The 55,580-nt window shown below is 69.3% G+C and carries 51 protein-coding genes, 1 tRNA gene and 1 pseudogene (1 of these 53 running past the window's edge); 22 read left to right on the forward strand and 31 right to left on the reverse strand.

Annotated features, from left to right (window positions below; all coding sequences use genetic code 11):
* Positions 1–440: 440 nt before the first annotated feature.
* From guaA to ACE3OG_RS11130, 3 genes are all read right to left on the reverse strand, one after another.
* Positions 441–2,045 (reverse strand): glutamine-hydrolyzing GMP synthase, encoded by a 1,605-nt coding sequence (guaA, locus tag ACE3OG_RS11120; protein WP_374308583.1) that lies wholly within the window; start codon positions 2,043–2,045, stop codon positions 441–443.
* 190 nt (positions 2,046–2,235) lie between these two features.
* A complete protein-coding gene (locus ACE3OG_RS11125) occupies positions 2,236–3,000 on the reverse strand; it encodes an SDR family NAD(P)-dependent oxidoreductase (protein WP_374308585.1) in 765 nt (254 codons plus the stop codon).
* 7 nt (positions 3,001–3,007) lie between these two features.
* Positions 3,008–3,910, reverse strand: a complete 903-nt coding sequence (locus ACE3OG_RS11130) for a ChbG/HpnK family deacetylase (protein WP_374308587.1) — start codon at positions 3,908–3,910, stop codon at positions 3,008–3,010.
* Positions 3,911–4,067: 157 nt separating this feature from the next.
* Here ACE3OG_RS11130 and ACE3OG_RS11135 point away from each other — a divergent pair, with 157 nt between their 5' ends.
* Both ACE3OG_RS11135 and murJ read left to right on the forward strand, forming a co-directional pair.
* On the forward strand, positions 4,068–5,087 hold the full coding sequence (locus ACE3OG_RS11135; RefSeq protein WP_374308589.1) for a glycosyltransferase family 2 protein: 1,020 nt from the start codon (positions 4,068–4,070) through the stop codon (positions 5,085–5,087).
* Positions 5,088–5,094: 7 nt separating this feature from the next.
* Positions 5,095–6,657 (forward strand): murein biosynthesis integral membrane protein MurJ, encoded by a 1,563-nt coding sequence (gene murJ, locus ACE3OG_RS11140; RefSeq protein ID WP_374308591.1) that lies wholly within the window; start codon positions 5,095–5,097, stop codon positions 6,655–6,657.
* Here murJ and ACE3OG_RS11145 read toward each other — a convergent pair.
* Complete coding sequence (locus tag ACE3OG_RS11145) at positions 6,654–8,036, reverse strand: M20/M25/M40 family metallo-hydrolase (RefSeq protein ID WP_374308593.1); 1,383 nt, start codon at positions 8,034–8,036, stop codon at positions 6,654–6,656. The two genes, murJ and ACE3OG_RS11145, sit on opposite strands and share 4 nt — an antisense overlap.
* A gap of 125 nt (positions 8,037–8,161) precedes the next feature.
* Here ACE3OG_RS11145 and ACE3OG_RS11150 point away from each other — a divergent pair, with 125 nt between their 5' ends.
* The 3 genes from ACE3OG_RS11150 to ACE3OG_RS11160 all read left to right on the forward strand — a co-directional run bounded on the left by ACE3OG_RS11150 (position 8,162) and on the right by ACE3OG_RS11160 (position 9,535).
* A complete protein-coding gene (locus ACE3OG_RS11150; protein ID WP_374308595.1) occupies positions 8,162–8,500 on the forward strand; it encodes a DUF1491 family protein in 339 nt (112 codons plus the stop codon).
* A 116-nt stretch (positions 8,501–8,616) separates the two neighbouring features.
* Positions 8,617–9,084 (forward strand): acyl-CoA thioesterase, encoded by a 468-nt coding sequence (locus ACE3OG_RS11155; RefSeq protein WP_374308597.1) that lies wholly within the window; start codon positions 8,617–8,619, stop codon positions 9,082–9,084.
* Between the two features lie 67 nt (positions 9,085–9,151).
* The gene (locus tag ACE3OG_RS11160; RefSeq protein WP_374308599.1) at positions 9,152–9,535 is read left to right on the forward strand and encodes a hypothetical protein; all 384 of its coding nucleotides are present in this window, start codon (positions 9,152–9,154) and stop codon (positions 9,533–9,535) included.
* Positions 9,536–9,727: 192 nt separating this feature from the next.
* Here ACE3OG_RS11160 and ACE3OG_RS11165 read toward each other — a convergent pair whose 3' ends face one another.
* A complete protein-coding gene (locus ACE3OG_RS11165; RefSeq protein WP_374308601.1) occupies positions 9,728–10,162 on the reverse strand; it encodes a hypothetical protein in 435 nt (144 codons plus the stop codon).
* On the opposite strand from ACE3OG_RS11165, the gene ACE3OG_RS11170 reads away from it, so the two are divergent.
* Positions 10,161–12,377 (forward strand): polysaccharide biosynthesis tyrosine autokinase, encoded by a 2,217-nt coding sequence (locus tag ACE3OG_RS11170; RefSeq protein ID WP_374308603.1) that lies wholly within the window; start codon positions 10,161–10,163, stop codon positions 12,375–12,377. The two genes, ACE3OG_RS11165 and ACE3OG_RS11170, sit on opposite strands and share 2 nt — an antisense overlap.
* Before the next feature lie 140 nt (positions 12,378–12,517).
* Here the strand turns inward: ACE3OG_RS11170 and ACE3OG_RS11175 are convergent.
* Positions 12,518–12,602, reverse strand: a tRNA-Tyr gene (locus ACE3OG_RS11175).
* A 327-nt stretch (positions 12,603–12,929) separates the two neighbouring features.
* On the opposite strand from ACE3OG_RS11175, the gene rlmB reads away from it, so the two are divergent.
* Positions 12,930–13,640, forward strand: a complete 711-nt coding sequence (gene rlmB / locus ACE3OG_RS11180; protein WP_374308605.1) for a 23S rRNA (guanosine(2251)-2'-O)-methyltransferase RlmB — start codon at positions 12,930–12,932, stop codon at positions 13,638–13,640.
* On the opposite strand, the pseudogene yidD reads toward rlmB, so the two are convergent.
* Positions 13,641–13,937 (reverse strand): annotated as a pseudogene (gene yidD / locus ACE3OG_RS11185) (membrane protein insertion efficiency factor YidD); the annotation flags it as partial.
* 97 nt (positions 13,938–14,034) lie between these two features.
* Here yidD and ACE3OG_RS11190 point away from each other — a divergent pair.
* On the forward strand, positions 14,035–14,892 hold the full coding sequence (locus tag ACE3OG_RS11190) for a MipA/OmpV family protein (RefSeq protein WP_374308607.1): 858 nt from the start codon (positions 14,035–14,037) through the stop codon (positions 14,890–14,892).
* Between the two features lie 13 nt (positions 14,893–14,905).
* Here ACE3OG_RS11190 and ACE3OG_RS11195 read toward each other — a convergent pair whose 3' ends face one another.
* Positions 14,906–15,364, reverse strand: a complete 459-nt coding sequence (locus tag ACE3OG_RS11195; RefSeq protein ID WP_374308609.1) for an iron-sulfur cluster assembly scaffold protein — start codon at positions 15,362–15,364, stop codon at positions 14,906–14,908.
* Positions 15,365–15,582: 218 nt separating this feature from the next.
* Between ACE3OG_RS11195 and folE the strand changes: the two genes are divergently transcribed.
* The 3 genes from folE (at position 15,583) to ACE3OG_RS11210 (ending at position 17,953) form a co-directional block, all read left to right on the forward strand.
* On the forward strand, positions 15,583–16,218 hold the full coding sequence (folE, locus tag ACE3OG_RS11200; RefSeq protein ID WP_374308611.1) for a GTP cyclohydrolase I FolE: 636 nt from the start codon (positions 15,583–15,585) through the stop codon (positions 16,216–16,218).
* A 22-nt stretch (positions 16,219–16,240) separates the two neighbouring features.
* Positions 16,241–16,654, forward strand: coding sequence for a phosphoribosyl-AMP cyclohydrolase (hisI, locus tag ACE3OG_RS11205; RefSeq protein ID WP_374308613.1), 414 nt, complete (start codon positions 16,241–16,243; stop codon positions 16,652–16,654).
* A 273-nt stretch (positions 16,655–16,927) separates the two neighbouring features.
* The gene (locus tag ACE3OG_RS11210; RefSeq protein ID WP_374308615.1) at positions 16,928–17,953 is read left to right on the forward strand and encodes a patatin-like phospholipase family protein; all 1,026 of its coding nucleotides are present in this window, start codon (positions 16,928–16,930) and stop codon (positions 17,951–17,953) included.
* A gap of 53 nt (positions 17,954–18,006) precedes the next feature.
* Here the strand turns inward: ACE3OG_RS11210 and ACE3OG_RS11215 are convergent, their stop codons facing one another.
* Both ACE3OG_RS11215 and ACE3OG_RS11220 read right to left on the reverse strand, forming a co-directional pair.
* On the reverse strand, positions 18,007–18,441 hold the full coding sequence (locus ACE3OG_RS11215; protein ID WP_374308617.1) for a CBS domain-containing protein: 435 nt from the start codon (positions 18,439–18,441) through the stop codon (positions 18,007–18,009).
* Between the two features lie 144 nt (positions 18,442–18,585).
* Positions 18,586–19,308: a carbonic anhydrase gene (locus tag ACE3OG_RS11220; RefSeq protein WP_374308619.1), complete on the reverse strand. Its 723-nt coding sequence runs from the start codon at positions 19,306–19,308 to the stop codon at positions 18,586–18,588.
* Between the two features lie 137 nt (positions 19,309–19,445).
* Here ACE3OG_RS11220 and ACE3OG_RS11225 point away from each other — a divergent pair, with 137 nt between their 5' ends.
* The gene (locus ACE3OG_RS11225; protein WP_374308621.1) at positions 19,446–20,363 is read left to right on the forward strand and encodes a cation diffusion facilitator family transporter; all 918 of its coding nucleotides are present in this window, start codon (positions 19,446–19,448) and stop codon (positions 20,361–20,363) included.
* Positions 20,364–20,373: 10 nt separating this feature from the next.
* Here ACE3OG_RS11225 and ACE3OG_RS11230 read toward each other — a convergent pair whose 3' ends face one another.
* From ACE3OG_RS11230 to leuS, 9 genes are all read right to left on the reverse strand, one after another.
* Entirely contained in the window at positions 20,374–22,191 is a 1,818-nt protein-coding gene (locus ACE3OG_RS11230) for an ABC-F family ATP-binding cassette domain-containing protein (protein ID WP_374308623.1), read from the reverse strand.
* A 153-nt stretch (positions 22,192–22,344) separates the two neighbouring features.
* Complete coding sequence (locus ACE3OG_RS11235; RefSeq protein WP_374308625.1) at positions 22,345–22,746, reverse strand: F0F1 ATP synthase subunit epsilon; 402 nt, start codon at positions 22,744–22,746, stop codon at positions 22,345–22,347.
* Positions 22,747–22,859: 113 nt separating this feature from the next.
* Positions 22,860–24,311: a F0F1 ATP synthase subunit beta gene (gene atpD, locus ACE3OG_RS11240; RefSeq protein WP_374308626.1), complete on the reverse strand. Its 1,452-nt coding sequence runs from the start codon at positions 24,309–24,311 to the stop codon at positions 22,860–22,862.
* A 25-nt stretch (positions 24,312–24,336) separates the two neighbouring features.
* Positions 24,337–25,215: a F0F1 ATP synthase subunit gamma gene (locus tag ACE3OG_RS11245; RefSeq protein WP_374308628.1), complete on the reverse strand. Its 879-nt coding sequence runs from the start codon at positions 25,213–25,215 to the stop codon at positions 24,337–24,339.
* A gap of 52 nt (positions 25,216–25,267) precedes the next feature.
* A complete protein-coding gene (gene atpA / locus ACE3OG_RS11250) occupies positions 25,268–26,797 on the reverse strand; it encodes a F0F1 ATP synthase subunit alpha (protein ID WP_374308630.1) in 1,530 nt (509 codons plus the stop codon).
* Positions 26,797–27,363, reverse strand: a complete 567-nt coding sequence (locus tag ACE3OG_RS11255) for a F0F1 ATP synthase subunit delta (protein WP_374308632.1) — start codon at positions 27,361–27,363, stop codon at positions 26,797–26,799. The genes atpA and ACE3OG_RS11255 overlap by 1 nt, the downstream gene beginning before the upstream one ends.
* A 351-nt stretch (positions 27,364–27,714) precedes the next feature.
* On the reverse strand, positions 27,715–28,710 hold the full coding sequence (gene holA, locus ACE3OG_RS11260; RefSeq protein ID WP_374308634.1) for a DNA polymerase III subunit delta: 996 nt from the start codon (positions 28,708–28,710) through the stop codon (positions 27,715–27,717).
* 22 nt (positions 28,711–28,732) lie between these two features.
* The gene (locus ACE3OG_RS11265; protein WP_374308636.1) at positions 28,733–29,251 is read right to left on the reverse strand and encodes a hypothetical protein; all 519 of its coding nucleotides are present in this window, start codon (positions 29,249–29,251) and stop codon (positions 28,733–28,735) included.
* Positions 29,238–31,865 carry a leucine--tRNA ligase gene (leuS, locus tag ACE3OG_RS11270; RefSeq protein WP_374308638.1) on the reverse strand — a complete coding sequence of 876 codons (2,628 nt, stop codon included), beginning with the start codon at positions 31,863–31,865 and terminating at the stop codon, positions 29,238–29,240. The genes ACE3OG_RS11265 and leuS overlap by 14 nt, the downstream gene beginning before the upstream one ends.
* A gap of 156 nt (positions 31,866–32,021) precedes the next feature.
* On the opposite strand from leuS, the gene ACE3OG_RS11275 reads away from it, so the two are divergent.
* A complete protein-coding gene (locus ACE3OG_RS11275; RefSeq protein WP_374308640.1) occupies positions 32,022–32,705 on the forward strand; it encodes a YggS family pyridoxal phosphate-dependent enzyme in 684 nt (227 codons plus the stop codon).
* Positions 32,706–32,949: 244 nt separating this feature from the next.
* Entirely contained in the window at positions 32,950–33,396 is a 447-nt protein-coding gene (locus ACE3OG_RS11280; protein ID WP_374308641.1) for a pseudoazurin, read from the forward strand.
* Between the two features lie 59 nt (positions 33,397–33,455).
* On the opposite strand, the gene ACE3OG_RS11285 is transcribed toward ACE3OG_RS11280, so the two are convergent.
* Positions 33,456–34,058 carry a L,D-transpeptidase gene (locus ACE3OG_RS11285; protein ID WP_374308643.1) on the reverse strand — a complete coding sequence of 201 codons (603 nt, stop codon included), beginning with the start codon at positions 34,056–34,058 and terminating at the stop codon, positions 33,456–33,458.
* Between the two features lie 420 nt (positions 34,059–34,478).
* On the opposite strand from ACE3OG_RS11285, the gene ACE3OG_RS11290 reads away from it, so the two are divergent.
* The gene (locus ACE3OG_RS11290; protein ID WP_374308645.1) at positions 34,479–35,165 is read left to right on the forward strand and encodes a response regulator transcription factor; all 687 of its coding nucleotides are present in this window, start codon (positions 34,479–34,481) and stop codon (positions 35,163–35,165) included.
* A 32-nt stretch (positions 35,166–35,197) separates the two neighbouring features.
* On the forward strand, positions 35,198–35,656 hold the full coding sequence (locus ACE3OG_RS11295) for a cyclic nucleotide-binding domain-containing protein (protein ID WP_374308647.1): 459 nt from the start codon (positions 35,198–35,200) through the stop codon (positions 35,654–35,656).
* Position 35,657: 1 nt separating this feature from the next.
* On the opposite strand, the gene xth is transcribed toward ACE3OG_RS11295, so the two are convergent.
* A complete protein-coding gene (xth, locus tag ACE3OG_RS11300) occupies positions 35,658–36,485 on the reverse strand; it encodes an exodeoxyribonuclease III (protein ID WP_374308649.1) in 828 nt (275 codons plus the stop codon).
* Positions 36,486–36,745: 260 nt separating this feature from the next.
* Positions 36,746–37,429 (reverse strand): outer membrane lipoprotein carrier protein LolA, encoded by a 684-nt coding sequence (locus ACE3OG_RS11305; protein ID WP_374308650.1) that lies wholly within the window; start codon positions 37,427–37,429, stop codon positions 36,746–36,748.
* A 157-nt stretch (positions 37,430–37,586) separates the two neighbouring features.
* Here ACE3OG_RS11305 and metB point away from each other — a divergent pair, with 157 nt between their 5' ends.
* From metB to ispG, 3 genes are all read left to right on the forward strand, one after another.
* Positions 37,587–38,744 (forward strand): cystathionine gamma-synthase, encoded by a 1,158-nt coding sequence (metB, locus tag ACE3OG_RS11310; RefSeq protein WP_374308652.1) that lies wholly within the window; start codon positions 37,587–37,589, stop codon positions 38,742–38,744.
* 107 nt (positions 38,745–38,851) lie between these two features.
* Complete coding sequence (locus tag ACE3OG_RS11315) at positions 38,852–39,313, forward strand: Fur family transcriptional regulator (protein WP_374308654.1); 462 nt, start codon at positions 38,852–38,854, stop codon at positions 39,311–39,313.
* 94 nt (positions 39,314–39,407) lie between these two features.
* The gene (ispG, locus tag ACE3OG_RS11320) at positions 39,408–40,724 is read left to right on the forward strand and encodes a flavodoxin-dependent (E)-4-hydroxy-3-methylbut-2-enyl-diphosphate synthase (protein WP_374308656.1); all 1,317 of its coding nucleotides are present in this window, start codon (positions 39,408–39,410) and stop codon (positions 40,722–40,724) included.
* 9 nt (positions 40,725–40,733) lie between these two features.
* On the opposite strand, the gene ACE3OG_RS11325 is transcribed toward ispG, so the two are convergent.
* The 3 genes from ACE3OG_RS11325 to ACE3OG_RS11335 form a co-directional block, all read right to left on the reverse strand.
* The gene (locus tag ACE3OG_RS11325; protein ID WP_374308658.1) at positions 40,734–43,376 is read right to left on the reverse strand and encodes a hypothetical protein; all 2,643 of its coding nucleotides are present in this window, start codon (positions 43,374–43,376) and stop codon (positions 40,734–40,736) included.
* Positions 43,377–43,561: 185 nt separating this feature from the next.
* Entirely contained in the window at positions 43,562–44,299 is a 738-nt protein-coding gene (locus tag ACE3OG_RS11330; RefSeq protein ID WP_374308661.1) for a DUF1345 domain-containing protein, read from the reverse strand.
* A gap of 2 nt (positions 44,300–44,301) precedes the next feature.
* On the reverse strand, positions 44,302–45,252 hold the full coding sequence (locus ACE3OG_RS11335) for a polyprenyl synthetase family protein (RefSeq protein WP_374308663.1): 951 nt from the start codon (positions 45,250–45,252) through the stop codon (positions 44,302–44,304).
* A 122-nt stretch (positions 45,253–45,374) separates the two neighbouring features.
* Between ACE3OG_RS11335 and mtgA the strand changes: the two genes are divergently transcribed.
* Both mtgA and rpmF read left to right on the forward strand, forming a co-directional pair.
* Positions 45,375–46,034 (forward strand): monofunctional biosynthetic peptidoglycan transglycosylase, encoded by a 660-nt coding sequence (gene mtgA / locus ACE3OG_RS11340; RefSeq protein ID WP_374308665.1) that lies wholly within the window; start codon positions 45,375–45,377, stop codon positions 46,032–46,034.
* A 128-nt stretch (positions 46,035–46,162) separates the two neighbouring features.
* Positions 46,163–46,357: a 50S ribosomal protein L32 gene (rpmF, locus tag ACE3OG_RS11345; RefSeq protein ID WP_374308667.1), complete on the forward strand. Its 195-nt coding sequence runs from the start codon at positions 46,163–46,165 to the stop codon at positions 46,355–46,357.
* A 138-nt stretch (positions 46,358–46,495) separates the two neighbouring features.
* On the opposite strand, the gene tal is transcribed toward rpmF, so the two are convergent.
* From tal to exbB, 5 genes are all read right to left on the reverse strand, one after another.
* Positions 46,496–47,485 carry a transaldolase gene (gene tal / locus ACE3OG_RS11350; protein WP_374308669.1) on the reverse strand — a complete coding sequence of 330 codons (990 nt, stop codon included), beginning with the start codon at positions 47,483–47,485 and terminating at the stop codon, positions 46,496–46,498.
* Between the two features lie 133 nt (positions 47,486–47,618).
* Complete coding sequence (locus tag ACE3OG_RS11355) at positions 47,619–48,032, reverse strand: calcium-binding protein (protein ID WP_374308671.1); 414 nt, start codon at positions 48,030–48,032, stop codon at positions 47,619–47,621.
* A gap of 140 nt (positions 48,033–48,172) precedes the next feature.
* Positions 48,173–49,069: an energy transducer TonB gene (locus ACE3OG_RS11360; protein ID WP_374308673.1), complete on the reverse strand. Its 897-nt coding sequence runs from the start codon at positions 49,067–49,069 to the stop codon at positions 48,173–48,175.
* 9 nt (positions 49,070–49,078) lie between these two features.
* Complete coding sequence (exbD, locus tag ACE3OG_RS11365; RefSeq protein WP_374308675.1) at positions 49,079–49,558, reverse strand: TonB system transport protein ExbD; 480 nt, start codon at positions 49,556–49,558, stop codon at positions 49,079–49,081.
* Positions 49,559–49,561: 3 nt separating this feature from the next.
* Positions 49,562–50,557: a tonB-system energizer ExbB gene (gene exbB, locus ACE3OG_RS11370; RefSeq protein ID WP_374308677.1), complete on the reverse strand. Its 996-nt coding sequence runs from the start codon at positions 50,555–50,557 to the stop codon at positions 49,562–49,564.
* Between the two features lie 339 nt (positions 50,558–50,896).
* Between exbB and ACE3OG_RS11375 the strand changes: the two genes are divergently transcribed.
* Entirely contained in the window at positions 50,897–55,360 is a 4,464-nt protein-coding gene (locus tag ACE3OG_RS11375) for a DUF4011 domain-containing protein (protein WP_374308679.1), read from the forward strand.
* On the opposite strand, the gene ACE3OG_RS11380 is transcribed toward ACE3OG_RS11375, so the two are convergent.
* A protein-coding gene (locus ACE3OG_RS11380; protein ID WP_374308681.1) for a hypothetical protein crosses the window boundary here: on the reverse strand, positions 55,357–55,580 show its 3' end. The gene runs 433 nt beyond the window's last position; the window shows 224 of its 657 coding nt (coding positions 434–657); the start codon falls outside the window, past its right edge; its stop codon occupies positions 55,357–55,359. The genes ACE3OG_RS11375 and ACE3OG_RS11380 overlap by 4 nt on opposite strands.

Genomic DNA, 55,580 nt, shown 5'->3' on the forward strand with positions numbered 1-55,580 from the left:
GATCAATCAGTTCCGTCGCCTCGTCGTCCGCTATGAGCGACACGCCGACCTCTACCGCGCCTTTATCGTCCTCGCCGCCGCTATCATTTGCTTCAGGGCCTTGAGACGGTTTTGTTAGGCGCTCTTAATCGCAGCGTCCGTCAACATTCTTGCGCCACCTCCAAAAAGTACCGTCAAGCGGTTTTGGGAGGCTTTCCGCGACAAAATACCCATTTATTCAATGGCTTATGCCATAAAAAGTACCGTCACGAGCCTCAATTCTCGTGACGGTACTTTCAAAATCGACGGGGATCAATATCGGCAAGGACCGTCAACGGTGACGGTACATTCAATCTCTGCCCCTCGATAGAAGTCGATAGGCATCGGCATAAAAATTATTTTATTTCAGCTACTTATATCGGGTTCTGGCGTAAAATCGGCGACGTTCGGATAGACCTGAATCATTCCCACTCGATCGTGCCCGGCGGCTTCGAGGTCACGTCGTAGACTACGCGGTTGACGCCCTTGACTTCGTTGACGATGCGCGTGGCGGCCTTGCCGAGGAAGCCCATGCCGAAGGGATAGAAGTCGGCCGTCATGCCGTCAACCGAGGTCACGGCGCGCAGGGCGCAGACGAATTCATAGGTGCGCCCGTCGCCCATCACGCCGACCGTCTGCACCGGCAACAGCACGGCGAAGGCTTGCCAGATCTCGTCGTAAAGCCCGGCCTTGCGGATCTCGTCGAGATAGATCGCGTCGGCTTGTCGCAATATCTCCAGCTTCTCCGGCGTCACGCCGCCGGGCAGGCGGATGGCGAGGCCGGGCCCCGGGAAGGGGTGGCGCCCGACGAAGGCCTCGGGCAGGCCGAGCTCGCGGCCGAGCGCGCGCACCTCGTCCTTGAACAATTCGCGCAGCGGCTCGACGAGCTTCATGTTCATGCGCTCGGGCAGACCGCCGACGTTGTGATGCGACTTGATGGTGACGGACGGGCCGCCGGAAAACGACACGCTCTCGATCACGTCCGGATAGAGCGTGCCCTGCGCCAGAAACTCCGGCGCGCCGCGCCCGTCGGCGGCGATCTTCTTCGCCTCGGCCTCGAAGCAGGAAATGAACAGCCGGCCGATGATCTTGCGCTTCTCCTCCGGATCCTTGATCCCGGTCAGCGCGCCCAGAAAGAGATCACGCGCCTCGACGTGATGCAGCGGGACGTTGTAATGGCCGCGGAACAGGCTCACCACCTCCTCAACCTCGCCCTGGCGCAACAGCCCGTGGTCGACGAAGACGCAGGTCAAGCGGTCGCCGATCGCCTCGAAGATCAACACCGCCGCGACGGCGGAATCGACGCCTCCAGACAGGCCGCATAACACCCTGCCCTCGCCGACCTGCGCGCGGATCGCGGCGATCGCCTCCTGCCGGAAGGCGCCCATGGTCCAGTCGGATTTCAGCCCGGCGACCTTGCGCACGAAATTGGAGATGAGCTTCGCCCCGTCCGGCGTGTGGGCGACCTCGAGGTGGAACTGCACGCCATAGAATTTTCGCGCCTCGTCGGCGATGGCGGCGAAGGGAGCGCTGGGCGAGGCGGCGATCACAGAAAATTCGGGCGGAAGCACGCTCACCGCGTCGCCGTGGCTCATCCACACGGGATAGCTCTTGCCCTGCTCCCACACCCCCTCGAACAGCGGGCTGTCGGCGATGATCTCGACCTCGGCGCGGCCGAATTCGCGGCTGTGGCTCGAGCCCGCCACCACTTCGCCGCCAAGCTGTTGCGCCATGGTCTGCTCGCCGTAGCAGATGCCGAGCACAGGGACGCCCGCCGCAAACAGCCCCTGAGGCGCGCGCGGCGAGCCTTCCTCCAGCACCGAGCTCGGGCCGCCCGACAGGATGACCGCCTTGGGGGCGAGCTCGGCGAAGGCCTTCTCGGCCGACTGGAACGGCGCGATCTCGCAATAGACGCCGGCCTCGCGCACGCGCCGCGCGATGAGCTGCGTCACCTGCGAACCGAAATCGACGATCAGCACCTTGTCGTGGCGCCTGACGATCGTTTCATAAAGCTGGTCTTGCGCCATGGATTAAAGCCTTCGCGATAAAAAATCCGCTTATTGCATCGACGGCGGGGGCGCAAGCGCAGGCCCGCGAACCGCGCGGCGCGTGCGCGAGGCCGGCGTCGTTTTGGGAAAGACCTATCCGCGTCCGATCATCGACCACGACGCCGCCCGCGCGCGGGCGCTCGCGGCCTTCGAGCGGGTCAAGGCGGCTTCACCCTGAACGGTCGGCCCGGCGCGCGGCGCGCTTCATCGCCGCGAAGAACAGCGGATAGGGCAGAAGCCGCGCCGCCTTGAAGACGAAGGCGAGACGGCGCGGAAAGGCGATCTCGAAACGGCTCGTCGCGAAGCCGTCGCAGATGACCTTCGCCGCCGTCCGCGCGTTCATGACGAACGGCATGTCGAAATCGGCGTGTTCCGTCATCGCGGTCTCGACGAAGCCCGGATTGACGATCTGCACGACGATTCCCTCGCGCGCGAGGCTCATGCGCAGCGCCTCGGCCATATAGATGAGCGCCGCCTTGCTCGCGCCGTAGGCCGTCGAGCCGGGCACGCCGCCATAGCCCGCGAGCGAGGCGGTGAAGGCGAGGCGCCCGGCGCCTCGCGCGCGCATGGCGTCGATAAGCGGGCCGAGGCAGTTGATCGCGCCGCCGACGTTGACCTCGAAGGTGCGCCAGGCGATTTCGACGTCGAAGCGCTCGCGCTCGGACGCGAAATAGACGCCGTGGTTGAGGAAGGCGAGCGCGATCGGCCCGAGCTCGCGTTCGACGCGCGCGATCGTCGCGGCCATATGCGTGCGGTCGAGGACGTCGCCCGGAAAGGCGCAGACGCCTGGCGCTTGCGCGGCGAGAGCTTCGAGCTCGCCGGCGCGCCGGCCCGACGCGGCGACGCGAAAGCCGCGGGCGGCGAGCTCGCGCGCGACCTCGGCGCCGATCCCCGAGCTCGCGCCCGTGACGAAGGCGACCTTCGCAGCGCTCAAGCCGGGCTCACGGGCGGCTCGCCGAAAGGGCGAGGTCCGGCGCCGGCGCCATCCGCGCGAGCCGCGCGCCGGCCCGCTTCAAAATGTCGCCGAAGGCGGGGGAGAGAAGAAAGCTCAGCTCGCGCTCGCGCGTCAGGGTCACGGGATCGGCGAGCACCAGCTCCTCGTCGCAATAGCCGGGGTGACACATGACGAGATGGCGCGGCCCGCGGGCGCGCAGATAGGCGGCGAAATCGGCGGCGTAGTCGCAGCATGGGTCGAAGCGGGAGAAGCCGGAGAAGCCTTCGTTGGTGACGTAGCCGCGCCGGCGCGCCTCGCGAGAGAAGCCGGCCGCGAGCCAGGCGATCCCGAGCGCCTTCTTCAGCTCGCCGCCGCGCCGCAAGATGCGCGAGGGGCGGTCGGCGCTGTCGCGCAGCCAGAGCCTGCCGGCGAGGCCGCGCCGGTCGAGCTCGTCGAGCAGCCACACGCGGATCTGCGGCAGGATCTGCACATGCTGATGCCCGTCGACGAAATCGGGCGCGGCGTCGTAATGGTCGCAGAAGGCGTCGAGCTGGCGCGCGATCTCGCGCCTGATCTCGCGCTCCGGGAGGTCGCCGCGCCGCGCCGCGCGCGCGAGCGCGCCGATCTGCGGCAGATGGCCCGAAGGAGCGAAGGCGGGCATCGTCGTCAGCGGCGCGCCGAGCGTGAGGTTGAGATGAAGCCCGACGTCCGCCCGCGCCTTGAAGCGGCGCAGAGCGCGCCCCCCCGAACGCCAGCCCGCACGCGTCGTCATCGCGCTCGTCGCGCTGAGGCGTCCGGCCTCGAGCGCTTCGATCACGCCGCGGTTGACCCCGGCCGAAAGCCCGAAGTCATCCGCGCACAGGCTGATCGCGGCGCTTCGCCCGCTGGCGCGCTCGTCAAGCTTCTCCATGGCCGCCTCCTGCAAGGCGCATTCGCGTCGCGCCGGCGCATGCGCCATGGCGCTCACGCCTAATTTTAGACCTCGCCTTGCGCAATTCAACGTCAAAGCCTAGAGCAACGCCCTCATGAAGGGCCGGCCGCGGCCGCGCAGGCGAGGATGAGCCCCCATGCATGCCGACGAAGCAAGACCGCGCGCCGAGCTTTCCGTCGTCGTCCCGATCTACAACGAGGCGCAGAACCTGCGCCCGCTGCTCGAACGCCTTTCGCCCGTCCTTGAATCCTGCGCGCGCTCCTTCGAGATCGTCTTCGTCGACGACGGATCGAGCGACGAGTCGATCGACATCCTGCGCAAGGCGCACGACCTCGACCCGAGGGTGCGGCTCGTCTCGTTCAGCCGCAATTTCGGCAAGGAGATCGCGATCGCCGCCGGGCTCGACCACGCCTGCGGCGAGGCGGTCGTCATCATGGACGCCGACCTCCAGCATCCGCCCGAGATGATCCGCGCCTTCGTCGACAAATGGCGCGAGGGCTACAAGAACGTCTATGGCCAGCGCATCGACCGGTCGGCCGACTCGGCCATGCGCCGCGCCCTGACGCAGCGGTTCTATCATCTGTTCGCCCGCCTCGGCGAAACCGAGCTGCCCGCCGGCGCGGGAGATTTCCGCCTCCTCGACGCGCAGGCCGTGAACGCGCTGCGCACGATGCGCGAGCGCGCGAGGTTCTCGAAGGGGCTTTACGCCTGGATCGGCTTCAGCTCCGCCGGGGTGCCCTTCGACGTCGCCGAGCGCCACGCCGGCCAGTCGAAATTCAGCTACCGCAAGCTGACCCATTTCGCCCTCGACGGGCTGATGTCCTTCACCACCGCGCCGCTGCGCATCTGGACCTATGTCGGGCTCGCGACCTCCGCGCTCGCGCTCGCGCTCGCCTTCTTCTTCCTGCTGCGCACGCTGATCCTCGGCGTCGACGTTCCCGGCTACGCCTCGCTGATCGTGTCGATCACCTTCTTCGCCGGCGTCCAGCTGCTCTCGCTCGGAATCCTTGGCGAATATGTCGGACGCATCTTCTCCGAGGTGAAGGGCCGGCCGCTCTATCTCGTCGCCGAACGGCTCGGCCTCGACGAGCACGACGACGGCGCGCGGCGCAGGGCGCCTTCCGATCCGGCGACGCCCCGCCCCTACGTCGCCTGAGCCCTGAATGTACAAGAACCTGCTCTCGGTCGGCGGCCTCACGCTTCTGTCGCGGGCGACGGGCTTCCTGCGCGACGTCGTGCTCGGCGCCGTGCTCGGCGCCGGGCTCCTCGCCGACGCCTTCGTGGTGGCGCAGCGCCTGCCCAACCATTTCAGGGCGATCTTCGGCGAAGGCGCCTGGAACGCCGCCTTCGTGCCGACCTACTCGCGCGTGCTGCAGGGCGAAGGGCTCGAGGGCGCGCGGCGCTTTTCGGGTCAGATCTTCGTCGGCCTCCTCATCCTTCAGCTCATTCTGCTGGCGCTGGCGTTCGTGTTCACGCCGACGCTCATCGACCTGCTGGCGCCGGGCTTCCGCAACGAGCCGGAAAAATTCGAGCTCACCCAGACGCTGACCCGCATCACCTTTCCCTATCTCGCCTTCGTCACGCTGGTGACGCTGCAGTCGGGCGCGCTCAACGCGCATGGCCGCTTCGTGGCGGCGGCCTTCGCGCCGGTGCTGATGAACCTGTCGATGGTCGCCTTCCTCGCCGTCGCCTTCCTTTTTCCAAACGCGGGCGCCGCCGCCGCGTGGGGCCTTGCGGCGTCGGGCGCGATGCAGCTCGCCCTGACCACGTTCGCGGCGTGGCGCGCAGGGATTCTCGAAATTTTCAGCCTGCCGCGCCTCACCGCCGAGACGAAGCAGTTCCTCGCCATGCTCGGCCCGGCGGTGATCGGCTCGGCCGGCGTGCAAATCGCGCTGTTCGCCGACACCATCATCAGCTCGCTGCTGCCGACCGGCGGCCCCTCCTCCATCTATTACGCCGACCGCATCTACCAGCTGCCGCTCGGCGTCATCGGCATCGCCGCCGGCACGGTGCTGCTGCCGCAGATGAGCCGGCTCCGCGCCGCCGGACGGTCCGACGACGCGCTGCGCGCGCAAAACCGCACGGCCGCGGTCTCGCTGGCGCTGACCGCGCCCTTTTTCGTGGCCTTCCTGACCATTCCCGACCTCATCATGAAAGGCGTGTTCGTGCGCGGCGCCTTCACCGCGTCCGACGCGCACGCCGCGGCGAACGTCCTCGCCGCCTATGGCCTCGGCATTCTCGCGGTGGTGCTGCTGCGCTCGGCCGTGCCGAGCTTCCAGGCGGCGGGCGACACGCGCGTCCCGATGGCGGCCGCGCTGATCGCCGTCGCCGCCAACGTCGCGCTCAAGATCGCCCTGTTCACGCCGCTCGGCGCGCCGGGCCTCGCCGCGGCCACGTCGTTCGGCGCCTGGGTCAACCTCGTCCTCATCACGCTTCTGGCCATGCGGCGCGGACTGATGCGGCCGGACGCCCTGCTCGTCAAGACCGCCGCCTGCGCCGGCGCGGCGTCCCTCGTCCTCGCTGTTTTCGCCCTCTTCGCGCGCGCGCCGCTCGCCGATCTCGCGCGCCACGCCGGCCGCTTCGGCGAGGAGGCGCACCTGATCCTGACGGGGCTCGGCGGCGCGCTCGTCTACGCGCTGGTCCTTCTCGTCGGTCTTCGCCTCGCCGGCGTGCGGCTGCGCCGGGGGCCGGCCCGCAAGGGGACGGCCGACGCGCGTCCGGCCTAAAGCGAGAGCGCGTGCAGGACGCGCGCCCAGCTGCGCGCGCCCTTGTGGAACGAGTTCAGCTCATATTTCTCGTTCGGCGAATGGATGCGGTCGTCGTCGAGGGCGAAGCCGATCATCAGCGTGTCCATCCTGAGGTCGCTCTTGAAGCGGCCGACGATCGGGATCGAGCCGCCGGAGCCGATCAGCGCGGGCTCGACGCCCCATTCCGCCTGCAGCGCACGGCCGGCGCGCGAGAGGGATTCGGAGCTGAACGGCAGCGCGAGCGCCGGCGAGGCGCCGTGCGAGACGAAGCTCGCGCGGCAATCGGGCGGCAGGCTCGCGCGCACGTAGTCGCGGAAGCTCGCCGCGATCTTCTGCGGATCCTGCCCGCCGACGAGGCGGAACGAGAACTTTGCGCTCGCCCGCGCCGGCAGCACCGTCTTCGAGCCCTCCCCCTGATAGCCGCCGGCGATCCCGTTGACGTCGCAGGCCGGCCGCGACCAGATCATCTCGAGCGCGCTGCGGCCACGCTCCCCGGCGGGAGTCGACAGCCCGACCGCGCCGAGGAACGCCTTCTCGTCGAAATTCAGCGCGCGCCACCTTTCGACGATCTCCTCAGGCGGCTCCGCGACGCCGTCATAGAAGCCGGGCAGCGTGATCCGACCTGCGTCGTCGCGCAGGCCGGCGATGATCTTCGCGAGCACATGGATCGGATTGACCGCCGCCGAACCGAACATGCCCGAATGAAGGTCGCGGTCGGCGCTCTCTATCGTCGCCTCCTCCAGCACGAGGCCGCGCAGCATGGTGGTGATCGCGGGCGTCTTGCGGTCCCACATGGAGGTGTCGCAGACGAGCGCGAGATCGGCCGAAAGCTCCGGCTTGTTCGCCGCGAGGAACGCGGGCAGCGAGGGCGAGCCGGTCTCCTCTTCACCTTCGAGCAGGATGGTGACGCGGCACGGCAGGCCGCCCGTCTCGCGGAACGCGCGCGCCGCCTCGACGAAGGTCATCAGCTGGCCCTTGTCGTCGGAGACGCCGCGGCCGACGATGCGCTTGCCCGTCTCCGCCTCGACGATTCTCGGCTCGAACGGAGGCGTCTCCCACAGTTCGAGCGGATCGGGCGGCTGCACGTCGTAATGGCCGTAGAAGAGAAGATGCGGCACGTCGGGCCGCTCGCCGGCGGCATGGGCGACGACCATCGGCCGGCCCTCCGTCGGGCGCACGGACGCCTCGAAGCCGAGGCTTTCGAGCTCGGCGCGCAGGAATTCGGCGGCCTTTCCGCATTCGCCGGCGAACGCCGGGTCGGTCGAGACGGACTCGATCGCGACGAGCCTGAAGAGACGGCCGAGCGCCGCCTCCTGATTCGCGTCGATCCTGGCGAGGACGGCGTCGAGCGCGGCCATGGCTTAAGGTCCTTCGATGGGCGCGGCCGTGCGCCGCGGGCGTTGATCCTGTCTGCGATCCATGGCTCTTACATGGCTCTTTTCGGGGCGCATAGGCGGTTCTGCGCCGCGTCGAAGGAAGCGCCGTGCGGGTAAGATCGGATTTCTGGGCGTCGGCCTATCTGCGCCGTTGCACGCACGAGGGGGCGAGCGCCGTGCTGCGCCGGCGCGGCGCCGCCGAGGCCGGGGCGATCTTCGTCAAGCTCGACCGGCTCGACGGAACCGCCGCCCTCTACGGACCGGCGCCGCAGAGCGAGGCGGACCAATCGGGCGCCCGCGTGTTCGCGCGGCTCCACGACGCCCCCTGGATCGACCCGGCGGAGGCTGAGACGCGAATCGCGCGGCAACTGCGCTTCGACCCCGACATGTGGCTGCTCGAAATCGAGGACAGGCTCGGGCGCCATTTCCTCGATCTGATCGAATAAGCGGCGCCGGACCTACGTCCTTTGTCGCATAATCGGCCTTGCGCCGCCTCGCGCCGCGCCTATGCTTCGCGCATGTCCCCTGCGCGGACGCGCGAATCTGGATGGTCCGGCCGCTCATGACCTCCTCCGGCTCCCGCCCGACCGAAACGCCCCGCGAATGCGCGGACGCGGCCGCGAGCCCGGGCGAGCCGGGGCATGAAGGGCCGCCCGACGCAGCTCCCGTCATCCGCGCGATCGCCATGCCGGCCGACACCAATCCCGCCGGCGACATCTTCGGCGGCTGGCTCATGGCGCAGATGGACCTCGCGGCCGGCAACGTCGCGGCGCGGCGCGCGCGCGGACGCTGCGCGACCGTGTCCGTCGAGGCCATCACCTTCCTCAGCCCCGTCTTCGTCGGCGACGAGGTCAGCCTTTACGCGCGCCTTCTCAGCGAGGGACGCACGTCGATGCGCATCCACATCGAGGCGTGGCGGCGCCACCGCGAGGAGGAGGCGGCGAACAAGGTGACCGAAGCCGTGTTCACTTTCGTCGCCATCGGCAAGGACCGCCGCCCGACGCCGCTGCCGCCTCCGCTGCGCGGCTGAGCGGAGCGCCCTTGCCTTCGGCGCGGACTCTGGCATTCTGAGCGCAGCCTCGACGCTGGAGGGCTCCATGGGCGCGTTCCGTCTTCATCTTTGCGCGGCGGCGGCTCTCGCGCTCGCCTGCGCGCCGATCGCGGCGCAGGCGGAGAAGGCGCGGGGCCTCGTCTCGCACGACGGCGTCTATTCCGTCGAGGTCTATACCCAGAGCGGCGCATGCGACCGCATCTACCGGTGGACGATCAACGTCGCCGGCGGGCGCGTCACCTCGGGCGGCGACGGCTTCATGCAAGCTTCCGGACGCATCTCCGAGAGCGGCGCCGTGTCCCTCGCCTTCCGGCGTGATGACCAGGTGGCGAACGTCACCGGCCGCGTGAAGGGAGGCGCGGCCTCCGGCGCCTGGTCGTCGCCGACGATGCAATGCGCGGGCTCGTGGCGCGCCGCCCGGATCAGCTAAGTCCCATGGGCGCGGTGCGCTTGCGCACGTTCCGCCGGCCCCGTCCTTGCTTCTTGTGACGTCGGGAATCAGCCGGCGTGCGCCGCCAAGCTTTTCCGCCCGCCTTGGTTGAAGGGGCGAGGCATTTCGCCGGCTGCGGCTCTCGCTCCAAAGATCAGCGACGCAACGCAGCCCTTCATCCGTGTTTCACGCTCAGAAAAGCATTTGTTTGAGCGCCGGAAGCTGGAAAGCTCTAGTCAAGAGATCGTGCGCTTGTCTGAGCGGCGATTGCGCCTGTCCGATGGCTCTGCTAAGATTGAGGATATTTAAAACGCTATGGAAGTGGCGGTCTGTCATGGGGGAGGCGGCGGGAGGCCGGCCGGCGATCTTGGTCGCGGCGCCGGCTTTTTGCGTGCGCGCCTTCGGCTCGGGCGCAGGCCGCCGTCCGACGCGGCGCGCCGGCCAGACGCTTTCCATCCCGTCCGCCCCGACGGGTCCGGTTTCCGGCTCCCGTCGCCGGCGGCCTTCGTTTCGCGACCCGACGACGTCCCGACCCGTTCTGAAGATCCGGCCGACAGCGAGTTGACGCCCGATGCTGCAAATCAATAAACGAAGCTCCGCGATCGGCCAGGAACCGCCGAAGGTCATGGCCCCGCTGCTCGACGCGTTGCAGAACGCGCTGCGCGTGGTGCGGCGGCAGCTTCCGATCGTGATCGTCATCATGATCTGCAGCCTGGCGCTGGCGGTCCTCTATCTCGTCAACACGCCGGCGCGCTACACGGCCGTCGGCTCGATGGTCATCGACACCCGCAAGATGCAGGTGCTGCAGGAGCAGCAGACCCTGATGTCTGAGGCGCAGGTCGACGCCGCGCTGGTGCAGACCCAGGTCGAGATGCTCAAGGCCGACAGCGTCGCGCTGGCCGTGATCCGCAAGCTCGACCTCGTCAACGACCCCGAATTCGTTCCTCCGCCGAAGCCCGGCCTGTTCAGCTTCTTCCTGCCGGCCAAGCCTGACGCGCCGCCCCCCACCGCGGCGCAGAAGGAGCAGATCGCGCTGCAGAACTTCGAAGGCGGGCTGACGGTCACGCGCGAGGGCCTCACCTACGTCATCAACATCGGCTTCACCTCGCTCAGCGCGCAAAAGTCGGCGCTGATCGTCAACACGCTGGTCGAGGCCTTCGTCGGCAGCCAGATGGACGCCAAATACGACGCGACCAAGCGCGCCGGCGCCTGGCTCGCCGACCGCATCAAGGAGCTGCGCGCGCAGGCCGCGGCGGCCGAGAACGCCGTCATCGAGTTCAAGAAAGCGAACGACATCGTCGACACGGGCCCGGCCGCCGGCGGCGGCAAGCTCATCAACGACCAGCAGCTTTCCGAGCTGAACACCCAGCTCATCATCGCCAGCGCCGCGACGGCCGAGGCGCGCGCCAAGCTCGACCGCATCAACACGGTGATGTCCGACGCCGTTCCCGACGCCGGCGTCGCGGACGCCCTCAAGAGCGAGGTCATCGTCAAGCTGCGCCAGCAGTATCTGGAGCTCGCCCAGCGCGAGGCGATCTTCTCGCAGCGCTATGGCGCGAACCATCTCGCCACCGTCAACCTGCGCTCGCAGATGGAGGAGATCCGCCGCAGCATCGCCGACGAGATGCGCAAGATCGCCGAAACCTACAAGAGCGACTATGAGATCGCCCGCACGCGCGAGCAGTCGCTGCGCGACAGCCTCGCCAAGGTCGCGAGCCTCGCGCAGGCGGCGGGCCCGGCGCAGGTGCAGCTGCGCGAGCTGACCAGCAACGCCGAAACCGCCCGCACGCTCTACGACAATTTCCTCCAGCGCTACATGGAGGCGGTGCAGCAGCAGGAGGCCGCCCCCGTCAACGAGACGCGGCTCATCAGCCCGGCGCTGCCGCCGATGCTCAAGAGCTCGCCGCGCACCACCCTCACCCTGCTGCTCGCCCTGATGGGCGGCGGCGTGCTGAGCTTCGCGGCGGCCTTCCTGCGCGAAGCCTCGGACGGCGTGTTCCGCACCAGCGACCAGGTCGAGGAGACCTTGCGCGTCAACTGCCTCGCGCTCGCTCCGGCTCTCAAGACTCCCGGCCGCGGCGAGGCTGAAGACGGGAAAGGCGACGGGAGCAAGACCATCTCCCCCGCCGGGCGCGCTCTTTTGCGCAACGTCGTCGACGCGCCCTTCTCGCGCTACGCCGAGGCCGTCCGGTCCGTCAAAATCGCGGCCGACCTCAACGGCGCGCTGAAGTCGCACAAGGTGATCGGACTGACCTCGACGCTGCCGAACGAAGGCAAGACGACGCTCGCCTCCAACCTCGCCCACCTGATTTCGGACGCCGGCGGCAACGTCATCCTTCTCGACGCGGACCTGCGCAGCCCGTCCCTGTCGCGCTGGCTCGCTCCCGACGCGCCGGGCCTGATCGACGTCGTCATCGGCAACATCCCGCTGCAGAAAGCCATCATTCAGGTGCCGCAGAGCCGGCTGCATTTCCTCGCCGCAGGCGCGACGTCGAAGCTGCCGCACACCAACGAGATCCTCGCCTCCGCGGCGATGAAGAATCTCATCGACGGCCTGAGATCGTCATACGACTACATCATCGTCGATCTTTCGCCCGTCGCGCCGATCGTCGACGTCCGCACCACCGGCCACGTGATCGACACCTATGTCTATGTGATCGAGTGGGGCCGCACCAAGATCGACGTCGTCGAGCGCGGCCTGTCCGAGGCCCAGGGCGTCTACGACCGCCTTCTCGGCGTCGTGCTCAACAAGGTCGACATGTCGGCGCAGAACCGGTACGAGCGCTATCACGGCAATCATTACTACCGGAAGTACTACTCGAAATACGGCTACGTCGACTGAGATCGGCGCCGCGCGCGCTGGAATGCGCTTCTCAGGCCAGGCCGACGCCCGGCCTGATTTTTTTCGCGCGCGGGCGCGGAGGCGCGGCCGAAACGTCGATGACGAAGAGGAAGATCGCGGGACCGGCGACGTCAGAACAGTGGTGGGGGAGGTAGGACTCGAACCTACGAAGGCATAGCCAGCGGATTTACAGTCCGCCCCCTTTGCCGCTCGGGACACTCCCCCGCGGGCCCGTCGCCGGGCCGGTTGAGGGCTTATGGTGACCCCGCCCGCCCCTGTCAACTGAAAATCGCCGCGCCCTCCGCGCCCGCCCGTTGCGCCGCGTCCGCGCCCGTGAGACAGCACGCGAGCGCGGCGCGCCGCCGCCGGAGGTCGAACGCGATGACCCGCAAGACGCCCAAACGTCCGGGCGGCGAAAGAAAGGCCGGCCCTCCCCCGCGCCGGCCAAGGCCTCCGGCGAAAGCCGCAGCCGCCCCATCCCGCGCCGATCGCCAGAACCCGCCCGCCGGCGCCGCGCATTCGGCGCCTTCCTTCCGCCGCGCCGCGTCCGATGTGGCCGTTCTCTATGGATTCCACGCCGTCCGGGAGGCGTTGCGCGCCGGCGAGCGGCGTCTTCTCGATCTCTACGTCACGCCGGCGGCGGCCGAGAAGCTTTCGGCCGAGATTGCGGCGAGCGGCGTGCGCGTCGTCGAGACGTCCGTCGATGATCTTGCGCGCCGCCTCGGCGCGGGCGCCGTGCACCAGGGCGCGCTGCTCGAGGCGCGGCCGATTCCGCCCCTCGACCTCTCCGAGATCGCGCAGGAGAGCGGACTCGTCCTCGCGCTCGACCAGATCACCGACCCGCACAATGTCGGCGCGATCCTGCGCAGCGCCGCGGCCTTCGCCGTCGACGCCGTGGTGACGACGGAACGTCATGCTCCGGAGTTCTCCGGCGTCCTCGCCAAGGCGGCGTCCGGCGCGCTGGAGCATGTGAAGCTCGCTCCGGTGGTCAACCTGTCGCGCGCCCTCGGCGAGCTCAGGGATCTCGGCTACCTGCGCGTCGGGCTCGATTCGGAAGGCGAGGCCGACCTTTCAGCGACGCCGCTCAACGCGCCTCTCGTCCTCGTGCTCGGCGGCGAGGGCAAGGGCCTGCGCCGGCTCACGCGCGAGAACTGCGACCTCGTCGCGCGGCTCGACATGCCCGGCCCGATCAAGAGCCTCAACGTCTCGAACGCCTGCGCCGTCGCGCTCGCCCTCGTCTCCGCGCGCCTGCGCGGCGCGTGAGGCGGGAGCGTCCCATCGCCACCGTCCGTACCGCCACGGCCTCGCCCAGTTCGCGTCCGCAGGCGGCGAGGAGACCGGATCGAAGCCATGCGTCCCCCACGGGTGGCAGCGGCACAGCCGCGCCGCGCCCATCCAGCCGCCCGCCCACAGGCCATGACGCTCGATCGCCTCGGCCGTATAGGCCGAGCAGGTCGGCAGATGCCGGCATTGCGCGCCGACGAGCGAAGACAGCGTGAGCTGATAGGCGCGAATGAGCCCAAGAGCGACGGCTCGTCCAGCCTTGCTTAACTTATTCATGTCATTTCATGCGCGTCGGGCGCGAAGGGAAGGCGAGTGTGGCTCCCAAGCACTATGAGCCGTCACGCCGCCGCCGCATAGTGCCAGAGGTCCCTGAATGCTCGAACAGATCGGCGCTCCCGTGTCTTCAGCGAAAATCCGTCTCCTCGCCGGTTGCGCCACGCTGGCGCTCGCTTGCGGCGGCGCGCGCGCCGCCGACGTCGCCCCGACCGCCCCGGCGCCGACCGGCTGGATCCTCACCGTCGGCGTCGGGCCGCAGGTCCAGACGAGCTTTCCCGGCGCGCGCAGCGTCAACGTCTGGCCGACGGGCGGCCTCGGCCTGCGCCGCGTCGGCGAGCCCGCGCCTTTCTTCTCGCCGGACGACGGCTTCGGCCTCGCCCTGCTCGACTTCGGCTGGTTCAAGGCCGGCCCCGTCGGGCGCATCATTTCCTCGCGCGGCCTCAGCAACGGCAACGGCGCCTTCTACGGGCTGCACGACATCGGAACCTCCGTCGAGCTCGGCGCCTTCGCCGACATCTGGCCGGCGCAATGGCTGCGCCTGCGCGGCGAGGTGCGCCAGGCCGTCAGCGGCAATGACGGCCTCGACGCCAATATCTCGATCGACGGCGTCTACCGCTACGACGCCTACACCTTCGCGCTCGGCCCTCGCCTGCAGTTCGGCGACTGGCAATATATGAACGCCTATTTCTCGGTGTCGCAGGGCGAGGCGCTGGCCAATGGCAAGGTCGGCCCCTACCAGGCGTCGGGCGGCCTCGCCTCGGTCGGCGTCGCCGCCTCGATAAAATACGACTATAACGCCGACTGGAGCGCCACCCTGTTCGGCGGCTACAATCGCCTCGTGTCCGCGGCGGCGTCGAGCCCGATCCCGAACAATCTCGGCTCGCTCAACCAGTTCACCGCCGGCGTCGTGATCTCGCGCAATTTCGTGCTCGACAGCATTCCCTTCCTGCACTGACCTGACAGTCGCGTCAGGCGTCTTCGGAGGGGTTTGCGGCCGACTTCGCGGCCTCGATCTGGTTGACGCAGTCGAGGGTCGCCTCGAAGGTCAGAAGCGTCGAGGCGTGCCGCGCCTTGTAGTCGCGCACCGGCTCCAGCACGGCGACCTCGGCCCATTTGCCGTCGGGCGGCGCGCCGTTCTCCTTGAGCATCGCCCGCACCTGGTCGCGCAGGACGCGGATTTCCTCTGCGCTCGCGCCGATGACGTTGCGCGCCATGATCGAGGCCGCCGCCTGCCCGAGCGCGCAGGCCTTCACGTCGTGCGCGAAGTCGACGATCTTCCCGTCCTTCATGACGACGTCCACGATGACCGTCGAGCCGCACAGGCGCGAATGCGCCTTGGCCGTGGCGTCGGGCGCCGCGAGCCGCCCCTGGCGCGGGATGTTCGCCGCGAGCTCGAGAATGCGGGCGTTATAAATTTCGTTCAGCATTACTGACCTGCCTCGACATTCCGAGGTGACGACGATCGACTCTTACTATATATATGCGCTCGCGCAGCGGCGAGATCGCCTTGCTCCTTGTCGCCGCCTTCCGGCGGACAGTTCATTTCGGCGCCTTCGCCTTCCGCGGCGGCCCGTTTCTGACTGCGCGACGCCACGGCCCCTTCCAGCGCGGCCGCCGGCCGGTTCGCATTCTCGGAGGCGCCGCAATGGATGACATGGTCAAGTCGCTGGTCGAACGAAGCAGACGCGAGCCGGCCCTGCGCGAGCCGCGGCCTACCCGCGCCGAGGCCGAGGCGGCCGTGCGCGTGCTGCTGCGCTGGGCCGGCGACGATCCCGACCGCGAAGGCCTTCTCGACACGCCCGCGCGGGTCGCCAAGGCCTATGAGGAGCTGTTCGCCGGCTACGATGAGAATCCGGCCGAAATCCTCGCGCGGGTGTTCGAGGAGGTCCATGGCTACGACGATCTCGTCCTCGTGCGCGACATTCCGTTCTTCTCGCATTGCGAACACCATATGGCGCCCTTCTCCGGCGTCGCCCATATCGGCTACTATCCGTCGGAGGACGGCGGCGTGGTCGGCCTGTCCAAATTCGCCCGCCTCGTCGACATCTTCGCGCGGCGCCTGCAGACGCAGGAGGCGCTGACCGCGCAGATCGTCGGGGCGATCGACCTCAATCTGCGCCCGCGCGGCTGCGCCGTCATGATCGAGGCCGAACATATGTGCATGTCGATGCGCGGGGTGCGCAAGCAGGGCGCGAAGACCGTGACGACGCAATTCACCGGCGCGTTCCGCAACGATCCGGCCGAGCAGGTGCGCTTCTTCACCCTGCTGCGACGCGGCTAGCGCCCCCTCTCGAGCGCGACCCATGACCCAACCTTCCATCTTCGGCGGCGACGCCGGCAAGCGCGGCCTCGAGGAAGGCGCATCCTTCACGCCGCGATTCGGGCCCGACGGGCTGATCGTCTGCGTCGTCCGCGCCGCGGAAGACGGCGAAATCCTGATGGTCGCCTATATGAACGAGGAGGCGCTCCGCCTCACGCTCGAGACCGGGCAGGCCCACTACTGGTCGCGCTCGCGGCGCGAGATCTGGCGCAAGGGCGCGACCTCCGGGCAGACCCAGACCGTCGCCGACATTCGCGTCGACTGCGACCAGGACGCCCTGCTGCTCACGATCGAGGCCGGCGGCGATGGCGGCGCCTGCCACACCGGCCGCCGGTCGTGCTTCTACCGCCGGCTGTCGCAGGATCAGGCGGGCCCGCGGCTGACTTTCGTCGAATAGGCGCGCGACGTGCGGCGGCGCTCTTGCCGGCGCGCGCGGCGGCCTCCATTTTAGGCGCTGGCGAAAGTCCGGGAGGGCGCCGTGAAGAAAGTCTATCTCGCCTATGCGCTGCTGGCCCTCGTGGTCGCGCTCCTGCTCGTCGCGCAATTCGGCGTGATTCCCGTCTGACGCGGCAGCCTCGCGCCAGAGCGCGTCGTTATTGTCATCGCAACATAGTCGATTGACGCATGAGCGCATGCGACGGTTGGCGCACGCCGCTTCGGGAGCAGAAGCTTGAGCGACAGTTCGACGTCATCGCGTCCGCGTGAGGCTGTCCCGCCCGGCGCCCGGACGGACAGGCCCGGGCCGCGGATCGGCGTCGCTCTCGGCGCCGGCGCGGCGCGGGGCTGGGCCCACATCGGCGTCCTCCTCGAGTTCGCCGACCATGGCGTCGTTCCCGACGTCGTCGCCGGCACGTCGATCGGCGCGGTGGTCGGCGGCTGCTACGCCGCGGGCAAGCTCGATCATGTCGAACTGTTCGCGCGCAGCCTCACCAAGAAAAGCGTGTTCAGCCTGCTCGACATCTCCTTTTCCGGCGTCGGGCTGCTGACCGGCGCACGGCTGCGCCGCCGCCTGCGCCAGGCGCTCGGCGGCCTGCAGGTCGACGGACTCGAGAAGGGCTTCGCCGTGGTCGCGACCGAAGTCGGCACGGGGCATGAGGTCTGGCTGACCCGCGGCGACGCGGTCGAGGCCATTTGCGCCTCTTACGCCCTGCCAGGCATCTTCGAGCCGGTGCGCATCAACGAGCGCTGGCTATTCGACGGGGCGCTCGTCAATCCCGTGCCGGTGACGGTCTGCCGCGCGCTCGGCGCCGACGTCGTGCTTGCGGTCAATCTCATCGGCGACAACGGCTTTCGCGGCACGGTCCTCAACAATCACCTGTCGATCGAGCCTTCGCTCGACAAGCTCGCCGCCGAGATCGAGGGCGAGCGTCGCAAGGGCGGCCTTTTCAGCGCGCTGCGCGGCGCGGGCCGCCGCCATTTCGGCCGGCGCGAGGACGGCGCGCCCGGCATGGCGAGCGCGATGATGGACGCCTTCAACATCGCCCAGGGCCGCATCTCGCGCTCGCGCCTCGCGGGCGATCCGCCCGACGTGCTCATCAACGCGCGCGTCAGCAAGGTCGGCCTGTTCGACTTCCACCGCGCCGGCGAACTGATCGAGATGGGCCGCGAGGCGGCGCGGCGCGCCATTCCCGAGATCGCCGACCATGTCGCCCTGACGCCGCGCGCCGAGGGAGCGCCGTTCGATACGCGCGCCTGACGGCGCAGGCTGGACGGCGATCGCGTTCGCGCCGGCGTCGCCGAGCGAAAGCCTCAGGCCGTCGCGATATATTCCTTCAGCGCCTCGTGCTCCTGCTGCATCTCCTCGAGACGGAATTTCACGATGTCGCCGATGGAGACGAGGCCCACGAGCCTGCCGTCCTTGAGCACCGGCAGATGGCGGAAGCGCCGCGTCGTCATCTTCTCCATCACGCCGACGACGCATTCGCTTTCGTCGGCCGTCACGACGCGCGTCGTCATGTGCTTGGACACTGGATCCTCCAGCACGGCGGCGCCGTCGCGCCCGATCGCGCGCACGATGTCGCGCTCCGAAAGGACGCCGATCAGTCCGCCGTCGCCATCGGTGACGACAAGAGCGCCGATGTTCTTCACGGTGAGCAGACTCAGCGCCTCCGAGATCGTGCGATGAGGCTGGGTGGCGCTCACGCTCCGTCCTTTTTCCGCAAGAATGTGAGCGATCGTCGTCATAGTCCTCTCCTGTGCCAATCTGCTCTCTGCGGAGCGGCATGTCGTCACAGGATGCACGCGTTCACGCAGACGTGCAACAACGCCGAATTTCGGCCGGCGGCTGGAAAGGCGGATGTCCGTGGAAGGCTCCGCCGCCGCCCGCTCCTAGAAGCGCGGCTCGGCGAAGGTCGCGGCGTGGGCGTCAGGCGACACGGGGATAAATGTGCCGCTGCGCTCGTCCAAAGCGAGAAGCTTGCCTTGTGCTATGCCGAAATAGGCCCCGTGCAGCGACAGAATGCCGCGCTTCTCCAGATTGGCCACGGCCGGAAAGGTCCGCAGATTGGCGAGGCCCTGAATGATGGACGCGAAGGCGAGCCGCTCCGAATAGACCTCGATCGGTTCGTCGACCGACCCCAACCGCTCGGCGGCGGGGGCGATCAGGCTGATCCACTTGCCGATGAAGTCGCCCGCCGAAAGAGGCTTGAAATAAGGATCGCGCTCCGCCTCGGCGTAGGCGCGCATGCCGCCGCAGCTCGCATGGCCGAGAATGACGATATGCGTGACCCGAAGCGCCAGCACGGCGTATTCGATGGCGGACGAGGTGCCGTGGTGGTCGCCGTTTGGCCCGTAGGGCGGGACGATGTTGGCGACGTTGCGGACGACGAAGATTTCCCCCGGCGCCGCGTCGAAGATCACCTCGGGCGAGACGCGCGAGTCGCAGCATCCGATGAGCAGGATGCGCGGGTTCTGGCCGACCGAGGCCAGATGCTCGAATCGCTCGTGCTCGCGCGCAAATCGGCCCGAAAGAAAAGCCTCATAGCCCGCGACCAGCCGCTCCGGCAGCAGGGCCGCGCTACGCTCCTGGCCGATTTCCGCCGCCTCGCTCATGGAGCCCCTTTCATACGCCGCCGTTGACCCTCCCATCTTAACGAGGCCGGGACGCGACGACAATATGCCCGTCCCCTCTCTCGTCACCCGGGCGCAGCCGTGGCAATCAGGACACCCGACCTCACGGCGCGAGACCAATGACGGACCGCTCCAACGAACCTCTCGCCGAGCAGGCGCTGCTGCGGCTGTCAATCTACGTGACGACCGGCGTCGGCCTCGCCGGCGTCGTCATGGGCCTCGTCACCGGCGCCCGGTCCGTGCTGTTCGACGGAATCTATTCGATCGTCGACGTCGCCATGACGGGCCTCGCCCTGATCGTCTCACGCCTCCTCGCCAAGGACGGCAGCCGGCGCTTCCAGTTCGGCTACTGGCATTTCGAGCCGATGGTCGCCGCCTTCAACGGGACCGTCCTTGGGCTCTCCTGCCTCTACGCCCTGCTCGACGCGGTCATCGCGCTGACCTCCGGCGGCAACCGCATGGAGTTCGGGCCGGCGTCGCTCTACGCGATCGTCTCGGCCGCCGTCTGCCTCGTAATGGCGCTGCGCGTCGGACGCGCGGCGCGGGCGCTCGACTCCGAGCTTCTGCGCGTCGATTCGCGCGCCTTCCTGATCGGCGGCCTCGTCAGCCTCGCGCTGCTCGCGAGCTTCCTCGCCGGTCTGGCGCTCGAACGATTCGGGCGCGCGGCGCTCGCGCCCTACGTCGATCCCCTCGTGCTCATCGCCGTCATCCTCGGCGTCGCGCCCATTCCCGCGCTCACCGTGGCGAGAGGGCTGAAGGAGATTTTCCTCGTCGCGCCGAGGGCGCTCGACGCGCGGGTGCGCGGCGTGCTGGAGGCGGCGCGGGCGCGCCACGGCTTCGCGGGATTCACGAGCTATGTGGCGAAGACCGGCCGCGCGCGCTTCGTCGACGCCTATTTTCTCGTGCCGCCGGACTTTCCCGCGCTCTCCGTGCCGGCGTTCGACGCCATCCGCGACGAGATCGCCGCCGAGCTCGACGAGGACGGCGCGCCGCTGTGGCTCAACATCAGCTTCACGGCCGACCGCGAATGGGCGTGAAGGGGAACGCTCAGCCCTCGAGCTCCTCGCGGCGGATTTCGAGCTCCAGCCATTCGTCCTCCGCGGCCGCGAGCGCGCTCTCCGCCTCGGCGAAAGCTTTCGAGGCCCTGGCGAAGGCGCCGGCGTCCCTCGCATAGAGCCCGGGATCGTCGAGGACCGCGCGCTCGCGGGCGGTGTCCGCGCGCAGCGCCGCCATGCGCGCCGGCAGCGTCTCCAGCGCGTGCTTCTCCTTGAAGCTGAGCTTGCCCTTCTGCGGCGCCCGCGCCGGCGCCGCCCCCTCCTCTTTCGGCGGCTTGCGTTCGGCCGGCGCCGGCGCGTCGAGGACGCGGGCCGCAACCCCCTCGCCGCGCTGCGCCACCATGTCGGCGTAGCCGCCGGCGTACTCGACCCAGCGGCCGTCGCCCTCCGCCATCGCCACCGAAGTCGCGACGCGGTCGAGAAAGTCGCGGTCGTGGCTGACGACGATCAGCGTGCCGGGATAGTCGGAAAGCATCTCCTGCAGGAGGTCGAGCGTCTCGAGGTCGAGATCGTTGGTCGGCTCGTCGAGCACGAGCAGGTTCGACGGGCGCGCCAGCGCTCTCGCGAGCATGAGGCGGCCGCGCTCGCCGCCGGACAGCTTGCCGATCGGCGTGCGGGCCTGCTCCGGGCCGAACAGAAAATCCTTCATGTAGCCGATGACATGCTTGCGCTCGCCGTTGATCTCGACGAAATCGCTTCCCCCGCCGGTCAGCGCGTCCTTCAGCAGCGTGTCGGGATCGAGGCTCGCGCGGCCCTGGTCGAGGCTCGCCATCTCGACATTGGCGCCCAGTCGGACGAGGCCGGCGTCGGGCGCGAGCGCGCCGGTCAGGAGCCGGACGAGCGTGGTCTTGCCGGCGCCGTTGGGGCCGACGACCCCCAGCCTGTCGCCCCGCAGCACCCGCGTCGAGAAGCCGGCGACGATCCTGCGGCCGCCGTAGGACTTCGAGACGCCCTCCGCCTCGACGACGAGCCTGCCGGAGATCTTGCCTTCGGAGGCCGCGAGCTTGACTGCGCCGGGGCCGCCCTGGCGACGGCGCTTCTCCTGCCGCAGCGTATCAAGATCGGCGAGCCGCTTCTGGTTGCGCTTGCGTCGCGCCGTCACGCCGTAGCGCAGCCAGTGCTCCTCGGCGACGATCTTGCGGTCGGCCTTGTGGCGCTGCGTCTCCTCCTCTTCAAGCGCTTGGTCGCGCCAGGCCTCGAACTCGCCGAAGCCGCGCGAAAGGGAACGCGTGCGGCCGCGGTCGAGCCAGACGACGCCGCGCGAAAGGGCCTGCAGGAAGCGGCGGTCGTGGCTGATGAGGACGAGCGCGGAGCGGAGGCCCTTCAACTCCGCCTCGAGCCATTCGATCGCTGGCAGGTCGAGGTGGTTGGTCGGCTCGTCGAGAAGCAGGATGTCGGGCTCCGGGGCGAGGACCCGCGCGAGCGCCGCGCGCCGCGCCTCGCCGCCCGACAGACTGGCGGACGCCTCCTCGCCCGAAAGGCCGAGGTCGGCGAGCAGCCTGCGGCCGCAATGCGGATCGCCGAGCGGACCGAGCCCCGCCTCGACATAGGCCGCGACCGTCGCGAAGCCGGAAAGGTCCGGCTCCTGCGGCAGATAGCGCACATCGGCGCCGGGCTGCAGAAAGCGCGTCCCGCCATCAGGCTCGACGAGGCCGGCGGCGATCTTGAGCAGGGTCGATTTGCCCGAGCCGTTGCGGCCGACGAGGCAAAGACGCTCGCCGGGGCCGACCGAAAGCTCGGCGCCTTCGAGCAACGACTTGCCGCCGAAGCTGAGGCTTGCGCCCTGTAGCAGGAGAAGCGGGGGAGCCATGGCGCAACCGCATAGCGCATCCGCCCGGCAAGTTGGAGATTTTTCGAGCCGGACGGAGGCGTCGTAAAAGCGTGCGCCCGAAAAGCCGAAGGCTTTTCGGGCGCAGACGAAATGTCGGGAGGGCGCCGCGTGAAAACCTTGCGGCGGACGCGACTAGATCTTGAGCGCGGCCTTCAGCTCGATGAGCTGGTCGCGGCGCTCGACGGCGGCCTGACGGACATCGTCGGCCGAGGCGTCGGCGACGTCTTCCGAGGCGTCCTTGATGTCCTGGTCGAGCTTGGCGGCGTCGAGCTCGGCGAGCGGAACGGCGAGTTCGGCGAGGATGGTGAGGCCGGCCGGCGACACGTCGGCGAAGCCGCCGCGCACGAAATAGCGCTGGTGCGGCGCGGCCGCGGCGGCGATGTCGATGACCCCCGGCCGCAGCGTGGTCATGAAGGGCGCATGGTCCTTCAGGACGGTGAACTGGCCTTCCGAGCCGGGCACGACGACGGATTCGACCTCGCCCGCGAACACCTGACGCTCCGGCGACACAAGCTCGAAATGGAACTCCGGCATGATCCGTCCTCAATTGGGTCCGGGCGGGCGCCGCCCGTGCGGCGGCTCCGCGACGCGAACGGCCGGCGCGTCATGCGTCGGCCGCGGAATTGGGCGATTAAAGGCCTCCGGCCTCAGGCGGCCTCGGCGGCGAGGCGCTGCGACTTCTCAATCGCCTCCTCAATGGAGCCGACCATGTAGAAGGCCGCCTCCGGCAGATGGTCGTACTGGCCCTCGACAAGGCCCTTGAAGCCCTTGATCGTGTCGGCGAGCGCGACGAGCTTGCCCGGCGAGCCGGTGAACACCTCGGCGACGTGGAAGGGCTGCGACAGGAAGCGCTCGATCTTGCGGGCGCGCGCGACAGTGAGCTTGTCCTCCTCGGACAGCTCGTCCATGCCCAGAATGGCGATGATGTCCTGAAGGCCCTTGTAGCGCTGCAGCGTCTGCTGAACCTGGCGGGCGACGGCGTAATGCTCCTCGCCGACGATCATCGGCGAAAGCATGCGCGAGGTCGAGTCGAGCGGGTCGACGGCCGGATAGATGCCCTTTTCGGCGATCGAGCGCGACAGCACGGTCGTGGCGTCGAGATGGGCGAAGGAGGTGGCCGGCGCCGGGTCGGTCAGATCGTCGGCCGGAACGTAGATGGCCTGCACCGAGGTGATCGAACCCTTGGTCGTGGTGGTGATGCGCTCCTGCAGAGCGCCCATGTCGGTCGCGAGCGTCGGCTGGTAGCCGACCGCCGAAGGAATGCGGCCGAGCAGCGCCGACATCTCCGAGCCCGCCTGGGTGAAGCGGAAGATGTTGTCGACGAAGAACAGCACGTCCTGGCCCTGGTCGCGGAAGTTCTCGGCGATGGTGAGGCCGGTCAGCGCGACGCGGGCGCGGGCGCCCGGCGGCTCGGACATCTGGCCATAGACGAGCGCGCATTTCGAGCCTTCGGCCGAGCCGCCATGCTCGCGCGGGTCGAGATTCACCTTCGACTCGATCATCTCGTAGTAAAGGTCGTTGCCTTCGCGCGTGCGCTCGCCGACGCCGGCGAACACGGAATAGCCGCCGTGCGCCTTGGCGATGTTGTTGATGAGCTCCATGATGAGCACGGTCTTGCCGACGCCCGCGCCGCCGAACAGCCCGATCTTGCCGCCCTTCGCGTAGGGCGCGAGCAGGTCGACGACCTTGATGCCGGTGACGAGGATCTGCGCCTCGGTGGACTGCTCGGCGTAGCTCGGGGCCAGCTGATGGATGGCGCGGACGACGTCGGACTTGATCGGGCCGGCTTCGTCGACCGGTTCGCCGATGACGTTGATGATGCGCCCGAGCGTTCCCTCTCCGACCGGCACGCTGATCGGCGCGCCGGTGTCGCGCACCGACTGGCCGCGCGTCAGCCCTTCCGAGACGTCCATGGCGAGGCAGCGCACGGAGTTCTCGCCGAGGTGCTGGGCGACCTCGAGGACGAGACGCTGGCCGCCGTTTTCGGTCTCGAGGGCGTTGAGGATCTCAGGCAGACGACCGTCGAACTTGACGTCGACGACGGCGCCGATGACCTGCGTGATGTAGCCGACCGGTGAGTTGGGGGAGGCGTCAGTCATGGTTCGTCCTCTTCAAGTTCTCTGCTCAGAGCGCCTCGGCGCCGGAGATGATCTCGATCAGCTCCTTGGTGATCATGGCCTGGCGCGAGCGGTTGTACTGCATCGTCTGCTTCTTGATCATTTCGCCGGCGTTGCGCGAGGCGCTGTCCATTGCGCTCATGCGCGCGCCCTGCTCGGACGCCGCGTTCTCGAGCAGGGCGCGCAGCACCTGGATCGAGACGTTGCGGGGCAGCAGGGAGGCGAGGATCTGCTCCTCGTCCGGCTCATACTCATAGACCGCTTGCGGCGCGGCCTCGGCCGAGCCGGCGGAAATGGTCATCGGAATGAGTTGCAGGGCGGTTGGCGTCTGCTGGATGACGCTTCTAAAGCGCGCGAAGAACAGCGTGCAGACGTCGAAATCGCCTGCATCGTACATCGACAGGATCTTGCGGCCGATGGCCGCCGCGTTCTCGAAGCCGATCTGGCGCACGCCGCGCAGGTCGATCACCTCGATGATCTCGCGCTCGAACTGGCGGCGCAGGATGTCGGCGCCCTTCTTGCCGACGCAGATGATCTTGACCGTCTTGCCGGCCGCGATCAGTTCCTGGGCGGCCTCGCGGGCGAGCCGCGCGATCGAGGAGTTGAAACCGCCGCACAGGCCGCGTTCGGCGGTGCATACGACGAGAAGATGGACGTTGTCCGTCCCGCGTCCGGCGAGCAGGCCGGGCGCGGCGGCGTCCGGCCCGATCGAGGCCGCGAGCGAAGCGAGCACTTGCTCCATGCGCTCGGCGTAGGGCCTCGCCGCCTCGGCCGCGCTCTGCGCGCGCCGCAGCTTCGCCGCGGCCACCATCTGCATGGCCTTGGTTATCTTCTGCGTCGCCTTGACCGAGGCGATCCGGTTGCGCAGGTCCTTTAACGAGGGCATGGCGTTTCCGCTTGGCTAGGTTCCGGTGGCGCTAAAGACGGCTCAAGCAGGACTAGGCGAAGTTCTTGGCGTAGGTCTCGACGATGCCCTTCAGCTGCTGCTGCGAGGCGTCCGAGAGGTCCCGCGAAGTGCGGATCGCGTCGAGAAGATCGGCGTGGCTGGTGCGCAGCAGCGCGAGCAGGCCGTCCTCGAAGGCGCGGACGCGGTTGACCGGGATGGCGTCGAGATAGCCGTTGACGCCGGCGTAGATCACCGCGACCTGCTCCTCCATCTTGAGAGGCGAGAACTGCGGCTGCTTGAGGAGCTCGGTGAGGCGCGAGCCGCGCGCGAGCAGGCGCTGCGTCGTGACGTCGAGGTCGGAGCCGAACTGGGCGAAGGCGGCCATCTCGCGATACTGCGCAAGCTCGCCCTTGATCTTGCCGGCGACCTTCTTCATCGCCTTGGTCTGGGCGGCCGAGCCGACGCGCGACACCGAGAGGCCGACGTTCACCGCCGGGCGGATGCCCTGGTAGAACAGGTCGGTCTCGAGGAAGATCTGGCCGTCGGTGATCGAGATGACGTTGGTCGGGATGTAGGCCGAGACGTCGTTGGCCTGCGTCTCGATGACCGGCAGCGCGGTCAGCGAGCCCGCGCCATTGGCGTCGCGCAGCTTGGCGGCGCGCTCGAGCAGGCGGGAGTGGAGATAGAACACGTCGCCCGGATAGGCTTCGCGCCCCGGCGGACGGCGCAGCAGCAGCGACATCTGGCGATAGGCGACGGCCTGCTTGGAGAGGTCGTCATAGACGATGAGGGCGTGCATCCCGTTATCGCGGAAGAACTCGCCCATGGCGCAGCCCGAGAAGGGCGCGAGGAACTGCATCGGCGCCGGGTCCGAGGCGGTGGCGGCGATGACGATCGAATATTCGAGCGCGCCGTTCTCCTCGAGCGCCTTGACGAACTGGGCGACCGTCGAGCGCTTCTGGCCGACCGCGACGTAGACGCAATAGAGCTTCACGCTCTCGTCGTTGCTGGCGTTGAGCGGCTTCTGGTTGAGGATCGCGTCGAGGGCGACGGCGGTCTTGCCGGTCTGGCGGTCGCCGATGATGAGCTCGCGCTGGCCGCGGCCGATCGGGATCAGCGCGTCGATGGCCTTGAGGCCCGTGGCCATCGGCTCATGCACGGACTTGCGCGGAATGATGCCGGGCGCCTTGACGTCGACGCGGGCGCGCCGCGTGGCGTTGATCGGGCCCTTGCCGTCGATCGGATTGCCGAGCGCGTCGACGACGCGGCCGAGGAGCTCCTTGCCGACCGGCACATCGACGATCGCGCCGGTGCGCTTGACCGTCTGGCCTTCCTTGATGTCGCGGTCCGAGCCGAAGATGACGACGCCGACGTTGTCGACCTCGAGGTTGAGCGCCATGCCGCGCACGCCGTTCTCGAACTCGACCATCTCGCCCGCCTCGACGCTGTCGAGGCCATAGACGCGGGCGATGCCGTCGCCGACCGAAAGGACCTGCCCGACCTCGGCGACCGAGGCCTCGGCGCCGAAGTTGGCGATCTCGTTCTTGAGAATCTGCGAAATTTCTGCGGCGCGGATGTCCATCAGCCGACCTCTTTCATGCGTGCGCGGAGCGAATTGAGCTTAGTCTTGAGCGAGCTGTCGACCATGCGGGAGCCAATCTGGACGATCATGCCGCCGATGAGCGCCGGGTCGACCTTGACGGCGACGTCGACGCGCTGTCCCTGCGACACGGAGGCGAGCGCGGCCTTCAGGGCCTCGACATGCTCGTCCTTGAGCGGTTCGGCGACCGTGACCGTGGCGCGCGAGAGGCCGACGGCGTGGTCGTGAAGGACGTTGTAGTCGCGAATCATGTCGCGGATCGCGAACAGTCGCCGCTTCGAGGCGACGAGCTTGAGGAACTGCGCCGTCGTCGTGCCCGAAAGGCCAGCCTGCGCCAGCAGCGCGTCGAGCGCCTTGATCTGCTGCTCGGCCGAGAAGACGGGGCTGCGCACGAAACTGCGCAGGTCTTCGCTCTCGTCGAGCATGGCGGCGAAGACGGCGAGGTCTTTGGCGACGCCTTCCGTCGCGCCACGCTCTTGGGCGAGGGCGAACAGCGCCTGGGCGTAGCGCCCGGCCATTCCTGAAACGAGTGTTTCCTGCTTCGCCAAGGGGGCGCCCCGATGTTCGGCCGCTCCGGCTCCCGCCTTGGCGGGGCCGGCCCCGGACGGCTCGACGCCGCGCAAGGCCGGATGGAGACTTACGAGTTAAAAACGAAGAGGCGCAGCGAAGAAGCGGAGCCGCGCCCTGACGGCGAACGGGGTGCTAACATAGGATATTTTGTGGCGCAACCCTGACTGCACGGACGCGTGAACGCGCGATGACGCGCCGGCGACGCCGCCTCTCCGGACGAGGCGCCGCAAACTTGCCCACGCGGCGCAGTTTAGCCTTGTTTCGTATGCGCGGACGCCGTCTTTTCGCGGCGAAATACCGCAAGCGCGGCCTTTCAGGCCGCGGCCGCGTCAGCCGCGCCGGCGCGCGGCCTGCGCCACGCTCCACAGCGCGCGCGCGGCGATCGACGGCGCCAGCCGCTGGTCGAGGCGGGCGCGCCAGACCGCCTCGGCGAGGACGTCGACGGTGCGGGCGAGCCGGTCGCCGCTCCAGGCGCGCAGATGCCGCTCGAAGCCGCGCCCTCCCCGGCTCCACCCCCCCTGCGCACCGTGCCCGGAAAGGGTCGCGCGACGCAGCGCGAGGCCGTGGCGCAGCGCGGCGCCGAGAAGCTGATTGGCGTCGACGCCCTGCGCGGCGAGCCGCCGCGACTCGAGGTCGAGGCCGGCGAAATCGCCGTCGAAGGCGGCGTCGACGGCGTGCTCGAGCATCAGGTTCGAGGCGTCGGCGACGACGGCCTCCACATGGTCGAGGACGATCTCGCCCGCGTCATGGGCGTAGAGCATGAGCTTTTCGAGCTCGCCGCGGGTCGAGAGCCGGTCCTCGCCGAGCAGCGAGGCGAGCAGAATCTTGGCGTCGCGCGCGATCGTGAGCCCGGCGGCGGCCGCCTCGCGCTCGATCAGCGCCTCGACGTCCTCGCGCGAATCCTGCGCGCAGGCGATCGCGGCCGCGGCCTTCTCCCGCTGGGCGAGGCGCAGCAGGAAGGAATCGTTCTTGAGCGCGCCGGCCTCGACGACGACGGTCGCGCCCTGCGGCGGCGCGGCGAACAGCGGCTCGAGCGCGGCGGCCACGGCCTTGCCGCCGCCCTCCACCCGGACGGCGCGCCGCCCGCCGAACAGGCCGACGGTGTTGACCTCGTCGGCGAGGCGCAGCGGATCGGAGGCGAGGTCGTCGCCGCCAAGGCGCAGGAGCTGGAACGGGTCCTTCGGGTCGTCGACGGATTTTTCGACGAGCGCGCGGGCGCGTTCGCTGACGAGGCCGGCGTCGGTCCCGTAAAAAAGGTAAAGAAATATGTGCGGAGCGGGCCGCTCGAGGAAACGGTCGGCCTCCCGGCTCGAGATCGCCACCATGGCGAGGCGCTCACCTCTTCGCTCACCCCTTCTGCGCGAAGGCGGCGGCGATGTTGGTCTTGATCTGCTCGGCGAGCAGTCGGGCGTTGCGGATGTCGGCGTCGCGGGCGGCGCGCACATTGGCGTAGCGCTGCGAGAAGCGGTCGTAGCTCGACTGCGCGTTGACGGTCCCCTTGGCGACCGGCTCGGTCTCGCCGGCCGCGATCAGCGTGTAGTCGGCGCCGACCACCTGCGTCGCCGAGCTGGGATAGCCCGTCACCGTGTCGACCAGCGGCGACTGATTGCCCTGCCGCAAGCCGATGTAGAGCGTGTAGCGCGGCGACTTCGGCTCGCCGCTGCCGTTGAAGGCGAAGCGCAGCTCGTTCTCGAGGTAATGGCCGACGCGGTCGCCGATCGGCATGATCTTGATCTCCGCCAGCTTCTCGGCGACGCCGCCGCCCGCGACGCTAGGACCATAGAGCGGCTGCAGGCAGCCGGCGAGCGCGAGCGAAAGCGCGGCGGAGACGAGAAGTCGGGAGGCGGTGCGGCTAGGCGACGACATTCACGATCCTCTGCGGAACGATGATGACCTTCTTGACCTCGCGCCCTTCGAGGGCGCGGCGCACCGGCTCCAGCGCCAGCGCCGCCGCCTCGATCGCCTCGCGCTCCGCGGCGCGCCCGATGAGGAGCTCGCCGCGCTTCTTGCCGTTGACCTGCACGGGCAGCTCGATCACGTCCTCCTGCGCCAGCGCCGCCTCGGCCTTCGGCCACGGCATCTGCGCGACCAGCCCTTCGCGGCCGAGCGCGGCCCAGCATTCTTCAGCCAGATGCGGCATCATCGGCGCGAAGGCGAGGACGAGGATCTGCGCCGCTTCGCCGAAGGCGAAGCGCAGGTCGGCGGGAACGTCCGGCGTCTCGATCGCGCCGACGGCGGCCGAGAGCTTGTTGGCGAGGTCGTGGACCTGCGCCACGGCGCGGTTGAAGCGCAGCCGCTCGAGGTCCTCCTCGACGCGGATCAGGGCGCGATGGGCGGCCCTGCGGATTTCGAGCGCCTGCGGGCCGAACTCCTGCGGCGCGCGTTCCGCTTGCGCGCCGGGCTCGGGCGCGAGCCGCTTCAGCTCGCCGACGAGCCGCCACAGGCGCTGCACGAACTTGGCCGCGCCCTGCACGCCCTCCTCCGTCCAGATCACGTCGCGCTCGGGCGGCGAATCGGAGAGCACGAACCAGCGCGCCGTGTCGGCACCGTAGGTCCCGATGATCTCGTCGGGATCGACGGTGTTGCGCTTCGACTTCGACATCTTCTCGATCGGGCCGATCGAGACCTCCTCGCCGCTGCCGGCCAGGGTGGCGCGCCGCCCGCTCGGGCCGGACTCGACGCGCACGTCGGCCGGAAAGAGCCAGCCGCCGCTCTTGTCGCGATAGGTCTCGTGGACCACCATGCCCTGCGTGAAGAGCCCGGCGAAAGGCTCCTTCAGGTCGCCGGCGTGGCCGGTCGCCTGCATGGCGCGGGTGAAGAAGCGCGCGTAGAGAAGATGCAGGATGGCGTGCTCGATCCCGCCGATGTACTGGTCGACCGGCAGCCATTTCGTCACGTCCGCCGGATCGGTCGGCGCGCCCTCGAGCCAGGGATCGACGAAGCGCGCGAAGTACCAGGACGAATCGACGAACGTGTCCATCGTGTCGGTCTCGCGCGTCGCCGCGCCGCCGCAGGAGGGGCACTTCACATATTTCCACGTCGGATGGCGGTCGAGCGGATTGCCCGGCGCGTCGAAGGCGACGTCGCGCGGCAGCTCGACGGGCAGATCGGCGGCGGGAACCGGAACCGCGCCGCAGCTTGCGCAGTGAATGACCGGGATCGGGCAGCCCCAGTAGCGCTGGCGCGACACGCCCCAGTCGCGCAGGCGGAAATTGACCTGTCGTTTGGCCTGCGGCCTTCCGTCGAGGCTGCGCGCCTCGAGCCGCTTGGCCACTTCCTCTTTGGCCGCCTCGACGCCGAGGCCGTCGAGGAAGCGCGAATGATAGACCGTCCCCTCCCCGTCATAGGCTTCGCTCGTCACGGCGAAGCTCGCCGGATCGGCGCCCGGCGGCAGGATCACCGGCGTCGCGCCAAGGCCATAGGCGTTGGAGAAGTCGAGGTCGCGCTGGTCGTGCGCGGGACAGCCGAAGATCGCGCCGGTCCCGTAGTCCATCAGCACGAAATTGGCGACGTAGACCGGCAGCAGCCAGGTCTCGTCGAAGGGGTGGCGGACCCGCAGCCCCGTGTCATAGCCCTTCTTCTCGCCGGTCTCGATCGCCGCGGCCGAGGTTCCGCGCCGGCGGCACTCGGCGATGAACGCCGCGAGCGCCGGATCGTCCGCGGCGGCGCGGGCGGCGAGCGGGTGGTCAGGCGCGAGCGCGATGAACTTCGCCCCGAACAGCGTGTCGGGACGCGTGGTGTAGACCTCGACGTCGCCCTTCCCGCCCGCGAGCTCGAAGCGCAGCAGCAGGCCCTCCGAGCGGCCGATCCAGTTCGCCTGCATGAGGCGCACCTTCTCCGGCCAGCGGGTCAGGCCGGCAAGGGCGTCGAGCAGCTCCTGCGCGTAGTCGGCGATCCTGAAGAACCACTGCGTCAGCTCGCGCTGCTCGACGAGCGCGCCCGAGCGCCAGCCGCGCCCGTCGATCACCTGCTCGTTGGCGAGCACGGTGTGGTCGACGGGGTCCCAGTTGACCTTCGACTTCTTGCGGTCGACGAGGCCGACGCTGAGAAAGTCGAGGAACATCTTCTGCTGGTGCTTATAATAGGCCGGATCGCAGGTCGCGATCTCGCGCGACCAGTCGAGCGACAGCCCCATGGACTTGAGCTGCGCCCGCATCGACGCGATATTGGCGTAGGTCCAGTCGGCGGGATGGCTGCCGTTCTGCATCGCCGCGTTCTCGGCCGGCATGCCGAAGGCGTCCCAGCCCATCGGATGCAGCACGGCGAAGCCCTTCGCGCGCTTGTAGCGGGCGACGACGTCGCCCATCGCGTAGTTGCGCACGTGGCCCATGTGGATGCGTCCCGACGGATAGGGGAACATCTCGAGCACGTAATATTTTGGCCGCGGATCGTCGTTCCGCGCGGCGAAGATCGCCTGGCTTTCCCAGATCTCGCGCCACCTGGGCTCCGTTTCGCGGGCGTTGTAGCGCTCGAAGTCCATATGTTTCAGAGCCGTCCTTGAAGCAGGCCGTTGAGGCCGGGCCGTCGCGCCTTTAATTGATGAAGGCGCGGAATTAAAGAAGGCCTGCGGCGCGCGGGCCGCGGCGCCCCCGGCGGACGCCTCCCATGTGAACGAAAGGCCGACGCTTTGCAACCGATGGCGACAGATTCGCAAGGCCTCCTCGAACGGCTCGCCGTCGTGCGCGAGGAGATCGCCCGCGCGGCCCGCGACGCCGGCCGCGCGCCCTCGTCCGTCACGCTGACCTGCGTGTCGAAGACGGTCCACGCCGACGGGATAAGGCCCGTCCTCGAGGCGGGCGAGCGCGTCTTCGGCGAGAACCGCGTGCAGGAGGCGATGGAGAAATGGCCGGCGCTGCGGCGCGACTTCCCCGACGTCGAGCTGCGGCTGATCGGGCCGCTGCAGTCGAACAAGGCGGCCGAGGCGGCGGGCTTCTTCGACGTGATCGAGACGGTGGACCGCGACAAGATCGCCAAGGCCCTCGCGCAGGAATGCGAGAAGCTCGGCCGCGCGCCGAAATTCTATGTGCAGGTGAACACCGGCGCGGAGCCGCAGAAAGCCGGCGTGCTCGCCGAGGAGGCCGACGATTTCCTGCGCCGCTGCCGCGACGGATACGGCCTGGAGGTCGTCGGGCTCATGTGCATTCCCCCCGTCGACGAGCAGGCCTCGCCCCATTTCGCGCTTTTGAACAAGATCGCCGCGCGCAACGGGCTGACGCAGCTCTCGATGGGCATGAGCTCCGATTTCGCCCTCGCCATCCAGCTCGGGGCGACCCATGTGCGCGTTGGGAGCGCGCTGTTCGGCGAGCGGGCGAAGCCGTAGACTTGGCGAGACGCAAACGGCGCCCGCGCGGCGGATCAATGGGAAATAGAAAAAATCCAGAAAAGATCGGACGCGCTATATAAGATTTGAAATAATTCAATAGAAATGAATCCGATTTACATCGAAGTGCAAGTATGCAAATTCCGGATATGCTGGATTCCGCATCTTCTTTGCGGCGTTGCAACAAATTTCTGCGTTTAAAGCCAGTCGCAAGATCAGGCTGTCAAAAATCCGGAGATCGATGATGAAAAAACTTTCCGCGCCGGCGATTTCGGCGGCCGCGCTTCTGCTCGCCTGCTCGGCCCATGCGGCGGAATTTGAGGTCGCCATGAAGAACAAGAGCTCGGACGGCCAGGTCATGGCGTTCGAGCCGGCGTTCCTGCACATCCAGCCCGGCGACGCCGTGCGCTTCGTGCCCACCGACAAGGGACATGACGTCGAGACGATTCCGGGCATGCTCCCTGACGGCGCCGCGCCGTTCAAGGGCGAGCTTTCGCAGGAGGTCAAGGTCGAGTTCAAGACTCCGGGCGTGTACGGCTTCCGCTGCCTGCCGCATTTCGGCATGGGCATGGTCGGCCTCATCAAGGTCGGCGACGCGCCGGCCAATCTCGAGGCGGCGAAGCAGGCGAAGCTGATGTCGCAGGCCGCCAAGCGCATGGCGCCTCTGTTTGAAAAGGCTGCGGCTGATTAGACCGGCCGCGCCGAACAGGCCCGGGGACATGCGCGCCCTGACGCGCCGCGCTCCGACGCCTACAGGATGACGAGCGTCGTGCGCGGCGAAAGGCGGGGCAGCAGGCGGCGCAGATCCTCGCGCCGCAGCGCGACGCAGCCGCGCGTCGGAGAAAATCCCTCGCGCGCGCAATGAAGGAAGATGGCGCTGCCCCGCCCCTTGCGGCGCGGCGCCATATTGTAATCGAGCGCGACGACGAGGTCGTAGAGCCCGTCGTCGCGCCGCATCTCCTCGCGCGAGCCGGCGAAGGGGAGGCTGACCGGCCGATTGTAGAGCGCGCTCGAAGGATCGTCGCACCAGCCGTCGCGCGCGCCGGTCGCGCGCATCGGCAGGGGCGTTGGAACGCGCGCGAGACGGTCGGCGCGGAAATAGCCGGACAGGAGACGCCAGCTTCCCGCCGGCGAGGCGCCGTCCCCTTCCCGCTTGGCGCGGCGCACGCCTCCCGCCCCGAGCGCGCAAGGCAGCGTCAGAGCGCCCGCGCGCAGAAGGCCGCGCGGCGGCGCGCCGGGCGACGGACGCGCCGCCGTGGTCGCCACGAGCCGCGAAAGCGCGGCGGGCGCCGAAGGCGCGCCGAATTTGCGCTTCGGCGCGGCGAATTTTCGACATGTTGGCGAAGAGCGCATGGATGATGAAGTTTCCTGCGGCGAAGACGCGCCGCTCCCTTCAAGAGGCGTAAAGTCGTCTCCTTAACGCGCGGAGAAGAATGGAGAAAATTTCATCTCGCCGGCTCCGCGGGGTGTCCGTTTCCGGCGCGACGCGCGCCCGGACGGCGCGCGCGGCCCGCGCATGAGTGCGTAAGCCCATGCGGGCGCGACGCTTTCGGCGCGCCGGCCCGGTTTTGCGCCCGCCGCGACGCAAGATGGCCGGAAGTTCATAAATCCCGTTCCACGCTTGTGAATCCCGCCCTGGACGCCCGGCGGCGGCCTCGCGCAACCTGCGGCCTCTGGCGCTCAAGCCTCAAGGTCCCATATCATCACGAAACGATGACGAGCGCGGCTCCGTCTCAAGCAGCGGACGGCGCTCGTGAAAGAGGGACACGCCCTATGGCGCAAGTGATGAAGATCCTGATCGCCGACGATGACCCGGACCTGCGCGCCGCGCTCGCCGAGCAATTGTCGCTGCATGAGGAGTTCTCGGCGGTTCACGCCGATTCGGCGCAGGAGGCGCTGACGGCTTCGCGCTCCGAGACGCCCGACCTCGTCATCATGGACGTGGGCCTGCCCGACATGGACGGGCGCGAGGCGGTCAAGAAGATGCGCGAGGAGGGCTACAAGAACCCGATCATCATGCTCACCGGGCATGATTCGGAATCGGACACCGTGCAGGGCCTCGACGCCGGCGCGAACGACTACGTCACCAAGCCGTTCCGCTTCTCCGTGCTGCTCGCCCGCATGCGCGCGCATCTGCGCCAGCACGAGACGAACGAGGAGGCGCTGTTCCGCATCGGCCCGTACACGTTCCAGCCGGGCGCCAAGCTCCTCGTCACCGAGAAGGGCGAGAAGCTCCGCCTCACGGAAAAGGAGACGGCGATCCTGCGCTATCTCTATCGCGCCGGCCGCAACGTCGTCGTGCGCGACGTGCTGCTGCGCGAGGTCTGGGGCTACAACTCCAACGTCACCACCCATACGCTGGAGACGCATATCTACAGGCTGCGGCAGAAGATCGAGAAAGATCCGGCCAAGGCGCAGCTTCTCATCACCGAAGCGGGCGGCTACAAGCTGATTCCCTGAGCTTCAACTGACCAGCCCGCCAAGGACGCCGCATGGCGCTCGACGACGACGTCGCCAAGCTCGCCCGCAATCCGGTCTTCGCGCCGCTGTCGGCCGACGCGCTGCGCCTGCTCGCCTTTTCCGCCGAGACGCGGCCGCTGCGCGCCGGCGACGTGCTGTTCCGGCGCGACGAGCCCTCGACCTGCGGCTTCCTGATCCTTTCGGGCTCGATCGCGCTCGATTCGGCCGGAGACGGCGCGGCCTCGCGCATCCTGCGACCGCCGGCGCTGATCGGCGAGATCGCCCTGCTGACGACGACGACGCGCCCGGCGACCGCGATCGCGCGCGAGCCCTCGAGCGTGCTGCGCATCACCCAGCCGATGTTCCGCCGCGTGCTCAGCGAGTATCCCGAAAGCGCCGAAAGGCTGCGCCAGGCGCTGGCGAGCCGCCTCGACGGCTTCATCGCCGAGCTCGAGCGGATCTGGTCGCGCCCCGCCGGAACTCAGGGCTGACTCAGACGTCGAGCGTGACGATCACCGGCGCGTGGTCGGAGGGACGGTCCCAGCTCCGCGCGCCCTTCTCCACGCTGACGCCGCGAAGGCGCGGCGCGAGACTGTCGCTGACCAGCACATGGTCGAGCCGCCGGCCCCTGTCCGAAGCCTCCCATTCGCGCGCGCGGTAGCTCCACCAAGTGTAGAGCTTCTCATGCTCGGGAACGAAGCGGCGCATCGCGTCGACCCAGGGCCCCGCCTCCTGCATCACGCCGAATTTCTCGACCTCGATCGGCGTATGGCTGACCACCCGCAGAAGCGCCTTGTGGCTCCAAACGTCCTGCTCGAGCGGGGCGACGTTGAGGTCGCCGACCAGCATCGCGTCTTCGGCGGCGACCGCGCTCTCCTTCATCCACGCCGCCATCTCGTCGAGAAAGGCGAGCTTGTGGGCGAACTTGGGGTTGATCAGCGGATCGGGCTCGTCGCCGCCCGCCGGAACGTAGAAATTATGCAGCCGCAGCGGGCGCGCCGCGCCGTCGGGGAGAAGGCTCGCGGCCAGATGCCGGCAATCCTCCTTGTCGCAGAAGCTGCGCTTGTCGACGTCGAAGAGCGGCAGGCGGGAGGCGATTGCGACGCCGTGATAGCCCTTCTGGCCGCTGATCTCGACATGCGGATAGCCGAGCTTGTGGAAGGCCGAGAGCGGAAATTCGGCGTCGCGGCACTTGGTCTCCTGCAGGCACAGGACGTCGGGCCGGCGCTCGCCGAGAAAGCGCGCGACGAGGTCGATGCGCAGGCGGACGGAGTTGATGTTCCAGGTGGCGATTGAAAGAGCGGCGGTTGAAAGAGGCATGGCGCGGATTGACCACGGCCGCGCCCGCGCCGCAAGACGTTTCGCGCCCGTCCGGAGCCCGCCGCGCGCGCTTGCGCCGGACGCGCTCCCGAAATGAAAAGGGCGCCCGGCTTGCGCCAGACGCCCTAGGAGCGAGTTCGCCGGGAGGGGGAACCGGCGGAGCCGCCGGGCGAAGCGGGGGGATACGCCCGGACGGCCATATCGCTCACATGAGACGAAGATAATCGGGCCCGCGCGCAAATCAAGGCCTGCGGCTCGACTCAATTATTTGTGTTCGGCAATCTTTCCTGCATCAGCTGAAAGATGTTCGGGTCGGGTTTCTTGTTCAGATCGACGTTGAACAAAGAGATTACCGTTTCGTAACCTTGCGGGTCGGTCACCCGCCATTGCTTGAGCTGGAACTTGGCGGCGTCGAAGATCAACTTGATCTCCGACGTGCCGCCGAAGGTCGCCGTGTCCTCGACCTGGATCGCGACCGAGTTCGGGTCGCTCTGGACGTCCACCACCTTGACGTCGCGCTGCAGGTCCACCTTGTCCTTCAGGAGGAATTTCAACGGCGTCTGGCTGATGAAATAGACGTCCTTGGTCGCCGTCTTGCGGTCGTGGATAGCGACCGAAAGCCCGTCCGCGACGATCTCGAGAGTCGCCGGCGGCGCGTACTCGAAGCGCAGCTTGCCCGGACGCTGCACGAAGATCTTGCCTTCCGATCGCCTGCCGTCCGGCCCGATCTGCACGAAATCGCCGATCATCGTCGTCGCCGAGTTGAAATAGTCGTTGGCTTTCTGGATCGCGACGAGCGGGTCCATCGGCGTGAAGGGCTTGGGCGCGGCGCTCTTCTGCTGCGGCTTCTGCGCGGGCGCGGCGCCCTGCGCCGCGGCGTCCGCGGTCGGGACGACGCACAACGCGGCGAACAGGACGGCGAGGAGGGCTGGCGTTCGCGTCATGAATGGCTGTCCCGGCTGGCCGCGGTCGGCGGCCGATGGTCGATGGCTGTGGCGACGAGGCCTTTTAGGACGCTTCCGCCCGCAAGACAAAGCGACGCGCTTGCACGCCGCCCCTTCCGTGCATTATCTCCAAGGTCTTGCGGCGCGCGGAGCTGTCATGACCCGGAAAAGAGCCCCTTCGACGATCGCTGCGACGAATGGCGTCGCGGCGGACCAGGCCTTCGCTTCGGCGGCCCCGCCGATCTATCTGTCGAGCACCTACGCCTTCAAGGGCTTCGAGGCGCCGCGCGCCTATGAATATACGCGCACCAGCAATCCGACGCGCGACCTCCTGAGCGACACGCTCGCCAAGCTCGAGGGCGGCGCCGGCGCGACCACGCTTTCGAGCGGCATGGCGGCGGTCGACCTGACCCTCGCGACGCTGGGCGCCGGCGACCTCGCGCTCGCCGCGCATGACTGCTACTCGGGCGTGCAGCGGCTCCTGCGCGCGCGCGCGGCCAAGGGGCAGTTCAGGGCGGCCTTCGTCGATTTCTCCGACAAGGCGGCGCTCGCCGCAGCGCTCGACCAGCGGCCGAAGCTGGTGCTTCTCGAGACGCCCTCCAATCCGCTGATGCGCGTCGTCGACGTCGCCGCCGTGTGCGCGCTGGCGCATGAGCGCGGCGCCAAGGTCGTCGTCGACAACACCTTCCTGTCGCCGGCGCTGCAACGTCCGATCGAACTCGGCGCGGATTTCGTCGTGCATTCGACGACGAAATTCCTCAATGGCCATTCCGACGTCGTCGGCGGCGCGGTGATCTCGGCGAGCGAGGCCGACGCGCAGGAGCTCAAGGACTGGGCCAACATCGTCGGCGTCACCGGCTCGCCCTTCGACGCGTACCTCACCCTGCGCGGAATAAGGACGCTTTTTCCGCGCATAGAACGCCAGCAGCGCACCGCCGGCGCCCTCGCGCAATTCCTGCTTGGCCATGCGCTCGTCGAGAAAGTGCATTATCCCGGCCTTCCCGGCCACGCGACGCATGAGATCGCCAAGCGGCAGCAGTCGGGCTTCGGCGCCATGCTGAGCTTCGAGATCGCCGGCGGCGTCCCCGCCGTGCGGCGCTTCGTCGAGGCGACGCGCGTCTTCACCCTCGCCGAGTCGCTCGGCGGCGTCGAGAGCCTCGTCGCCCATCCCGCCACCATGACCCACGCCAGCATGACGCCCGAGCAACGGGCGGAGGCCGGCATCTCCGAATCCCTGCTCCGCCTCTCGGTCGGCCTCGAGGACGAAGGCGACCTCGTCGCCGATCTCGAAGGAGCGCTGGCGGCGGCCGGCTAGAGCGTTCGGCGCGTCGTGGACGCGTCGGGCAACGAGTGGAGGCGAAGGCCGATCCAGCCTGATCGGCTTTCGCTCCGGGCGGCCTCGGCGGGCCGCGGAGCGCCGCGATGACGAACCCCCTGCCGCGGCCCCGGCCGCCGGACCATGCAAGTCACGGAACGCATGCAGCGCTCGGCGTCGCATTGACGCCGAGCCGGCGGCGCGTCCTCGACCTCCTCGCCGCCGCCGGCCGGCCGCTCGGCGCCTACGAGCTGATCGACCGCGTCGCCGAGGCGACGGGCAAGCGGCCGGCGCCCATCTCGGTGTATCGCGCGCTCGACTTTCTGGTGGAGGGCGGGCTCGCCCATCGCCTCGCCACCCGCAACGCCTATGTCGCCTGCGGCCATGGCCACGCCCGCGAAGCGGCCGTCGCCTTCCTGATCTGCGAGCGCTGCGGCGAGGTGGTCGAGGCCGACTCGGCCGCCCTCAAGGCGAGCCTCGACGCCCTCGCCGCCAACGCGCGCTTCTCGCCGCGCACGCTCGTGATGGAGGTCGCGGGAGTGTGCGAGGCTTGCGCGAAGGCCACGTGAAAGCCCCGACGCCGGCGTCCGCCATTTTCTCCACCACTGTGGCCGGGCGATCGGCTAGGATCGACGCGACGCCATCAACGGGACCGCAGCCCGCATGACCTCGACGCTGGAATTCGACCCGACGACCAATGAGCCCTTCGACTACGCGAGCGAGATCGCGGCGGGCGCCGCGCCGCGGCGGCGCTCGGTCGGCGTGAAGGTCGGCGAGGGGGCGGGCGCGGTCATGGTCGGCGGCGGCGCGCCGGTCGTCGTGCAGTCGATGACCAACACCGACACCGCCGACGTCGACGCCACCGTCGCGCAGGTGCTGGCGCTGGCCAGAGCCGGCTCGGAGCTCGTGCGCATCACGGTGGACCGCGACGAGGCGGCGGCCGCCGTGCCGGTCATCCGCGAGAAGCTCGCGCGGAAAAACTGCTTCGCGCCGCTCGTCGGCGACTTCCATTACATCGGCCACAAGCTGCTCGCCGACCATCCCGCCTGCGCCGAAGCGCTCGACAAATACCGCATCAACCCCGGCAACGTCGGCTTCAAGGACAAGCGCGACCGACAGTTCTCGGCGATCGTCGAAATGGCGATCCGCCACGGCAAGAGCGTGCGCATCGGCGCCAACTGGGGCTCGCTCGACCAGGAGCTTCTGACCTCGCTCATGGACGAGAACGCCAAAAGCGCGTCCCCCGCCGCCGCCGACGCGGTGATGCGCGAGGCGATGGTCCGCTCCGCCCTGCTCTCCGCCGCCCGCGCCGAGGACATCGGCCTCGGCCGCGACCGGATCATCCTCTCGGCCAAGGTGTCGGCGGTGCAGCAGCTCGTCGCCGTCTACCGCACCATAGCGCGGCGCAGCGACTACGCCCTGCATCTCGGCCTCACCGAGGCCGGCATGGGCTCGAAGGGAATCGTCGCCTCCTCGGCGGCGCTCGGCGTGCTGCTGCAGGAGGGGATCGGCGACACCATCCGCGTGTCGCTGACGCCCGAGCCCGGCGGAGACCGCTCGCTCGAGGTCAAGGTCGCGCAGGAGATTCTGCAGACGATGGGGTTCCGCACCTTCGTGCCGCTCGTCGCCGCCTGCCCCGGCTGCGGGCGCACGACCTCGACGGTGTTCCAGGAGCTCGCGCGCGACATCCAGCGCCACATCATCGACGAGATGCCGAACTGGAAGACGCGCTATCCGGGCGTCGAGAACCTCAACGTCGCGGTGATGGGCTGCATCGTCAACGGCCCGGGCGAGTCGAAGCACGCCGACATCGGCATCTCGCTGCCCGGCACCGGCGAGTCGCCGGCCGCGCCGGTGTTCATCGACGGCCAGAAGGCGCTGACCCTGCGCGGCGAGACCATCGCCGCCGACTTCAAGCGGCTGGTCGAGGAGTACATCGAGCGCCGCTTCGGGCGGGTCGAGAAGACCGCGGCGGAGTGACGGCGGCGCCTATCGCGGGACGCCGAGCGCCGTTTTGAGCGCTGAATATTCCGTTTCGTTGCCGCAGTTTTTCAGAAACTCGCCGATCGCCTCGCGCGTCCCCCGTGACAGAACCCAGCCGAGCGGCGGCTTCGCCGGTGGCGGATCGCCCTTCTCTTCTCCGCACATGGCGAGATGGGCGAAGAAGGAATGGTCGTCCCTCGCTGGCCAGGGCTGCGTCTCCTCAAACGACGTCTTGGCGGCTTCGGACACGGTCGCTTGAAGCTTTTCCGGGTTCGCCGGCGCCGCGCCGGCGGAGACGGGCTGCTCCGCGCAAATCTCCGCGGCGAGTTCCTCGGCGGCGCGCACGCCATGCGCCTCGCGCACCGACATGACGCCGAACAGGGGCGCGGTCAGCTCATTGTAGGACGACAGGATAAAGCCCTCGCCGTCGTTTTTCTCGTTCTTCGCAGCGTCCTTGAAGGGCAGGAAATTGCCGGCGCCCGCTTCCTCGCGCCGCGCCGGCGTGGCGGTGCTCAACACGCATTTCATCTTGCCCTCGACCTGGCCCTGGCGCAGCCTGACCCGGGCGCGTTCGGCGTCGAGCCCGGGGTCGCTGCTGATGAGCAGGACGACCCTTCGCACTTTCGGCGGCTTCTCGTCGCCGTTGATCGCACGCGCCGCCTCGCGCGAGAGTTCGAGCGCGGTGGCGGCGCCATAATTCTCGAAATAGCCCCCGTCGATGATGTAGCCGCGATTTTCGCCTCCCCCGGCGGCGATCAGATTGCCGGCCGGCGAAACATAGGTGAAGCGTGCGCTGTTATGCGCCGCCGTGCTCGCGCGCATGTCGGCGCCGAGAATCTGAAAGGCGTCGTAGCTGTCCTGAAACACCTGACGCTCGATCTTGACGTTGCTCGTGATGATGCGTCGCCCGGTCTCCTGATGGGTGGCGTTCAGCAGCAGGATCGGGCGCCAGCGGCTCGCGGCCGTCTCCTTGTCGGGAAAAAAGCTGAGGAAGGCGTTGGCGAGCATATGGTCGGTCGCCTCCTCGAACCCTGTTTCAAGGGCCACGCCGCGGTCGTCGCGCGTGAGTTCGGGAAGAACGTTCGACGGGCCGTCGACGAAAATCCAGCGCAGTAGGCCCGGCGCGAGAAAATCCTGGCCCAGCTGGCTCGCGGGCGCGATCGCCTTGTGACGCTGCGGATCGGCCTCATGCGCCGCGACCGCCGCAAGATAGGCGACGGCGCCGACGCTGCCGCCGGAGACCGCGCTGACGGCGAACAGGAGGCTGCGCAACCCGCCCGTGGCGTCCTTCGATAGTTCGAGCTCCGCCTCAAGCTGTTGAAGGATGGCGGCGGTCCAGACGGCGGCGCGGATGCCGCCGCCGGCGGTCGCGATGACCAGCATGGGAACCGGCTTGCCCGGGTGCGCCGGCGCATAAGCGGCGCTGGCCTGCGCGTACCAGGCCTTCGCAGCTTCCTCCACCGTCGGCCGGCTTGCCGGATCCTTGAGCGCGGTCCACGTCGCGGCGCCTGTCGGCGCTGCGCCCGGGAGCGGCGGGGGCGCGGCGGCGCAGTCGCCCTTGTCGCACAGCCGCACGCGATGAAACGGCCGGATGAACGAGGTGACCACGGCGAGCGCGACGAGGCCGACCAGCGCAAAGGAGACGACGGCGCGCGGGGTCGCGCCCGGCCAGCGCCGTTTCAGGCGAGCGGCGAGCCACTCCGCCGCGCGGGAGCAGAAGGTCACGGCCGCCAGAAAGGCGCCGAAGGCGAAGACGCCGATGATCAGCGAACCGAAGGCCCGGCCAGCGGCCAGCGGCGCGTAAACGCTGACGATGACAGCGAGCGGCAGCGGCGCGGCGAGCCCGAGCGTCCAGTTCCACAGGGCGGCGGTTTCGTCCACGCCGCTCGCGCGGTTTTTGCGCAAATGGCTGATCAACAGCAGAAACGCCGCCGCGGAAAGGACGATCCATAGGGTCGCCCAAACGAAGCCCGCGGGAAACCGCTCTGAAACCAGAGCGTAGACCATGACGCCGGCGAGGAGGCATTCGACGCCTGCGCTCGCCCGGAAGACGACGTCGGCCAGCTTCTTGTAAGGGCGCGCCGCGCTCCGTCGCGACACGATGCGATAATCCAACGACCAGAGAAGAGCGGTGGCGGCGAGGATCGCCGCCGGCGCCGCGTAGGGAAGATAGCCGAGATAGGGCTGGCTCCGGCTCGACAGGAATTCGGGCTGGGTCGCCGCCGCCCGCGCCAGATGCAACGCCGCAAGCAGATGGGCGCACACGCCGATAATCCGCGGCGCCCAGAACGCCCATTTGCTTCCGTTGATGACGTCCTCGCGCGCGACGCCGCGCGCCAGCGCCTCGGCGGAATACAGGCGCTCGAGCCCGAGACGGCCGGCGTGCCAGTTGTTGAGCGCCCAGTAGATCAGGGCTAAAAACAGCCACAGGAGGCGAAAGCCCGGCTCGTTCATCAGGCCGACGCCGAGTTCCTGTCCCTGATCGTTGAACAACAGGACGAAAGCCGCGACGGCGGTGACGACGAGCGGCGCCCACATCGCGCCGAGCGCGCGGGCGAGGCTCGAGAGCTTCGCCGACAGGAGCCACAGCAGGCCGCCGAGCGCGACGACGAAGGTCAGCCAGATCGCTATTTGCGCATATTCATTCATGGCCCGCTCTCGAAGGAGAGCTGGCCCCGACGGCGCGAGGCGAAAACCCCGATCAGCCTGCGCCTTCCGGGCTGCTCGAATAATTTGATCAAAATCTCGCCAGGCGCAGGCGCCCGACGCGTAAAATCAGAAAAATTATGCCCAATTGACGGGGCGTGTTCAAGATGTTCTGCGCGCCCGACGCGTCAATTCATCAGCCCCGCCGCGATGTTGATCGTCAGCGCCAGCACCGCGCTGTTGAAGAAGAAGGCGATGATCGAATGCGCCAGCGACACGCGGCGCATCTCCCTGCTGGTGAGCTCGACGTCCGCCGTCTGCGAGGCGACGCCGATGATGAAGGAGAAATAAAGGAAATCGAAATAGTCCGGGAGGTCCGTGCCCGGGAATCTCAGCCCTCCCGCGAGGTCCAGGGGCTTGCCCCGTCCGTCGCCCTGCGCCTCCCCGCCCGCCGCCGCATCGTCGAAAAATTCATGCGCGTAATGCAGCGCGAAGGTCAGATGGATGAAGGTCCAGGCGGTCACGATCGTCGCCGCGGCGAGCGCGATATGCAGGCCCTTGACGAGATCCAGCTTCATGTCCTTCGTCGCGCCGAGTTGGGCGAAGATCGCCGCCATCGAGACGACGGCGGCGACGCAGGTGATGATCAGGATGACGATGCGTCCTTCGTCGCTCGTCCTGGCGCGGCGACGCATCTTGTCGCAGTCCGACGTCGCGACGAGGACGCCCGACAGGATGAAATAGACCAGCGCGCCGAAATTCCAGCCGATCAGCAGCCGTGTCGAGCAGGCCCATGCCGCAGGGGTCGCGAAGGCGGCGAGCGCCGCGGTGGCGAGGCCGATGAACAGCCGCGGATGGCCGCGCACCGTGCGGAAGGGATAGCCGAACGCGGCGAGCGCACGGCGCCCGGCGTTCTCCCCCGCCACGCTTAATTCGCCCGGTTGGCGACGAAGCGCGCGGCCGCCTTCAGCACATGCGCGTCGGCGCCTTGCGGAAAGCGGTCGAGCGCTTCGACCGCCTCCTCGCTCAGGCGGTCGCGCCGAGCGCGCGCGGCCTCGAGCCCGAGCGCCGCGACGAGCGTCGCCTTGTTGCGGCCGGCGTCCTTGCCGGCGCGCTTGCCGAGCGTCGCCTCGTCCGCCTCGACGTCGAGGATGTCGTCGGCGACCTGAAAGGCCGCCCCGAGCGCGCGCCCGTAGGCCGAGAGCGCCTCGCGCGCGGGAAGCGGGGCGCGGCCGAGGATCGCCCCGGCCATCACCGAGAAATGCAGCAGCGCCCCGGTCTTCATGCTCTGCAGCAGGATCACCGCGTCGGCCTCGTGCGGGCGCGTCGAGGCCTCGGCCTCAAGGTCGAGGACCTGGCCGCCGATCATGCCGCCGAATCCGGCGGCCCGCGCGAGGCCGAGCACGAGCTCGGCGCGGACCGCCGGGTCGGGATCGGTCCGCGCGTCGGCCAGAATGTCGAAGGCGTAAGTCAAGAGGCCGTCGCCGGCGAGGATCGCCGTCGCCTCGTCAAACGCCTTGTGAGTCGTCGCCCGGCCGCGGCGCAGATCGTCGTCGTCGAGGGCCGGCAGGTCGTCATGGACCAGCGAATAGCAATGGATCATCTCGACCGCGCAGGCGGCGCGCAGCGCGCCCGGCCCGTCGGCGCCGAACAGGCGGGCCGTCTCGACGACGAGGAAGGGGCGCAGCCGCTTGCCGCCGCCAAGGCTCGAATAGCGGATCGACTCCATGAGGCGCGACGGGCGCGCCGCCTCGCCGGGCAGGAGGGACGGCGACAGCAGCGACGCGAGCGTCTCCTCGACGCCCTGCGCGACCGCCTTCAGCCGCGCGTGAAAGTCATGCTCGTGCGCCTGCGTCCCGCTCTCCAGCGTCGATGTCATCGCTCTTGCGCTCCCCTTGCGCTTCGTCTGGCTTCAGCTTGCGCCCGGAGGCCGCGGTCCGGCTTGCCCCATCGCCGCACATCGGTCAAGGCTGGCCGGCCCCTCGCCGCCGCAGGACCGCCTTGGCCCGATTCGCGTCGATCCTCGCAATGCTGGCGCTCGCCCTCGTCCTCGCGCTCGGGGCGCTGATCGTCGCCTACCGCTTCGTGACGCCGGCCTCGACGCTGATGCTGGCGCGGCGCCTCGAGGGGGCGCCGGTGGAGCGCGCTTTCGTTCCGCTCGAGCGGATCTCGCCCTATCTGCCCGCCGCCGTGATCGCCTCGGAGGACGCGAAGTTCTGCCGCCATCATGGCGTCGACTGGGGCGAGCTGCGCGCGGTGATGAAGGCGGCGGGCGCGGACGGGCCCTCGCGCGGCGCCTCGACGATCTCCATGCAGACGGTCAAGAACCTCCTGCTGTGGCCCGGACGCTCGTCGCTGCGCAAGGCAATCGAGATTCCGCTGGCCCTCGTCGCCGATCTCGTCTGGGGCAAGCGGCGCACGCTCGAGCTCTATCTCAACGTCGCCGAATGGGGAGACGGGGTTTTCGGCGCGCAGGCCGCGGCGCAGCGCTATTTCGGGAAAAGCGCCGACCGGCTCGACGCGCGGCAGGCGGCGCTGCTCGCGGCGAGCCTGCCGAACCCGAAGGCGCGCGATCCGGGCAGGCCCTCGCGCTTTCTGTCGCGCCGCGCGGCGACGATCGAGGCGCGCATGCGCGAGGCCGACGTCTCATGTCTGAAGTGACATGAGCCAGTTTGGGCTGGCCAAGCCGGGCGATTTATTGTAACAGGCCCGTTCACCGCGAAGCGCCGCCCCGCCGCAGCCTCGCGATCAGTCATTCCAAGACTTGAGAAATCCGAGACCTTAAGACAATGGCCGTTCCGAAGCGCAAGACCTCTCCGATGAAGCGCGGCTTCCGCCGCTCCGCCGACGCGCTCGCCGCGCCGACCTATGTCGAGGACAAGGATTCGGGCGAGCTGCGCCGGCCGCATCATGTCGACCTCAAGACCGGCATGTACCGCGGCCGCCAGATCCTGACGCCGAAGGCCGCCAAAGTCGAGGACTGAAGAGAACGCCGAATCCGGGCCGGCCGCGCGCCGCCCGCCCGAACGCGCCTTTCGAGGCGCGTTTTTTTTTGCGTCCAACTCCGCTCAATGCGCGCCCGGGACCTGGCGCACATGGCCGCGCGCGCCGCAGCGCGAGCTTCAGAGATCGGCGAAGGCGCTTTCGGCCGAGGCGCGCAGACGCTGCGAGACGAGGTCGCGCAGCGCGCGCAGGTCGCGGCTGAACTGGCGGATGCCCTCGGCGAGCTTCTCGCTCGCCATGGCGTCCTCGTTGAGCAGGAGACGGAAGGTCTTCTCGTCGAGGCTGAGCCGCGCCGGCGCGCGGTCGGCGGGAATGTTCGGCGTCAGGCGGCGCGGGAGCGGGCCGCTTGCGCGCGCGAGCTCGTCGAGCAGCTGCGGCGCGATGGTCAGCCGGTCGCAGCCGGCGAGCGCCTCGATCTCGCCGGCGTTGCGGAACGAGGCGCCCATGACGATGGTCGCCACCCCGTGCGCCTTGTAATATTCGTAGATCTGCCGCACCGAGGCGACGCCGGGGTCGGTCTCGGGGGTGAAGCTCGCTCCGGTCGCCTTGACGTGCCAGTCGAGAATGCGGCCGACGAAAGGCGAGATCAGGAAGGCGCCGGCGTCGGCGCAGGCGACCGCCTGCGCGAGCGAGAACACCAGCGTCATGTTGCAGTCGATCCCCTCCTCCTGGAGGACGCGCGCGGCGCGTATCCCTTCCCAGGTGGCGGCGATCTTGATGAGGATGCGCTCGCGCCCGACGCCGCGGCGCGCGTACTCGGCGATGATCGCCCGCGCCTTCTCGATCGTGCCCTCGACGTCGAAGGAGAGGTCGGCGTCGACCTCGGTCGACACCCGGCCGGGCACGATCTTGGTCAGCTCCTCGCCGAAATTGACGGCGAGCCGGTCGGCGACCTCGCTCGTCAGCCGGCCGCGGCCGCGGCCCCACGCCACCGCTTCGGCGACCAGCGGCTCATAGGCGGGAAGCTGGGCGGCCTTGAGGATCAGCGTCGGATTGGTGGTCGCATCGACCGGCGCGAAGGTTCGGATCGACTCCATGTCGCCGGTGTCGGCGACGACCGTCGTCATGGACTTCAACTGGTCGAGTTTGCTCGGCGACGTTCCGGTCATGGGCGGTCCATTCATGGGCGATCCGCCGTCGAACGGCGGGGAAGCTCGCGCCACTCTATAGCCCGGCCGGCCGCGGCGCCAAGCGCGGGCGGCCGGAGGCGATCTCCGGCCGTCCGAAGCGAGGCGAAAAGCGTCAGTCGATCAGCTTCTCGAGGGCGTGGCCGGCCCGCGTCTCGAGCTCCTTCGCATCGAGCGTGCCGTCGTTGTCCTTGTCGGCGGCCTTGAACAGCTTCTCGACGATCGAAAGATATTCGGCCTTGTCCAGCGTGCCGTCCTTGTCGGGGTCGCCCGCGACGAACTCGCCCTTGCCGATCACGCCCTTGGTCTCGCGGCGGTCGAGCGTGTCGTCGGAATCCTTGTTCAGCGTGTCGAACTCGGCGGCCGCGGCGGCCTTGGCCTCGGCGAGGTCGAGCGTGCCGTCGTTGTCCTTGTCGTACTCCTTGATGAGGTCGGACGCGGCGAAAGCCGCCGATGCGAAGCTGGCGGCGAAGCCGGTGGACAGCAGGCCGCAGAGGGCGAGGCGGGTGAGCAGGGACTTGGACGCCATGGGGATTCTCCGTTTCAGGACCGTGAAAAGCTAATCCACATCTAGGTGGCGTTTAATTAAAAGTCCACTCAAAAATCGGGAATTTTTCCAATACCCGTCCGGTTTGCTCCGTACGGGCGTTCACACTTTCTCGACCGGCTTCACCCGCGCCGGAAGTTGACCGGCACGGTCAGAGTGATGGAGCCGCCGCCCATCTCCGGAGGCGGCGGCGGAAAAGGACCCGCGCGCCGCGGCAGCGAGACCGCCTCGGCGTCGAGCTGCGCCGAGCCGGAGCTGCGCGCGAGCCGCGAGGACGTGACGTTGCCGGACCGGTCGATGCTGAAGCTGATCACCGCGACGCCAGCCGCGCCGTCCGCTCCGGCCGGATAGCGCTTGGCGGCGTTGAGCCGCGCCGAGACGAGGCCGCGCCAGTTCGAGCCCGACATCGAGCCGCCGCCGCCGCCAAGGCCGCCGCCGCCCTGGCCGCCCTGCCCCGGCGTTCCGCCGGTCCGGCCGGGCGCCGTCCCGCTCGCCGCCCGGTCGCGCTGGCCGGGCTTCGCGTCCGGCGGCGGACGGACGATCTTCTTCGCCTCGTGTTTCGGCTTGGGCTTGGGTTCGACCTTCTTCGGAACGACGGGCTTTTGCGGCGCGAGCAGAACCGCGTCCGCCTTCTTGGCGGGCGCAAGGTCGGGGACCGGCTCAGGCGGCGGCGGAGGAGGTTCGGGAACGGGTTCGGGCTGCGGCTCGGGTTCGGGCGGAACCGGCTCAGGCTCGGGAACGGGTTCGGGCTGCGGCGCGGCCTCCGCCTCGATCGGCTCCGGCGAGACTTCCCCGCCGCCGTCGACCTGACCGACCGCCAGCGGCGGCAGGTCGATCATCAGCGCGGATTCGGGCGCGGCGGCGAGCGCGTCCTCGCTGCGCTTGTGCGAAATCCAGTACATGAAGCCGGCGTGCGCGAGGAGCACGGCGACGGCCGCCGCAGCCCAGCGGCCGACGCGCGGCCGTTCGGGCGGCGGCAGGATGAAGCGGGCCGGCGCGGCCGCGGGATCGAAGGTCATGGGCTGCGGTCAGGGCGCGGCGGACGCAGGAGCGGGGGGAGCGGGCGCGGCGGGAGCGGGCGCGGCGCCGGGCGTTTCGAGCCCGACGAGGCCGATCTTGAGATAGCCGGCGGCGCGCAGCAGGTTCATCGTCTCCATCACGTCGCCATAGGACACGACCTTGTCCGCGCGCACGAAGACGCGCGCCTCGCGATCGCCGCCGGTCTGCGCGTCGAGCGCGGCGGCGAGCGTCGTCGGCTCGACCGTCCGCTCGCCGACGACGAGCGAAAGGTCAGGCTTGATCGTCAGGAACAGCGGCTTGTCCGGCCGCTGCGCCGGCTGGGCGGTGGAGGCCGGAAGGTCGACGTTGACGTCGACGGTCGACAGCGGCGCGGCGACCATGAAGATGATCAGCAGCACAAGGATGACGTCGATGAACGGCGTGACGTTGATGTCGTGGTTGACTTCGAGGTCGTCGTCGCCGGCGCTCTGGCCGAGTTTCGCGCCCATCGGTCACTCCGCCGGACGGCGAATGGCGACGATCTGCCGGTCGCGCTGGACGTCCGGCTCGAGGGCGCGGTCGAGATCGCGCGAGAGATGGCGCATGACCTCGGCCGAAGCGTCGCCGAGCAGCGCCCGGTAGCCGGCGATCCAGCGCGCGAACATGTTGTAGATCATCACCGCGGGGATGGCGGCGACGAGGCCGAGCGCGGTGGCGAGCAGCGCCTCGGCGATGCCCGGGGCGACCACCGCGAGGTTGGTCGTCTGGGTCTTGGCGATGCCGATGAAGGAATCCATGATGCCCCACACCGTGCCGAACAGGCCGACGAAGGGAGCGGTCGCGCCGATGGTGGCGATGATCGTCGTTCCGAACGCCGCCCTGCGGCCGGCCTGCGCCTCGAGGCGGGAGAGCAGCGCGCCGACGCGCTCCTTGACGCCCTCCGGCGGCAGGCCGGACGAGCGCGCCCATTCGTCCTGTGCGGCGGCGGCGAAGCGGGCGATGGGCGACGCGCGGCCGGAAAGCGCCTGAGCGGCCGCGGCGAGATCCGGCGCGCCGGCGAGGCTCTCGAGGCCGCGACGCGCGCGCCTGCGGGCGGCGACAAGCTCGACGATCTTGGCGAGCGCGATCGTCCAGGTCGCGACCGAGGCGAGGGCGAGGCCGATCATGACCGCTTTGACGATCACATGGGCGTGCACGAACATGCCCCACGGCGACAGGTCGCCGGAGAATTTCAGCTGCGGGGCCCTGGCGAGGAGCGCGGGAGTCGCCTCGCCGGCGGGGCCGGCCTGCGTCGGCGGCGCGGCGGCTTCGGCCGACGGCGCGGCGTGAGCGTCATGCGGCGCGGCCGCAGGCTCGCTCGCGGCGGCGGGCGCCTCATGCGTCTGCGGCGTGGGCGCGGCCTGCTCCTGCGCCCGGACGGGAAGGACCGCGGCGAGCGCCAGCGCCAGGACGGCGACGGTCAGCGTCGGCCGCGACGAAGGCCCATGGAATAATTCTGGCCGCCCCATACCATTCTTCCCTATCAACGCAGAAAAATTCCCGACCGGCGCGCCGCGTCGCGGAAATTATAGAATAAGACGCGGGAGGCGCACAGAAATTTAGTCGAGGCGCTCCATTTCCACCAGCGCTGGGCGCCTGGAAAGCGGCGGCATATCTTATCGCGTCTTGTCGCGGCCCGAGAAAGACTCGCGCGATCCGCGAACCGGTCGCCGGCGGGTCGGAACGTTCATTTATCGTTTACCTAACGCAAATTTAATCATGACGATTTTCTTTACTTAATATTGATCATTTTTTACCACTTCACCGTCGGAGCAACCCTTGTCATCGCTTCGATCATGAGGCGGGGAATGGGCGCGGTCACGTCGTTTGCGGCGGTTCGCAGGGCGAAATCTGAACTTCAGGCGATGGAGGCGCGACAGCCGGCCGATCCGATCGAGGCGCATATCCTCAAGTTGCTCGCCGACGCGCGCCTCAAGCTGATCGAAACCAGCACCCGCAACCATCTCGTCCATACGCCGCGCGGCGGGCGGCGGGCGCGCCGCCTGCCGATCGTCGACGCGAAGAGCGACCTGATTTTCACGACGCTCGCGCGCGAGGGGCGCCCGCTGCGTTTCCTGCCCGCCGCCGCCGGCGAGTCGCGCCGCGCCCTCCGCGCCGACGCGGAGACCCGCGCGCGCGGCGCCCTGCGCACGCAGCTTTCGCCCGACGCCCTCCACAAGCGCCTGCACGCGATCAGCCGCGACGCCGGCGCCGCCGAGGAGGAGCGCGGCGTCAACATCCTGTTCCTCGCCCTCGGATTCCTGCGCTGGTACGAAAGCGACCGGTCGGACGCAGTGCGCGAGGCGCCTCTGATCCTGCTGCCCGTCGCGCTTTCGCGCGACGCGCGCCGTTCGACCTTCGATCTCGTGCGGCGCGAGGAGGACATCGTCGCCAACCAGGCGCTGCAGGAGCGGCTGCGCGGCGATTTCGGCCTGAGCCTGCCGGACATCCCGGAGAACGAGAGCTGGCTGCCGAGCGGCTATTTCTCGGCCGTCGCCGCCGCCGTCTGCGCCAAGCGGCGATGGTCGATCGACGCGGAAGCGGTCGAACTCGGCTTCTATTCCTCCTCGAAGCTGCTCATCACCCGCGACCTCGATCCCTCGTCCTGGCCGGGCGACGGGCTCGCCCGCCATCCGCTCGTGCGCGCGCTGCTGCGCGAGGGCTTCGCCAGCGCGCCGCCCTCGCCGCGCGAGGACGCGCGGCTCGACGAGGCGTTCGACCCGCGCGAACTCGTCCATGTCATGGACGCCGACGCGTCGCAGACGCGCGTCATCGAGAGCGTGCGCGCCGGCCGCGACCTCGTCGTCCAGGGACCGCCCGGCACCGGCAAGTCGCAGACCATCGCCAACATCGTCGCCGCCGCCGTCCATGACGGCAAGAGCGTGCTGTTCGTGGCCGAGAAGATGGCCGCGCTCAGCGTCGTGCACGACCGGCTGAAGAGCGTCGGCCTCGACGACCTCTGCCTCGAGCTGCACAGCCGCACGGCCAACAAGCGCCTCGTCGCCGACCGGCTCGACCACACGCTGCAGGCGGCCGAAATCCCCCTCGTCGACCTCGGAGCCGCGGACGAGCTCAAGCTCGCCCGCGACGCGCTCAACGACGCCGCGGAGCGGCTCCACGCCCCGATCGGCGAAACCGGCCTCACGCCCTTTCTCGCCCTGTCGATCCAGATCGCCGCGAGCGTGCGCCGCGTCACGCCCGACGCGGCGCTGGTCGAGGCGGCCCGCTCATGGACGCGCGCCGATTACGAGACGAAGGCGACGAGCCTCGAACGTCTCGCCGCCCAGACCGCGGCGGCGGGGCCGCTGATCCGCCACGTCTATTTCGGCGCGCGCCGCGCGAGCCTGCAGCCGGCCGATTTCGAGCGCCTCACGCCGCAGATGCGCCGGCTCGCCCGTGAGGCGGCGAGCCTCGGCGCGGCGGCCTCGGGCCTCGCCCGCTTCCTCGGCCTTCGCCTGCGCGCGACGCTCGAGGGGACGCGCGCCCTGATCGGCCTCCTGCGCCTCGCCGCCTCCCTCAACCAGGACTGCCTGCCGCTCGCGCGGGCGCTCGCCCGCTCAAAGGCGATCGAGCGCGTGATCGCCGCCGCCGATCAGGGGCTCGCGTGGGACAGGCTGCGGCGGCGCCACGCGCACGCCTTCGACCCCGCGGTCTGGACGGCGCCCCTCTCCGAGCTGCGTCCGGCGCTCGCCCGCGCCGCGACGTTCTGGCCGGCGCGCCTCTCCAGAGCCTCGCGCGCGGGCGAACGCCTGCTGCGCTCGCTCGCCCGCGCGCCGCTGCCGCGCGACGGCGAGGCCCGCCTCGCCCTGCTCGACGAACTCATCGGCGCGCAGGCGCTGGCGCAGGCGCTCGACGGGCAGTCTCCGGCGCTGCGCCACATCCTCGGGCGCGCGTGGCGCGGCGCCGACACGGATTTCCTGCGCCTGCGCGCCACGGCGCATGTCGCGCAGGCCTTGCTCGCGCAGGACGAGGGGCTCGACTTCGAGCGGCTCGCCGACCTCGTCGCCAAAGGCTCGGCGCGAACGCTCGCCGACGATCTTGCGGCGGGCGCTGCGAGCGTCGCTCCGGCTTTCGAGGCGGTCGCGCGCGCGCTCGACCTCGATCTGTCCGCCGCCTTCAACGAGCGCTCGATCGAGGCGATCGACCTTGAACGGCTGTCCGAGCGGGTCGGGCAGTGGGCGATTCATCCCGCCCGGTTCGAGGAGTGGACCCGCCTTTCGGGCGCCGACCGGCGCATGCGCGCGGCGGACGGCGCGGACCTCGCCGACGCGCTGGCGACGGGCGCGCTCGCCCCGGCGCACGCCGTCGAGCGGCTTCAGGCCGCTTTCGCCGAGGCGGCGTGGCGGCGGGCGATCGAGGCCGATCCGGGGCTCGCCGCCTTCGACGGCGCCCGCCACGAGGCCCTGGCCGACGCCTTCCGCGCGCTCGAGGCGCGCGCCCGCCTCGCCGCGGCGCAGCGCGTGCGCGCGAAGCATCGCGAGGGCCTGCCGCGCGGCGCCTTCGGCGCCATGGCGACGATCCGCGGCGAGATCGGCCGCAAGCGCAACCACATGCCGCTGCGCAAGCTCATGAAGACGGCGGGCGAGACGATCCAGAAGATCAAGCCGGTGTTCCTCATGAGCCCGCTGTCGGTCGCGCAACACCTTCCGCCGGGCGCGCTGACCTTCGACCTCCTGATCATCGACGAAGCGAGCCAGGTGCGCCCCGGCGACGCGCTTGGCCTCGTCGCCCGCTGCCGCCAGATGGTCGTGGTCGGCGATAAAAAGCAGCTGCCGCCGACGCAGTTCTTCGACCGCATGCTCGCCGACGAGGCCGACGGCCGGGAGGACGAGGAAGCGGCGGACGGAGAGCCCCGGCTCGCGCCGGTCAACGACCTCGAGAGCATCCTCACCCTGTGCGAGGCGCGCGGCGTCGAAACACGGATGCTGCGCTGGCACTACCGTTCGCGCCATCCTTCGCTGATCGCGGTCTCCAACGCCGAGTTCTACCGCCGCCTGATCATGCCCCCCGCCCCGACGAGCGAGCGGGGCGAACGCGGCCTCGTGCTGCGCCGCGTCGCGGGCGCCTACGACCGCGGCGGCTCGCGCACCAACCTCGTCGAGGCCGAGGCGGTCGTCGCCGCCTGCGCCGAACATGCGCGCGCGACGCCGGCCCTCTCGCTCGGCGTCGTCACCTTCTCCACGCCGCAGCGCGACCTCATCGCCGAGCGCCTCGACGCGCGCCGAAGGGACGATCCGGCCCTCGACGCCTTCCTGCGCGCAGACGGCCGCGAGGAAATGTTCGTGAAGAACCTCGAGAACGTGCAGGGCGACGAGCGCGACGTCGTGCTGATCTCGCTCGCCTACGGCCCGCGCGAGCCGGGCAAGCCGCTCGAGCGCATGGCCTTCGGCCCGATCTCGAGCGAAGGCGGCGAGCGGCGCCTCAACGTCGCCTTCACGCGGGCGCGGCTGCGCTGCGAGGCGTTCGCCTCGTTCGGCTCGGGCGACATCGACCTCGAGCGCGCGACCGGCGTCGGTCCGCGCGTGCTCAAGCGCTTCCTGCGCTTCGCCGAGACCGGCGCGCTCGACGAAGCGGCGCCGAGCGGGGCGGGCTTCGATTCGCCGTTCGAGGCCAATGTCGCGGCGGCGATCGAGGCGATGGGCTATCGCGTCGAGCCGCAGATCGGCTCGGCGGGCTTTCGCATCGACCTCGCCGTGCGCGACCCCGCCCTGCCCGGCCGCTACATCCTCGGCGTCGAATGCGACGGCGCGACCTATCATTCCGCGCTCTGGGCGCGCGAGCGCGACCGGCTGCGGCAGGAGGTGCTGGAAGGGCTCGGCTGGACCATCCTGCGCGTGTGGAGCACCGACTGGTTCTATCGCCGCGACGCGCAGCTGCGCCGCCTCAAGAGCGCGCTCGACGCGGCCCGCGACAAGGCCCGCGCGCAGGCTGCGGCTCCGGCTTCGCCGACGCTCGCGCCTGGCCTCGCCCCGCCCGATCGCGCCGAGCCCGCGCCGAAAAAGACGCGCCCGCGCGCCGTCCGCTCGCGCGACCTCGCCTCGCCGCCGCCGACCGAAGCCGCGCGCCTCGCAGCGTTGATCCGCGCCATGGTCGAGACGGACGGGCCGCTGTCGCGCGGCGACATCGCCTCACGCGTCGGCGCCGGCCCCGAGCTCGAGGCGGCCTATGACCTGCTCGCCGGCCGGAAGGGCGGGCTGCGCCTCGACGGCGACGTGTTCGCGCCCCGGCTGCGCCGCGCCGCCGGCGGACGCGGCGGAGGCTCGGGCGCCTAGCGCGAGAGGCGCGAGGCGCGCCGCGCGGCGGGAAGGACCGCGAGGACGGCCGCGAAGGCGAGATCGGCGCAGGCCTCCTGCGGGCGCGAGGTCGGCGCGCCGAGCCGCTCCGGCGGCGGAACATGAATGAAGCCGACGAGCGCGCGACGCGCGCGGCGCAGGGCGAGGAACAGCGCCTGATTGCACACATAGTCGCCGGCGTCGTTCGAGCGTCCGGCGG

This window comes from Methylocella sp., assembly GCF_041905455.1.
Lineage (GTDB): Bacteria > Pseudomonadota > Alphaproteobacteria > Rhizobiales > Beijerinckiaceae > Methylocapsa.

Coding starts and splice junctions, on each gene's coding strand:
- guaA (WP_374308583.1), bottom strand. CDS start 2,045: ATGGCGCAAGACCAGCTTTATGAAACGATCGTCAGGCGCCACGACAAG.
- ACE3OG_RS11130 (WP_374308587.1), bottom strand. CDS start 3,910: ATGGAGAAGCTTGACGAGCGCGCCAGCGGGCGAAGCGCCGCGATCAGC.
- ACE3OG_RS11135 (WP_374308589.1), top strand. CDS start 4,068: ATGCATGCCGACGAAGCAAGACCGCGCGCCGAGCTTTCCGTCGTCGTC.
- murJ (WP_374308591.1), top strand. CDS start 5,095: ATGTACAAGAACCTGCTCTCGGTCGGCGGCCTCACGCTTCTGTCGCGG.
- ACE3OG_RS11145 (WP_374308593.1), bottom strand. CDS start 8,036: ATGGCCGCGCTCGACGCCGTCCTCGCCAGGATCGACGCGAATCAGGAG.
- ACE3OG_RS11155 (WP_374308597.1), top strand. CDS start 8,617: ATGACCTCCTCCGGCTCCCGCCCGACCGAAACGCCCCGCGAATGCGCG.
- ACE3OG_RS11160 (WP_374308599.1), top strand. CDS start 9,152: ATGGGCGCGTTCCGTCTTCATCTTTGCGCGGCGGCGGCTCTCGCGCTC.
- ACE3OG_RS11170 (WP_374308603.1), top strand. CDS start 10,161: ATGGCCCCGCTGCTCGACGCGTTGCAGAACGCGCTGCGCGTGGTGCGG.
- ACE3OG_RS11165 (WP_374308601.1), bottom strand. CDS start 10,162: ATGACCTTCGGCGGTTCCTGGCCGATCGCGGAGCTTCGTTTATTGATT.
- ACE3OG_RS11190 (WP_374308607.1), top strand. CDS start 14,035: ATGCTCGAACAGATCGGCGCTCCCGTGTCTTCAGCGAAAATCCGTCTC.
- ACE3OG_RS11195 (WP_374308609.1), bottom strand. CDS start 15,364: ATGCTGAACGAAATTTATAACGCCCGCATTCTCGAGCTCGCGGCGAAC.
- folE (WP_374308611.1), top strand. CDS start 15,583: ATGGATGACATGGTCAAGTCGCTGGTCGAACGAAGCAGACGCGAGCCG.
- hisI (WP_374308613.1), top strand. CDS start 16,241: ATGACCCAACCTTCCATCTTCGGCGGCGACGCCGGCAAGCGCGGCCTC.
- ACE3OG_RS11215 (WP_374308617.1), bottom strand. CDS start 18,441: ATGACGACGATCGCTCACATTCTTGCGGAAAAAGGACGGAGCGTGAGC.
- ACE3OG_RS11220 (WP_374308619.1), bottom strand. CDS start 19,308: ATGAGCGAGGCGGCGGAAATCGGCCAGGAGCGTAGCGCGGCCCTGCTG.
- ACE3OG_RS11225 (WP_374308621.1), top strand. CDS start 19,446: ATGACGGACCGCTCCAACGAACCTCTCGCCGAGCAGGCGCTGCTGCGG.
- ACE3OG_RS11230 (WP_374308623.1), bottom strand. CDS start 22,191: ATGGCTCCCCCGCTTCTCCTGCTACAGGGCGCAAGCCTCAGCTTCGGC.
- ACE3OG_RS11235 (WP_374308625.1), bottom strand. CDS start 22,746: ATGCCGGAGTTCCATTTCGAGCTTGTGTCGCCGGAGCGTCAGGTGTTC.
- atpD (WP_374308626.1), bottom strand. CDS start 24,311: ATGACTGACGCCTCCCCCAACTCACCGGTCGGCTACATCACGCAGGTC.
- ACE3OG_RS11245 (WP_374308628.1), bottom strand. CDS start 25,215: ATGCCCTCGTTAAAGGACCTGCGCAACCGGATCGCCTCGGTCAAGGCG.
- atpA (WP_374308630.1), bottom strand. CDS start 26,797: ATGGACATCCGCGCCGCAGAAATTTCGCAGATTCTCAAGAACGAGATC.
- holA (WP_374308634.1), bottom strand. CDS start 28,710: ATGGTGGCGATCTCGAGCCGGGAGGCCGACCGTTTCCTCGAGCGGCCC.
- ACE3OG_RS11265 (WP_374308636.1), bottom strand. CDS start 29,251: ATGTCGTCGCCTAGCCGCACCGCCTCCCGACTTCTCGTCTCCGCCGCG.
- leuS (WP_374308638.1), bottom strand. CDS start 31,865: ATGGACTTCGAGCGCTACAACGCCCGCGAAACGGAGCCCAGGTGGCGC.
- ACE3OG_RS11275 (WP_374308640.1), top strand. CDS start 32,022: ATGGCGACAGATTCGCAAGGCCTCCTCGAACGGCTCGCCGTCGTGCGC.
- ACE3OG_RS11280 (WP_374308641.1), top strand. CDS start 32,950: ATGAAAAAACTTTCCGCGCCGGCGATTTCGGCGGCCGCGCTTCTGCTC.
- ACE3OG_RS11285 (WP_374308643.1), bottom strand. CDS start 34,058: ATGCGCTCTTCGCCAACATGTCGAAAATTCGCCGCGCCGAAGCGCAAA.
- ACE3OG_RS11290 (WP_374308645.1), top strand. CDS start 34,479: ATGGCGCAAGTGATGAAGATCCTGATCGCCGACGATGACCCGGACCTG.
- ACE3OG_RS11295 (WP_374308647.1), top strand. CDS start 35,198: ATGGCGCTCGACGACGACGTCGCCAAGCTCGCCCGCAATCCGGTCTTC.
- xth (WP_374308649.1), bottom strand. CDS start 36,485: ATGCCTCTTTCAACCGCCGCTCTTTCAATCGCCACCTGGAACATCAAC.
- ACE3OG_RS11305 (WP_374308650.1), bottom strand. CDS start 37,429: ATGACGCGAACGCCAGCCCTCCTCGCCGTCCTGTTCGCCGCGTTGTGC.
- metB (WP_374308652.1), top strand. CDS start 37,587: ATGACCCGGAAAAGAGCCCCTTCGACGATCGCTGCGACGAATGGCGTC.
- ACE3OG_RS11315 (WP_374308654.1), top strand. CDS start 38,852: ATGACGAACCCCCTGCCGCGGCCCCGGCCGCCGGACCATGCAAGTCAC.
- ispG (WP_374308656.1), top strand. CDS start 39,408: ATGACCTCGACGCTGGAATTCGACCCGACGACCAATGAGCCCTTCGAC.
- ACE3OG_RS11325 (WP_374308658.1), bottom strand. CDS start 43,376: ATGAATGAATATGCGCAAATAGCGATCTGGCTGACCTTCGTCGTCGCG.
- ACE3OG_RS11335 (WP_374308663.1), bottom strand. CDS start 45,252: ATGACATCGACGCTGGAGAGCGGGACGCAGGCGCACGAGCATGACTTT.
- rpmF (WP_374308667.1), top strand. CDS start 46,163: ATGGCCGTTCCGAAGCGCAAGACCTCTCCGATGAAGCGCGGCTTCCGC.
- tal (WP_374308669.1), bottom strand. CDS start 47,485: ATGACCGGAACGTCGCCGAGCAAACTCGACCAGTTGAAGTCCATGACG.
- ACE3OG_RS11355 (WP_374308671.1), bottom strand. CDS start 48,032: ATGGCGTCCAAGTCCCTGCTCACCCGCCTCGCCCTCTGCGGCCTGCTG.
- ACE3OG_RS11360 (WP_374308673.1), bottom strand. CDS start 49,069: ATGACCTTCGATCCCGCGGCCGCGCCGGCCCGCTTCATCCTGCCGCCG.
- exbD (WP_374308675.1), bottom strand. CDS start 49,558: ATGGGCGCGAAACTCGGCCAGAGCGCCGGCGACGACGACCTCGAAGTC.
- exbB (WP_374308677.1), bottom strand. CDS start 50,557: ATGGGGCGGCCAGAATTATTCCATGGGCCTTCGTCGCGGCCGACGCTG.
- ACE3OG_RS11375 (WP_374308679.1), top strand. CDS start 50,897: ATGGGCGCGGTCACGTCGTTTGCGGCGGTTCGCAGGGCGAAATCTGAA.